Source organism: Streptomyces sp. NPDC048331, from assembly GCF_043201215.1.
Classification (GTDB): Bacteria; Actinomycetota; Actinomycetes; order Streptomycetales; family Streptomycetaceae; genus Streptomyces.
Window position 1 is genome coordinate 285343 of the sequence record NZ_JBICYT010000002.1, and the last position, 55693, is coordinate 341035.

Consider the following 55693-nt stretch of genomic DNA (forward strand, 5'->3'; position numbering starts at 1 on the left):
CCCATAATCCCCCCCACCCCCCCGCCACCCGCCACCCGCCCCCCGCCACCCGCCACCCGCCACCCGCCACCCCGTAACCCCCCCGGCCGCCCCAGGGGGCGCGCCCGGGCCGTATCCGGTGTCCGGAGGGCCTGCGTTCACCCCCGGTAGGTCTCCAGCAGGCGCAGCCAGACCTCGCTGATGGTCGGGAACGACGGCACCGCGTGCCACAGCCGCTGGATCGGGACCTCGCCGACGACCGCGACGGTGGCCGCGTGCACCAGCTCCGCGGCGCCGGGGCCGACGAAGGTCGCCCCGAGGAGGACCTCGCGGTCGAGGTCGACGATCATGCGGGCCCGACCCTTGTAGCCGTCGGCGTACAGACCGGCGCCGGAGACCTTGGACATGTCGTAGTCCACGGCGCGCACCCGGTGCCCGGCCCGTTCGGCCTCGGCCAGGGTCAGGCCGACGGCGGAGGCCTCCGGATCGGTGAAGACCGCCTGCGGGACGGCGCGGATGTCGGCGGTCGGCGTGTGCGCGCCCCAGGGCGCGGTGTCCAGCGGGGTACCGGCCGCGCGGGCCGCGATCACGGCACCGGCGATCCGGGCCTGGTACTTGCCCTGGTGGGTCAGGAGCGCGCGATGATTGACGTCCCCCACGGCGTACAGCCAGTCGTGCCCCGGCACCCGGCAGGTGTCGTCCACCTCGATCCAGCGACCGGCGGGCAGCCCGACGGTGTCCAACCCGATGTCCTCGGTCCGCGGCGCGCGACCCGTCGCCATCAGCAACTCGTCGCCCTCCAGCGTCTCGCCGCCTTCCAGGACCACGCTGACCGGGCCGGTCGAGCCGTCCCTGACCACCGCCTCCACCGACACCCCGATGCGGACCTCGGCCCCGGCCTCGCGCAGCGCCTCGGCGACGAGTTCTCCCGCGAAGGGCTCCATCCGCGGCAGCAGCCCGGGGCCGCGTGCCAGGACGGTGACCTGCGAGCCGAGGGCCTGCCAGGCGGTGGCCATCTCGACGGCCACCACCGAGCCTCCGACGATCAGCAGCCGGCCGGGGGCCTCCTGCGCGGAGGTCGCTTCACGGCTGGTCCAAGGGCGGGCCCCGGCGATCCCGGGAAGGTCGGGGATCACGGCCCGGGTGCCGGTGGCGACGACGACCGCGTGCCGGGCGGACAGGATGTGGTGCTCGCCCTCGGGGCTGGTGACGGCGACCTTCCGCACCCCGTAGATCCTGCCGTGGCCTCGGTACACATGGGCGCCGATCGAGTCGATCCAGTCGATCTGGCCCTGGTCCTTCCAGTCACCGGTCCAGTAGTTGCGGTGCGCGAGCACCGCCGCCGCGTCCAGGGGCCCTTGGACGGCCCCGGCCAGGCCCGGCACCCGGCGGGAATCGGCCCGGGCCAGCACCGGGCGCAGCAGCGCCTTGCTGGGGACGCACGCCCAGTACGAGCACTCGCCGCCCACCAGTTCGCTCTCGACGAGCGCCGTGCTCAGCCCGGCGGCACGGGTCCGGTCGACGATGTTCTCACCGGCCGGTCCCCCACCGAGGACCACCACGTCGTACTCCACCGCTTCCGACACAGACACCTTCCAAGGGTTCCGGAGGATCCACCAGGACCCATGGGAATCCCGGTCAGGGGCTAATATCCCGTCACTCTACGTGCGGTCCGCGCGACATGCGCGAGATGACGGGCGGCGTCGGCGTGGTGATGCCCGGGGCACCCTCCCCCCGTCGGCCGGTCAGGCCCGGACCGACCGCCAGATGTGGTCGGGCAGTTCACGGGCCGCCTCCTCGAGGTCGACGTCCCCCACGGTGAGCCAGCGCCGGACGAAGGCGACCACCGGCCCCAGGGCCAGGGACTCGATCAACGGGGCCGAGAGCGGGGCGAGTTCGCCCGATTCCTGGTGCGCGTGGATCCAGTGGGCGATCGGCGTCAGTCGGGCTTCCTGGGAGTCGCGGATCTGGCGCGCGTTCGCCATGCCCAGACGGTCCGAGGTGACGGAGTGGATGAGGCGGGCCGCGTCGGGGCGGTCTCGTACGAAGTCCAGGTAGGCGAGCACGACGGCCCGGATACCGGAGCGGGCGTCGGCCGCCTGCATCAGCGCCGGTGCGAGTTCCGTCAGGAGCTGATCCAGCGAGCGCAACGCGAGTGCGGCGACCACGCCGTCCAGGCTGCCGAAGTGGTGGTAGATGCTGCCGGAACTGACCCCGCTGGCGCCGGTGATGGTGCCGAGGGTGAGGCCGGCCTCCCCGGACGAGGAGTAGAGGCGGAGCGCCGCGTCCAGAACCTGTTCGACCGTGGCTTCGCCGCGTTGTTGCTTCGGCATCGGGCAGGCGTCCTCGGTCTCCTCGCGGCGGCGGATCCCCTCGATCCTCGTCGGGTTCAGCCTAGAGCACCAGGATTACTGGATTCTTCTCCAGAAAAACCTTTGAATCCAGAAGGAGGGGGCAGCACGATCCCCTGTTCCGCCCCGAGCCGGGTGCTCCCGGAACGAGTCCGTCACGCGCGGGTGGGGAACGCGGTCCCCTCACCCGAGGCGGCCGACATGTTTGATGACGACCGTCACCGGATCGGCGGTGATCACGTACAGGACCCTGTATCGGCCGATGTGGATGCGACGCAGCCCCCGGCCGTGCAAGGCCGCGCCCGGTGGGCGGGGCTGGGCGGCCAGGTGATCGACCCCGTACAGCAGCAGCCGCAGCCCGCGCGGATCATCCGCGATGTGTCGTACCGCACCGCACACGGCGGCCTCGTCCCACACGATGCCGAAAGCCATCAGCCGCACTCCCTCCACCCGGGCACTGGGCTCATGGGCGCCGGCGTGCGTGCCGGTCCGGAGGTGCATGAGCCCGATGAACATCACCCTGGGCCCTTCGCCGGTCCCCCCATGAGGCGCCTGCCCGGAGCAGCCCGCGCTACGCCGACAGGCTGAGCGCGCCCGGACCCGGTTCGGCGGGTTCGGCCGGCCCGGCTACCGCGGCGAGCAGGATGAGCTGCACCACTCCTGACAGCCACGGGATCGCGTCTGTTTCCTGAAGGAGGCCAGTTCTCCGTAGTGGCCCGTGGTTCGGGGGAAGGAGCGTCTTCGAACCGCCCTGTGGAGGCTGATGTGGTGCGTGATCGGATCGGACTGGCCGAGGTGCTGGCGGCGGCGGAGGATGCCGCACCGGTGGACTCCCTCGATGTCGTCGCGCGTAACCTGCGGGACCGGTTCGGTGCGCGATACGTGTCGTTCTTGTTCGTCGATGTGGTCGGCCGACGCCTGCTGCGCGTCCACGACACGGCGACCGGCTACCGCGAGGAGCGCGCCGAACAGGTCCCACTCGCCGGCAGCGGCCCGTACGACGAGGTCCTGCGCGACCAGAAGCTGGTACGGGAAACGGACGGCGGGAAGGGGCAGCGGGTACTCGCTCCTGTCACCAACCGCGGCGAACCATCGGCGTCCTGGAGCTGTTCCTCACCCAGGTCGCACCGGAGGTGCTGGTCGAGGTCGAGGAGGCCGCACACGCGCTGGCCTACATCATCGTCACCGACCGCCGCTTCACAGACCTCTACCACTGGGGCAACCGCACCACCACGGTCAGTCTCTCCGCGGAGATCCAGCGCCGACTCCTGCCGTCCGCGTCTTCCTGCGAGGCACCCCAGTTCTCCTTGGCAGGCGCTCTGGTGCCGGCCTCCGACATCGCCGGCGACACGTACGACTACAGCCTCGACGCCGACACCCTGCACCTGTCGATCACCGATGCCATGGGGCACGACGTCAGTGCCTCGCTCATGGCCACCCTCCTGGTCAACGCCTCCCGCGGCGCCCGCCGCGCCGGCGAAGACCTCGCCGAACAGGCCCGCTGGCTCCACCAGGCCCTCCTCGACCACGGGCGGCACAGCATCGCCACCGGCCAGCTCCTGCGCATCGCCCTCGACGGCACCGGCGCCCAGCTCGTCAACGCCGGCCATCCCTGGCCACTGCGGCTGCGCGACGGCTCGGTCAGCGAACTTGCTCTGGCCGTGAACATGCCCTTCGGCGTCGGCCAACAGGGCGCCTACCGCGTGCAGGACGTCGACCTGCGCCCCGGTGACCGGCTGTTCCTGCACACCGACGGCATGCAGGAACGCGAGGCCGAGACGGTCGACCTCCCCGCCCTCCTCCGCACGACCGCGTCCGAGCATCCGCGCGAGGTCGTACGCACACTGGTGGGTGCGGTCGCCGACGCCTACGAGGGGCGCCCGCCCAAGGACGACGCCACCGTCCTGTGCCTGGACTGGTACGGCCCCCGCATCGGAAGTCGCGGCACGAACGCCTGACAGCGGACTCCCCTACATGGCTGCCAGGGCGGGGTGGACGCTGAACAGGTGGCGGGTGGCTGTGAGCTCGAGGACGCGCAGCCCCTGCTCCGGGACACCGACGAGTTCGAGCGTCCATTCCTCGTCGATGGCGCGAGCGCGTAGAGCGAGCAGAACGTGCAGGGCGCTGGTACCCATGAAGGTGATGCGGGTGAAGTCGAGGACCAACGTCCGCCCCGGCAGGACAAGTTCGCCCAGTGCGCGGACCAGCAGGGAGCAGGTATCGAAGTCGATGTCGCCGCTCACCGACACGACGGTCCGTTCCGGCCGCTCGGTGACACCGATCTCGAAGTCTTTGAGGCTCATGGCCCATCCGCCGTTCACGGCAACCCGTCACGGACGCACGCACCCGTCGGAACGACGGCGTGGCCGTCAAGCGCGCGACCGGTGCCGCGCACGGTCGGGCGAGCGGGCCTTCCGCGCCATGGGCCGCTGTTCGCGGCCACCGGGTGGGCGGGCTTCGCCGGACCGGGTTGATCGATATGACGCGTCTACCCGTGCCCCGTCGCGGTAACCACGGGGCGTACCGGCCCGGTTCGGGGTCGGTGTGGAATTCGGGGCGCGGGACGACGTAGCCATAGGTGTGGCGGGCGTCCGGAAGGGTGCCCGCGTGGGCGAGAACACCGGTGGTGTCACGCCAGGGGGTGCGCCGTGACGCCGTGGGGCGGCTCCTGCCGGGCCCCCGTGGCCAGGATGCGGACTTCGGCCCGGTCGCTGATCTCCGCCTGGACGATGCCGGAGGCGTCCTCGTAGACGGGGTGGCCGCCGGCACCCGTACGACCGGTGATACGCACCACCACGCGGTCCTCGCCACCGTCGAACGCGTGGGGGAAGGCCAACTCGTATCGCCGGCGTGGCCGATCTTCCGGTGCGGAGGGGTGCGGCGCGTGGGGCCGGGCACGAACGGGCCCGGGATCCGCCGGGCGCGGGGCCGTTCCGGTGCACCGCTTCCTGTCCCTGCGGTTCCACCTCTGCGCCGAGCCCCGGTGCACGGCGTGCGGGCAAGGGGGGCGGCCGGACACGCCGCCCGCGCCGGACCGGCTTCGAGGAGGGGAAAGAGTTCTTCGGTGCCGGTGAGTTCGAGCAGGCGCAGCATTTGATGGCTGGGCGCCGCCAACCGCAGGGTGAGCCCCAGCTCGATTGCCGCCGAACGCGCCTGCAACAAGGCGCCGAGGCCGGAGGAATCACAGAACGAGGAGTGTGTCAGGTCGACGAGCAGGTCTGTACGGCGCTCCCTGTGGGCCGCCTCGATCCCGGTGAGGAGGGTGGCACGCAGCTCGGCCACATGGTCCAGGTCCATCACCCCGCGCACGGGGGCCACCCAGGGAACTGGGCGGGCGTCGATGTGCTGCGTGCTGGATGCGTCACGGACTGTCGAGGACGCCATGACCGGCCTCCTTGCTGCCGTACCCTCGTCCACCGCTTTCGGGCGTATGGCGGGCGAGGGGCTCGGTGCGCCGCGGCATGCGGAACTCTGGTTCCCCTGGAGCCACCGCGGGGGGCTGCGGCACCTCTCGCTTCTTCCCGCACCCCACCCGCATATGCGCGGTTCGGAGTGGAACCAGGAAACCCGAGGCATCGGCCCATCGAGCACCGGCCTGGCCCGGCGGCAAGGTCGTCTGCCCGCCCGCGCGGCGTCATGGGCGGGGGTAGCGGTGTTTCTCCTCATCACGTGCGTGCTCCATCGGGGTCTGCCAGGCGTCCTCGCGGCGCTGCGTCACAGGGTTCTGCTCGGCCGGCCGGGGCGGGGCCGCGGCGCGGCGCCGCCGTCGGCTGCCGTACCAGAAGGCACCGATCAGCAGGACGACGAGGACCACTCCCGCAACGATGAGGAAGAGGGATGGCTGTGCTTCCGCTGCGAGTTCATGGAGGACGGTCATGGTCGGCTCCTACCCTCGATCGGCTGCCTCAGCGGCCGGCGAAGAGTTCCACCTTGGGCACTCCAGACCTCAGCCACCTCGTCACCAGTCAGCCGGCCCGCCTCGCACGGGCAACCGCCCTGCAGGTGTTCCCCAACGACATCACCCCCTGTCCCCTCCCGGCGGACAGAACCGACGCCCACAGTGACACCCTGCGCCGTGCCATCGTGTTCATCGAGGACAACGCACACCGTGACATCGGTCTGGCCGACATCGCGGCTTCGATCCCCGTCACTCCTCGCGCGGTCCAGTACGCCTTTGCCCAGCACGCCGACACCACCCCGCTCGCCCACCTGCGCCGGGTCCGTCTGGCCCGAGCGCACGAGGAGCTGCGGGTGGCGGACCCGGCGACGGCGACGGTCACGGCTGTAGCGATGCGATGGGGGTTCTCCCACCAGGGCCGGTTCGCCGCCGCGTACCGCGCCGCCTACGGCATCACCCCGGCCGGCACGCTCCACAGCTGATCCGAGCGAAGCGGCCTGCCCGGCGGGCCGGGGAGAAGAGCGCTCGAACGCCGCTGTCGGGCCGGACCGCCGTCGCAGCCTGATGCGGAGCGGTACTCAGCTCCACCAGAGCGCTCCGCAGACAGCGGACGGCATCTTCGGCGTCGGCGAGCCCGCCCGGCGTGGGCACGACGGTGCCGAACGCCTGGGCCGGGTCGCCGAGCAGGGTGCGCCGGTGCAGGACGGGGGCGAGGCCTTCGGCGGTCTGGGCGAGGAACCAGGCGAGCGGTCCATGCGTGCGGGCCAGAGCCATCGCCACCTGTGCCAAGGCTTCACGTAGGCGCTCCAGGCGCTCGATCACCGGGAGCCCGCGCTGGTCGTCGACCGGGCCGACGGCCCGGCCGAGGTGTTCCGCGGTTGTGCGGGCCAGCTCGGTCTCGGAGTCGGAGACCTTCCACAGACCGTGGCAGATCTGCCGTGCCGCCTCGGCCGCCAGGCTCCCGGCGCGCGTCGTCGTGCCGTCGTGGCCGCGCCCCACGGGACGCCGCCGCGCCGGACGCCCCTTGGGGTGCTCCGGCGCCGGTACCTGCTCCACGGTGGAGAGGACGATGTCGGTTCCGGTGAGTTCCAGCAGACGGGCAACCTGCGGGCTGGGCGCCGCGAGCCGGAAAGCGACGCCTGCGGCCTCGGCGGCCCGTCGAGCCCGCAGCAGTTCGTCGAATCCGGAACAGTCGCAGAAGGCGAGGCCGGAGCAGTCGACCACCACCGCTCCCAGGGCCGCCCGCACAGCCCCGGAAACGAAGAACCACGACAGGAAACGAACCTCCACGGGCCGAGGCCGGCGCGACCGGCACGGTGCGGACCTGGTCGGACCGTTCGGGAAGAGCGCGGGTGATGCCCGGCGCCGCGCCCGGCCTCGGATCGCCTCGGACCTGTAGCCCTGTCGCCGACAACGGGGTCCGGCCCGCTCCGGGGCCGGTCCGCATGAACATCTCGATGGACGCGAGCGGCTCTGCGGTGAGGTCCTGCTCCGGGCGGGCGGTTTCGATCGCCATCCGTGGGCAGGAGATCGCCACGGGCCCCTCCGACGAACGCTTCAAGGCACCGTGCGGCAACGCCGAGCAGAACAGAGCTCGTGGCGGACGTGCCGCACGCCGCAGCACATCGAGGAAAGGCAAGGTCCCTCATGAGCACGATGGAACGGCCGGCCCGAGCCACCGCCGACGATCCGGTGAGCGTCCTGGCCCCGGTTCCCGAGCAGACCATCGACAGCGTCGAGGCCGACCTGGCCGAGATCAAGGAGAAAACACACCGATGAACGACGAAGCCCGAACCAACATCGGCACCCCCTCCCCCACCCCCGGCGGTTCCGACTCCGCGGATCTGCGCGATCAGATCGAACAGACCCGCGACGAGCTCGGGCGAACCGTCGAGGCCCTCGCCGCGAAGGCCGATCTCAAGGCCCGCGCGAAGGAGAAGACGACCGCCGTCAAGGATGAGGCGGCGGAGAAGGCCGCGCTGCTCTCCGGCCAGATCCGCGAGAAGGCGGAGCAGGCTGCCCGAGCGGTGAAGGACCACACCCCCCACCCCGCTCCTGACGAAGTCCGCGCAAGCTGCGGCGCACGTACGGGAGGGCGCGGCCGAAGCGGGCCGGTACGCGGCCGAGCACGCGCCCGAGCCGCTGGTGGACGGGACCCGTCGGACGATCCCAGCGGTACGCGCCAACCGCGCCCCGCTCCTTGTGGTCGGCGCCGCGGCGCTCGTCATCCTGCTGGTCCGCCGGAGCCGGGGGCGTCGCCGATGAATGCATCCAAGATCGCCTACAAGCCCGTGGGGCTCGCCCTGGGCGCGCTGAGCGGTGTGGTCGCCGGCGCTGCCTTCAAACAGGCATGGAAGGTCATCGAGGGTGAGGGCGACGCTCCCGACGCCACCGACGAGGACCGGACCTGGAAGCAGATCCTGCTGGCCGCGGCCATCCAGGGTGCGATCTTCGCGGTGGTCAAGGCCTCGGTCGACCGGTCGGGAGCCGTGGCTGTACGTCGCCTGACGGGCACCTGGCCCGGCTGAACACCCCCGGTCGCTCGCCCCGGACCGCACGGCCGCCCCCTCACGGGTCGGAGGAAACGTCGTCCGCGGTGGCCTGGCGCCACGGCAACGAACCCTGGAGCCATCGAGGGGGCGGAGGCGTCCGTCCGGTGAAGCAGAGGCGTCGCGGAGCGGCGGTAGGAAGGACGACCCGTGGAGCTACGACGCGACATGCGGCCGGTTGGCCGACATGGACCTGACCGGATGGCAGGTCGACGCCACCGATGGTCACATCGGCGAGGTGGATGATCAGTGCGACGAGACGGGCGGCGCCTACCTGGTGGTGAATGCCGGTGCCTGGATCTCGGCAAGGTACTCGTCCCGGCAGGGGCGGTGTCGCGAGTCGACCATGACGCGCACACCCTGCACCTGAGCCTGAGCCGAGGGCAGGTGGAAGAGGCGCCCCCGTTCCTCTCCGACCACAACCGTGCCGACCGCCAATACCGGGATGACGTCGTCGAGTACTACTGGAAAAGCGGTCCTTGCTGACCCCTCGCCAAGCACACGCCGCGCCGGTACCGACCACCGCGAGAACGGCCGCGACCGGGCAAGCACCAGGCCCGGGACACGCACGCGCGCGATGCCTGGGTGGCTCGGTGTGCGGGGTGGCTCAGTGTGGGAGTGCCAGCGTGGCCCAGACGGTCTTGCCGCTGCCGTTGGGTCGGGTGCCCCAGTGCTGAGCGAGGCGGTCTATGAGGAAGATGCCGTGGCCGCCGATGGAGTCGGGCCGGTGTGCACGCAGCTGCGGGAGGTCCGGGCTCGGGTCCGTGACGGTGATCTGCAACAGGTCGTCCTGGTGGGACAGAGTCAGGCTCCGGATGCCGCCCGCGTGTTCGGCGGCGTTGGAGAGGAGTTCCGCCGCGATCAGGAGCGCGTCCTGGCCCTTGCCGAGCAGTCCCCAGTCGGTGAGCGCCTGGCGTACCCAGGTGATGCCCCTACTGCACGCCTCCAGGTCCGCGGTCTCGCCGAGGGCGAGTTCGCGGTGGTGCGTTGCACGGGGCGGTGAACCCATGGCCGGTCCCGACGGCTGAGATGTGTGGTGCTTCGCGCCTGCCCAGCCCGCGTCCGCGTACTCGTCAGCAGCCTGCCGGGATTACGGCCTGTACGGGGCGGTGGCTTCCGCGATCGTGGAGCGGATGGTGAAAGTCTCCGCCGCGCCGGTGACCTCGAGGACGCGGCGGACCGCCGCGCTGGGGGCGACCACGACCACGGGCACCTCCCGGACGCGCGGAGTCCTGCAGGGCGAGGAGGAGATTGAGGCCGTCGGCGGTGAACAGTTCCACCGCATCCAGATCGATCACCAGCACCGCCGGACCGGAATCGAGCGCCTCCCCCAGGGCCTGCTCGCCGATGGCCCGGGTACCGGCGTGCAGGTCCCCCGACAGTACGCACACGACGGCGTCGCCGACGCGCACCACATCGGTCTTCAGCTCCGGGGCGGGCATCGGCAGATCGGCTGGGGTGCTGGTCATGGCCGTCTCCTCGCTCCGCCTCCCCACCTGTGCGGCGTGCCGTCCCGCGGCGATCGGCGCCCGGGGGGCTTCCACCGTACGCCCCCTCACGTAAAGGGCGACTTTCCCGCTCGTGCGGCGAGCCGATGCCGGCCGGCCGGCATCGATCCGCCGGGCTCCGGGAGCCCGGCGGCGGTGTACGTCAGACCCCCGCCGCCCCGGCACCCCCGTCGCCCGCGCCCTGCTGCTCCGCGGCGATCTTCGAGCGGACCTCGTCCATGTCGAGGGCCCGGGCCTGCTCGATGAGGTCCGTCAGGGCCGCCTCCGGCAGTGCGCCGGGCTGCGCGAAGATGGCCACCTGGTCCCGGACGATCATCAGCGTCGGGATCGAGGTGATCTGGAAGGCCCCGGCCAGCTCCTGCTGCGCCTCGGTGTCCACCTTGGCGAACACGAGGTCGGGATGGGCCTCGGAGGCCCGCTCGTAGACCGGGGCGAACTGCAGGCACGGCCGGCACCAGCCCGCCCAGAAGTCGATCAGCACGAACGGGTTCTCGCTGACCGTCTGGTCGAAGTTTTCCTTGGTGAGCTCGACTGTAGCCACGGTGTCCAGACCTCCTGATTGAGCCGTCTGTTCCCTTGAACGAAAGGCCGGCCTTGCGCATTCCACCCTGGGTGACAGGCCCCTAGAAGGGGTGACCCGCCGGGGTGCTGCGGACCGTGGTCCAGCGTAGTTCCGTGAAGGCGTCCAGGTTCGCCTCCCCTCCGAAGCGGGCACCGGTGCCGGAGGCGCCGACTCCACCGAAGGGGGCGACGGCCTCGTCGTTGACCGTCTGGTCGTTGATGTGAGCGATCCCGGTCGGGATCCGATCGGCCAGGTCGAGCCCGCGCGCCGCGTCCCGGGTCACGATCCCGAGGGAGAGGCCGTACGGGCCCGCCGAGGCCAGCGCCACCGCCTCCTCCTCCGTCGCGAAGGACCGTACGGGCGCCACCGGGCCGAAGACCTCCTCGGCGTAGGCGGGAGTGTCGTCGGCCACGCCCGCCAGGACGGTCGGCCGGTAGAAAAGGTCCCGGTGCGTGCCGCCGGCGACGAGCTTGGCCCCCTGCCCGGTGCTGGCCTCCACCAGGGCGTGGACGCGGTCCAGCTGGGCGCGGTCGATCAGTGGGCCCAGGTGGACCCGCTCGCGGTACGGGTCCCCCACGTCCAGTTCCTCGGCGCGCGCGGCGAGCCGCTCGACGTACTCGTCGTACAGCGAGGCGTGCACGAGGTGCCGCCCGGCGGTCATGCAGATCTGGCCCTGGTGGAAGAAGGAACCCCAGGAGGCCTGGGCCACGGCGGACTCGACGTCGGCGTCGCGGAGTACGACGAGGGCCGAGTTCCCGCCCAATTCCAGGTGCACGCGCTTGAGGTGACGTCCCGCCAGTTCGCCCACGGACCGGCCGGCGGCCGTGGATCCGGTGAAGGACACCACCCGGACGCGCGGGTCGGCGACCACCGCCGCGCCCGTCCCGGCGCCGCCGGGAAGGACCTGGAGCAGCCCGCCCGGCAGCCCGGCGGCGGCGAAGACCGCCGCGAGGGCGAGGCCGCCGCAGACGGCGGTGCGCCGGTCCGGCTTGAGCAGTACCGCGTTGCCGAGTGCCAGCGCCGGCGCGACCGAGCGGATCGCCAGGATCAGTGGGGCGTTGAAGGGGGCCACGACCCCGACCACCCCGGCCGGCACCCGGCGCGTGAAGGACAGTCGGGGCGCCTCGCTCGGCAGTACCTGCCCCGTGGGGCGTGAGGCCAGCGCGGCGGCCTCGTAGCACTCCTGCGCGGCGACGTGCAGCTCGAAGTCGGCCTTGCCGGGGATCGAGCCGGACTCGCGGACCAGCCATTCCCGCAGCTCGTCGGCGTGGGCGGTGAACAGGTCCCCGGCGCGGCGCAGCACGGCCGCCCGCTCCGGGTGGGTGGTGCGCGCCCAGTCCTGCTGCGCCGCGAGGGCCCGTACGGCGGCCTCCGCCACATCGGCGGGCGCGGCGAGGTCGAGGGTGGCGAGGGTACGGCCGGTGGCGGGTTCGACGACCGGGGCGGAGCCGCCGGTGAGGGTGGGACCGTCCTGCCAGAGCGTCGGATCGAGGAGCGGCATGGCGCGGGGCCTCCGGGTGGGGATGGGCGGGGCGGGGGGCGGCAGCACGCGCCATCGTGCCAGACCGGAGGCTCCACATCTGTTCAGTTATTGGGCAGTTGACGCCGAGCGGTGACCGGAAACGATCGACGCTCGGGTCGCACCGAGCCGGGTCAGCGTTCCAGGACGAGGGCGATGCCCTGGCCGACCCCGATGCACAGCGCCGCCATGCCGGTGCCGGAGCCGGCCGCCGCCAGCTGGTGCGCGACGGAACCGGCCAGCCGGGCGCCCGAGGCACCGAGCGGATGGCCGATCGCGATGGCGCCGCCCCGCGGGTTGACCACGGCCGGGTCGAGCTCCGGCCAAGCCGCCAGACAGCCCAACGCCTGTGCGGCGAAAGCCTCGTTCAGCTCGAAGGTGGTCAGATCGGCGAGCCCGCGGCCGGACTTGGCGAGCGCCCGCTGGACGGCGTCCACCGGACCCAGGCCGAAGAGCTGGGGCTCGATCCCGGTGACGGCGGACGCGCTGATCCGGGCGAGCGGCTCCCGGCCGGTGGCCGCCAGACCCGCCTCGTCGGTCAACAGCAGTGCGGCGGCGCCGTCGTTGAGCGGGGAGGCGTTGCCGGCCGTGACCGTACCCGTGCCGTCCGTCCGGAAGGCCGGCTTCAGGCGAGCCAGCGCCTCCGGGGTGGAACCCTCCCGGATGCACTCGTCCCGTACCAGGTCCGCGCCGGAGTACGGGACGACCTCGCCGTCGTAGAGCCCGGCGGACCAGGCGGCCGCCGCCTTGCGGTGGCTCTCCAGGGCGAACGCGTCCTGCGCCTCGCGGGTGATGCCGTGCTTGTCCGCGACGAGTTCGGCGCCCTCACCGAGCGAGCCGGTCCACTCCTCGGGCATGCGCGGGTTGGTCATCCGCCAGCCCAGGGTGGTGGACCACATCTGCTGGTGCCCGGCCGGGAAGGCCCGTTCCGGCTTCTGCACGACCCAGGGGGCGCGGCTCATCGACTCGACGCCGCCCGCGATGGCCACGGAGGCGTCACCGAGCGCGATGGCGCGGGCGGCCTGGATCACGGCTTCGAGGCCGGAGCCGCACAGCCGGTTGACGGTGACCCCGGGGACGCTCACCGGCAGCCCGGCCAGCAGCACCGCCATGCGGGCCACGTCCCGGTTGTCCTCGCCCGCGCCGTTGGCGTCGCCGAAGACGACGTCGTCGATGCGGGCCGGGTCGAGGTCCGGCGTACGCTCCACCAGCGCGCGCACGACGTGTGCGGCCAGGTCGTCCGGCCGGACCCCGGCGAGGGCGCCGCCGAACTTGCCGATCGGGGTGCGGACGGCGTCGACGACGTAGACGTCGCGGACGGTGCGGATGCTCATGGGGTCTCTCCTGGGCGGATCCGTACGGGCGGTGGCGCGTCGGTGCCGGTGTGGACACCGGGGCACGCCGCCGGGCACGCCCGGTGGGGCGCGCCCGCAGTGTCCGTCCGTACGTCACCGCCTGTCAACGGCTCCCCGGACCGAGGGGGGCGTCGTGGAGGGTCAGCGACCGGCGAGGACGCGGCGGGCGTACGTGGCAGGTGGCGCGGGCCCGGCCCGGTCGACGGGCACCCCCGAAGGGGCGGACGCCTGCCCCGCCCGCTCGCGCGCTCGCACGCCCCCGGGCCGTCCGGGGCCTCCGGGACCTCCGGGCCGTCCGGGCCGTCCGGGCCGTCCGGGCCGTCCCGGCACCGTCAGGTCGACTCCCGGTGGACGGCGGCCGCCGCCATCAGGTCGTGCCGCTCCGTGACCTCCGACGGCTCGCGCACCGCGTGGTCCACCAGCGAGGCCAGGTGGGCTCCGGTCGGCATCTCCAGTCGGACGGTGCTCAGCCGGGGCCGTAGCAGCCGCCCGATCAGCAGGTCGTCGGCGCCGATGACGGCGACGTCCTCGGGGACGCGAAGCCCCTCGTCCTGGAGGGCTCGCATCAGCAGCATCGCGTACTCGTCGTTGTACGCGAACGCCGCGTCCAGCCCGAGCCCGCGCCAGCGGGCCGCGAGGGCCGCGGCCGACTCCTCGGAGTAGGCCATCGGGAGGGCCGCGACCTCGGCGCCCGGCACCGAGCGGGCGCCCGAGAGCCGGGGCACGGAGAACAGCTCCAGGCCCGCCTCCTCCGGGACGACCACGCCGATCCGCGTGCGCCCGCGCTCCACGAGATGGGCGGCGGCCCTGACGCCGACCTCCTGCTGGTCCATGACGAGCGCGTGCGCCCCGGGCACGCCGACGGGCCCCATCGTGATCACCGCGCGGGCTCCGGCCCGCTTGAGAGTGGCGACGTTGCGCGCGGAGAGGGTGATCTCGCCGAGGGAGATCACGGCCACCGGACGCAGCTCCGCCCAGGCCCGTACGGCCTCGTCGCCGCTGAGTCCGAGGCTCCCGTACTGCACCACCGTGTAGTCCAGGCGACGCAGCGCCCACTGCAGTTCGTTCAGGAAGGTGCTGTAGAGCGGCCCGACCGGCACGTGGGAGGTGGGCAGCAGCACGATCCTGGTATGTCCGGCGCGCAGGCTGCGGGCGGCGGCGTGCGGGACGTACCCGAGCTCCTCGGCGGCCTCACGGACCTTACGGCGGGTGGGCTCGCTGATGCGTACGGCTTCCGCGTTGTTCAGCACGTACGAGACCGTCGCGCGCGAGACGCCGGCGAGGCGGGCCACGTCGGCGCTCGTCGGAACGGGGGGCGGCGGCGTGGTGGCCGATCCCGAGGCCGGGGCGGGAGGCTGCGGCGTTTTCGATGACTGAGACATTGCCGTGGCATCTTTCCAGACCGATTGCGCCCGAGGGCTGGCGGATGGCCGGAAAGGGATGCTACACAGTGGTTACACGAGTCATTGACACGTGTAACCACGGCGTCACATCCCACAACGTCCGATGTGTCGACGCCGCACCCCGCCGTGCCGCCGCCCTGTCGCGCTCCGTCGCACCCCCGCCGTCGCGACAGGGCGGCGCGCACCTCCGCGCAACCCCGTACCCCCGCCGCACCGCACCTCACCGCACCTCCCCCTCCCCTCATCCGCCCGCATCTGCCCAGGAGGGCATCGTGGCCCTTTCCTCCCCCGGTGGCGGCTCCACCGCCGCCACCACCGACGCTCCCCCGGGACCCGGCACAGCTCCCGGCCCGAGCACCGCGGCCGGACCCGGCCCCGGACCCGCACGCCGCGGCCTGCTGCCCCTCTTGCTCGTCGGCAACAGCGCCATGTACGCCCTCTACATCGGTGTGGCCGGCGTCCTGCTCGCCCTCCAGGTCGAGGACATCGATCCGGCGAACAAAGTGGCGAACTTCGGCCTGATCGCGGGGGTCTCGGCGATCTTCGCGACGGTCTTCAACCCCGTCGCCGGCGCCCTGTCCGACCGCAGCGGACGGCGCGACCCCTGGATCCTCGGCGGTGGACTCGCCGCCGTACCCGCGATGTTCCTGCTGGGCCTCGCCGACACCATCCTGCTGATCACGATCGCCTGGTGCCTCGGGCAGGCCGTCATGAACGTCTACCAGGCGGCCATCACCTCCGTGGTCCCCGACCGGGTGCCCGTGGATGCTCGCGGCAAGGCCTCGGCGGCCGTCGGACTCGGCCTGCCCTTCGGCTCCACCCTCGGCGCGCTCATCGGCGCGGCCTTCTCCGAGGACTACCGCACCGGATACCTCGTCTTCGGCGCGCTCGTGGCGGGCGCCGCCGTGCTCTTCACCGCCTGCGGCCGAGAGCAGCGGCTCCCGGCCCGCGCCCCGATGCCCGTCAGGGAACAGCTCGCCGCCTTCACCGGCGCGCTGCGCGACCACGACTTCCGGTGGGCCTTCATCGGCCGGGCGCTGCTCGTCCTCGGCTACTTCGCGGTGAGCGGTTACCAGCTCTACATCCTGCAGGACCACACCGCGCTGCCCGACGGCATGGGGCCGGAGGCCGCGGTGGCGGTGCTGATGCCGCTGACCAGCGTGGCGATGGTCGTCTCCACGGTCCTCGGCGGGTACCTGTCGGACCGGTTCGACCGCCGCAAGCTCTTCGTCGGCGCCTCCGCGCTGCTGTCGGCCGTCGCGCTCGTCATCCCGGCCGTGTCGACCAGTTGGACCGCGATGCTGTGCTTCGCCGCGGTGAACGGTCTGGCGTTCGGGTGCTACATGGCGGTGGACACCGCCCTGGTGACCATGGTGCTGCCCAAGGCCGAGGACGCCGCCCGCGACATGGGCGTGCTCAACATCGCGAACGCCGGCCCGCAGATCATCGCGCCGTTCGTCGCCTCGGTGATCGTCTCGTTCAGCGGCGGATACACCGCGCTGTTCGTCGTCGCGGCCGTGCTGGCCGTGGCGGGAGCCCTTGCCGTGAAGCCGATCCGCAGCGTGCGCTGAGACGTACCGACACCCCTCGACCGAGATCCACCACCGAGAAAGGCACACCGTGCACCTGCACACCCAGACCTGGGGCGAGGGCGACCGCGTCGCCCTCCTGATCCACGGCATCATGGCCGACCACCGGACCTGGCGCCGGGTCGGCCCCGCCCTCGCCGACCACGGCTACCGCGTCATCGCGGTGGACCTGCGGGGGCACGGGGCCAGCGGCCGCGGCGCGTACAGCCCCGCGCTCTTCGCGGACGATGTGGTCGAGACCCTCCCTGCGGGCGCCGAACTCGCCATCGGCCACTCCCTCGGCGGCCTGACCCTGTCGCTCGCGGTGGACCGGCTGCGGCCGGCCCGGGCCGTGTTCTCCGACCCCGCGTTCCACCTGGCCGCCCCGGTCGACGGCTTCGGCCCGGAGCTGCTCGCGCAGTTCAAGACCGCGACCAAGGAGCAGATCCGGGCGATGAGCCCGCGCTGGGAGGAGGTGGACGTCGACATCGAACTGGAGACCCTGGCGCTGTGGGACGAGCGGACCGCGCTGAGCCTCGCGCCGCTGGTCGGCGTCGACCTGATGCCGCCCGCACCGGTGGTCCCCTCCCTCGTCCAACTCGCCGACCCGAGCACCCTGATCACACGGGAACGGGCGCGGCTGCTCAAGAGCCGTGGTTTCGAGGTGCGTTCGGTCACCGGGGCGGGACACACCATCCACCGGGACGACTTCGACGGGTTCATGGCCTCCCTGGAGGGCTGGCTCTAGAACTCCTCGGCCACTCCCCATTACGGTCTCCCTACCGACGGGTAATGGGGAGTGGTACGCGATGTCCGATGCAGCTGTTCAGACGGTCTCCGGCCTGGTCGACATGGTCGGCGCACTCGCCGAAGGGAGCGTGTCGGCGCGCCGGTTGACCGAGGAGGCGCTGTGCCGGATCGCGGCGGCCCAGCCCGAGCTCAACGCCTTCCGGACCGTTCGCGCCGAGGCCGCGCTCGCGGAGGCGGACGCGGCGGACCGGAGGCTCGCGGCCGGCGAGCGGCTGCCGCTCCTGGGCGTTCCGCTGGCGGTCAAGGACGACATGGACGTCACCGGGGAGCCGACCGCCTTCGGCTGCGCGGGGGCCTTCGCCCCGAAGACCGCCGACAGCGAGGCGGTACGAAGGCTGCGCGCGGCCGGGGCCGTGATCGTCGGCAAGACCCAGACACCGGAGTTGGGGCAGTGGCCCTTCACCGAGGGCGAGGCCTTCGGCGCGACCCGCAACCCGTGGAACCGGGCCTACACGCCCGGCGGCTCCTCGGGCGGCTCGGCGGCCGCGGTGGCGGCGGGCCTGGTCCCGGCGGCGCTGGGCTCGGACGGGGCCGGTTCGGTCCGGATCCCGGCGGCCTGGACCCATCTGGTGGGTGTGAAGCCCCAGCGCGGGCGCATATCCACCTGGCCCGAGCCGGAGTCCTTCCACGGGCTCACGGTCAACGGTGTGCTGGCCCGTACCGTCGCCGACGCGGCGCTCCTGCTCGACGCGGCGAGCGGCCCGCACCCCGAGGACCTGCACCGCCCGGCGCGCATCTCCGCCGTCGAGGCGGCGCGCCGCGCGCCCCGTCGGCTGCGGATCGCACTGTCCTTCGGGATGGCCTTCACGGCGACGCCCAAGTCCCTGGACCCTGAGGTCCGTGCCGCGGTGGAGCGGCTGGCCGCGCGGTTGGAGTCGCTGGGCCACGAGGTGATCCCGGAGGACCCGCGTTACGGCCCGATCGGCCTGACCTTCGTACCCCGCGCGACCGGTGGCGTGCGGGACTGGGTGGCGCGGGTGCCCGATCCCGCGCTGTTGGACCCGCGCACGCACGAGGCCGTACGGACGGGGCGCGTCCTGGGCGGGCTCGCCCTGCGGGCCTCCCGCCGGGCGGAATCGGTCCTACGGCGGCGGGTCGGCGAGGTCTTCGACCGCTTCGACGTGGTGCTGACCCCGACGACGGCCACCCCGCCGCTGCGGATCGGCGCCCTGGCCGGGTTGGGAGCCATGGCCACGGACCGGGCGATGATCGCGGCCTGTCCGTACGCCTGGACGTGGAACGTGCTGGGCTGGCCGGGGGTGAACATCCCGGCGGGCCTCACGGCCGACGGACTGCCGATGGGGGCCCAACTGCTGGGCCCGGCCGACTCGGAGCCGCTGCTGCTGGGGCTGGCCGCGCAGGTTGAGGCCGTGGAGGACTGGTCGGCGCTGCGGCCGGGCCGGTGACGGGGCCCACACCGCCGTCCGGTAAGTTCCCATGAGGAACTATCGAGCGCCACATCACCGGAAGGGGCGACACCACCCATGACTCAGCAGACGTGGACGGCCGTCGACGACTACTTCGACGGATTGCTGGTCGGGCAGGACCAGGCCCTGGCCTCCGCGGCCGCCGACTCCGAGGCCGCCGGCCTGCCCGCCCACCAGGTGGCCCCCAACCAGGGCAAGCTGCTGAACCTCCTCGCCCGCGTCCGCGGCGCCCGCCGCATCCTGGAGATCGGCACCCTGGGCGGCTACAGCACCATCTGGCTGGCCCGTGCGCTCCCGGCCGACGGGCGGCTCGTCACGCTGGAGGTCGACGAGCGGTGCGCCGACGTCGCGGCCGCCAACATCGCCCGGGCCGGGCTGGACCACATCGTCGAGATCCGGCGCGGCCGCGCCGTCGACCTGCTGCCCGACCTCGCCGGCGAAGCCCCGTTCGACCTGGTCTTCATCGACGCGGACAAGCCGTCCAACCCCGCGTACCTGGAGTGGGCCCTCAGACTGACCCGGCCCGGCAGCGTCATCATCGGCGACAACGTCGTCCGCGACGGCGCCGTCGTCGACGGGGACAGTTCCGACCCGCGCGTCCAAGGCGTGCGCCGGTTCACCGAACTCATCGCCGAGCACCCGCGGTTGACCGCGACCGCCCTGCAGACCGTCGGCAGCAAGGGCTACGACGGGCTCATCATGGCCCTGGTCACCGACTGAGCCGCGGCGCGGACGCGGAGGGCCGCCTCCTGCACCGGGGCCGCGGCAACCAGTAGCCTCACCCGGATGACGGCACTTTCCCACCACAGCAACGGCCACATCGAGCAGCCCGGTCGAGACGGCGACACCGCGACCACGGAGGCCGATCCGCACGCCATCGGCCCCGTGCGGACCGAGTACGCCCCGGACCCCGACGGCGATCCCGACCCCGGCGAGATCGTGTGGACCTGGGTCCCCTTCGAGGAGAACGACGGACGCGGCAAGGACCGTCCCGTGCTGGTCGTGGCCCGGGAGGCGAGCGGACGGACCCTGCTCGCCGTCCAGCTGTCGAGCAAGCGGCACGACCACGACCGGGAGTGGGTGCCGATCGGGACGGGCCCGTGGGACAACGCCGGGCGCGAGTCCTGGGTGGACGTGGACCGGGTGCTGCGCGTACACGAGTCGGGGATGCGCCGCGAGGCCTGCGCGCTCGACCGCGGCCGCTTCGACCTGGTGGTGGACCGGCTTCGCGAGCGCTACGGCTGGCAATAGCGCTCGCGGGGCCGGGCGGTGGTCGGGTCCGCAGCCGCGGCCACCGTCCGGGACGGCCGCGTCCTCCCGTGCCCGTGGCCGGACCGTCCCGGCGATCTCCCGGTCGGCAGGACACCGCCTAGGGTGGGCCCGTACGCGGACACAGGGAGTAGCGGGCATGCGAATAGAACGACACAGGGTGAGCGAGGCCGCCCTGGCGGCGGTGCGCGAGGACTTCGCGAACCGGATGATCTCCGACGTGTACTCCCGGTCACGGGGCGGCAGGATCGACGCCTACGCCTGGTGGGAGATCACGCTGCAGTTCCTCGACGGTCTCGGTGCGTTCTCCGCGGTGACCCCGGACCTGGACACCCCGGAGGCCAAGGCGATCCTGGACGATGCGGCCGAAGCGGCCGCCGGCGCCGTGTCGTTCGCCGCCTACTACCCCAACGCGTACTTCCACGTGTTCCTCACCTACGTCAACCTCGGACTCGACTACGACGCCGATCCGGAGGGCAGCCCGCAGCCGGTCAGCGCCGCCCGCTGGATCGACGCGTTCTGCCTGGCGGTCCTCGCCGACAGGACCGAACGGCACGACGAGGCCTTCCACTTCGCCCGCAGGGCACCGCAGCGGGCCGGCGGGCCGGGGCTCCCGTCGGTGGAGCTGATCAACGGCCTGTTGGCGTACGTCAACGGGGACCTCGGGGACGAGGACCAGAAGTTCCCGCCCTCCCCGCAGCAGAAGCTCGACGCGCTGGACGCCGCGCTCGGGCGGGTCGCCGACCGGCGGGCCGGGGCCCGGGTCTCGGCCGACGAACCCGTGGCCGCCGAGGCGGCCGAAGCGGCCGACCCCGCCACCGGTGCGCTCCGCGCGCTCCGCGCCCTGGCCGCCCGGGACCGGGTGGCCTTCGGGGTCGAGCTGACCGCGCTGCTGCTGCCGTACTCCCGTCTGCGGGACCCGCGGGCCGAGCCGCGCACGCTGCTGCCCCTGCTGCCGCTGGCGCTGGCCGCGCTGGGCCACCGTCGCGAGGGCTGGCAGCCCCCCGTCGAATCGGGTTACCTGCCGCGGGCGCTGGTCACCGGCTTCGAGGCGCCGGCGCCTCGCGTGGGGCCGTACGGGCGCGAGCGACGTGCGGACGCCGTCGCCGCGCTGGCCGCGGGCCCGCTGGTCGTCGAGCGCCCTGAGATGCCGGAGGCCGCCGGGCACGCCGACCACGTGGTGCGCGAGCTGTACGAGGCCGTGCGCGCGGGGGGTGGGCCGGGGGGCTCCGCCCGGTCGGATCGCCCGCTCGGCCCCGGAAACTGGTCCGTGGCCGTGCAGCACGCCCTGATCACCGGCAACCGCGCGGAACTCGCCCCGCTCGTCCTCACCGGCCCCACCGCCCTGGAGCCGGACCGTTCCGCGTACGCCTCGTACCGGCAGGCCCTGCACGACTACCTGCGGGGGGAGGACCCGGAGCCCGCCACGGACCGGGCCGTCTCCGACGTGAAGCAGATCCGGGAGTGGGGGTTCGCCCCGTCACCGGCGGTGCTCTTCTCCCAGCTGGTGGAGGGTGACGAGGAGAGCTTCAACCTGGCCCTGGCCGACGCGTTGGAGGCCCATCGCGACTACCACTCGGTGGGCGACCGCCTCGTCGGCGCCGGGGCCGACGCCGCGGTCGACTTCGACATCCTGGCGCTGGCCTGCCACGCCCGCCGCCGGGGCTGGCGGATCCGGGTCCTGTCGGCGTATCTGCCGGAGATCCTGCTGGCGGCGGCGCAACCGTTCTGAGGGTTCCGGGCCGGGCCGCCCCCCGTCCCTGTCCTGTCCTGTTCGGCCCGGCCCGGAACCCAGGGGCACCCTGCCCGTCAGGCCGGGCTCGCGCCCCTCGACGCCGAGCCGGCCGACCGGACCTTTGTGAGGGTGACGGCCTCGGCCAGGTCGGCGTACGCGGAGCGATAGGTCCCCGCGGCGACGAAGAACATCGAGCGGTCCGTCAGGGCCCGGGCGAGGCGTGCCGGGTCGTCGGGCAGGCGACGGGCGAGCGCCACCCCGTCATCGAAGTGCGGCCCGAGCCTCTCCACGAACAGGTAGGGGTGGTCACCGTGCCGGGCGGCCACGCGTATGCCGATCCGGCGCTGGGTGTCGACCAGTTCGGGCAGTCGGCCGGCCTCGCGCAGTGCGGCCGCCTGCGCCTCGAGCCCTGGCAGGGCACCGAGAAAGGCATTCCGCGTGTCCCCCGACCATCCTCTTTCGGTTCCGAACGGCGGCATCGGCGACGCGGCGCTCGCAGCCGGTTCGTCGCCCCGTCCCGACAGGACGAACAGGGTGACCCACTCACCGCGGTAACCGCCGCTCTTCGAGTCGCCCCTCGACGCCAGCCGCTCCAGGACGGTCAGGGCCTCCCGCCGGGCGGCCGCGGCCTGCTCGGCGTGCCCGGCGGTCTCGCGCATCCGCGCGTGGTGGACCAGCGCCCAGGTGAGCATGGCCGTCGATGTGCGCTGCTCGTCGGCCAAGCGCCGTGCGACGTCGATGAGTTCACGGAACACGTCGGATGCCGCGTCGTGCAGGCCGGCGCCCTCCAGGTTCGCCGCCCACTCCAGCAGGGGCGAGAGGGACTGCTCCGATACGCCGCCGCTCCGGGCCGCTCTCTCGTTGAGCTCCGCCGCCTCCCGGAAGCGGCCTTCTTCGGCCAGGACGGTCGCGAGCCGCCCGCTCCAGCCCTCCTCGGCCAGTTCCTCGCAGACGGCCCGCCCTTCCCCGCGACGTCCGAGGGCGAACAGATCCCACTGGTACGTGGTCAACGCCCTGCTCAGCACTCTCTCCCGGGCCGGCGAACCGGCCTCGATCCTCCGGCCGACCTCGACCGCCTCGGCGGACAGGGCCAGGCGTACCGCCGGGTCCCGGCTGTCCATCGAGAGAAGCGCGTCGACCAGCTTCGGGGCGTACGCCTTCGGGTTCACCTCCGTCAGAACCCGGTACGCGTCGAGGAGTTCACCGCGTCCTGGTTGGCCGGACCCCAGCAACAGCACGCGCGCCCGAAGTACCGCGTCGTGATCGATCGTCCCCATGTTCCCCCTGTCTCCGAATGATCCGAGAAGCAGATTCTGGGAGTTGGGGGGCGGAACGGACAAGGCTCACGAACTGTGCGTTCCGTCCTAGGTGAAACGCCGCCGACCTGCCATGATGTACATGTCTTTACACCTGCGCCTCCTTCAACGCCTCTTTGGCGGAAGCCCTGTGGGCGAGGATCGAGCCGCTACGACCCGACCGGTTCCCCGCACGGGCCGAACCGACCGTGCTCTCGTACGGGTCGTCGCGGCCGTCTCCACGACGACTCACCAGGGCGCCGGGCCCTCGTCGTCGGTGAAGGTGCCGGTCGGACCGTCGGCGCCGATGGTGGCCATCCGGACGGCGGCCACCGCGCCTTCTCCGGGAGTTCGGTGGCCGCGGTGGCCGTTCAGGTCGGTGGCCACGTAACCGGGGCAGACCGCGTTGACCTTGATGCCGTCGGACAGCAGGTCACGGGCGTACTGCAGGGTCAGGGCCGTGAGCGCGGTCTTCGACGTGACGTACCCGGCGGAGATCGGGATCGGCGAGCCCTCGGTGCGCACCACGTCAGCGTTGATGCCCAGTGAGCCCACGGAACTGGACACGTTGACGATCCGCGGAGAGGCCGATCGGCGCAGCAGCGGAAGCATCGCGTTGGTGACGGCGATCACCCCGAAGTAGTTGGTCTCGAAGATGGCGCGCAGTACGTCGAGATCCGCCGTGCTGGGGCGCTGGTCGTCCGGGTCGCTGCCCGGAGGACCGCTGATGGCGGCGTTGTTGACCAGCGTGTCGAGCCTGCCGTAGCGGGCCTCGATCTCGGTGGCGGCCGCGGCAGCCGAGACCGGGTCCGTCAGGTCGAGCACGACCGAAGCCGCATCGACGCCGCTCTCGCGCAGCTCCGTGGCGGCCTTCCGGCCGAGCTCGGCATTGCGGGCACCGATCACGACGATGTGACCCAGGGCGCCCAGCTGGGCGGCGATCTGACGGCCGATGCCTTTGTTCGCGCCGGTCACCAGAGTGATCATGGTTTTGTTCATGGATCCAGCACAACACCGCACCGACCACGCCGGCCAACACCTGTCGCGTCTCGAACGATACCCTGCGGGTATGAATGTGCCGGAGACGCGGGAGCTCACCTACTTCGTCGCCGTCGCCGAGGAACTGCACTTCGGGCGCGCCGCACAGCGCTTGGGCATGGCGCAGCCGCCGTTGTCCCGCGCCATCGCCCAGTTGGAGCGGCGTATGGGCGTGCGGCTGCTGGAACGCACCACTCGGGCCGTGCGCCTCACCACCGCCGGCCAGGTCTTCCTGACGGAAAGCCGCAAAGCGCTGGACGCGGTCTCGGCATCGGTCCGGCGCGCGCAACGGGCGGGACGGCCCGATCCGAAGCTCACGTTGGCGATGAAGCCCAACGGGGACGGAGGGCTGCTGGAGTCGATCCTGCGGCGCTACCGCCTCGATTCCGATGCCGTCGACATCGAGGTGATCGTCTGCGGCATCGGGGAGCAGGCTCCGATGCTGCGCGACGGCAGGGCCGATGTCGCGTTCCTGACCGCGCCCTACGACGACGTCTCGGGATTCGACACCGAACGGCTCGTGGCCCAGGACCAGGTGGCCATGCTCCCCCGGGCCCATCGTCTCGCCGGCCGCGCCGCCTTGAACCTCGCCGATCTGGCCGGAGAGCGGCTCCCCCGATGGCCCGGTGACGACGCGGACGCCACCGATGACGGTCTTCCTCCGGTGCGTGACATCTCGCAGCTGATGCAGCTGGTGGCTCTGGGGCAGCTGGTCGCTGTCCTGCCCGAGTCGGTGCGCCGGCATGCCTGGCCCGACGTGGTGTGCGTGCCGCTGCTCGATGCGCCGCCCACCGCGGTGGTGGTGGCCTGGCCGGAGCGGACGACATCACGGGCGGTGGCCGCGCTGATCCGCGCCAGCGCGGAGGCGGCGGAGGCGGCGGAGGCTTCAGCGGCGGGCACACTGCCGCTACCAGGATGAGCACCGCGGCCAGGACCCCCTGATCTGGGCTCCCCAGCGTGCGGAGCGCACGTCGTATCAGTGCTTGGCCGTGGGCCGCTCCATGGGCGCTCGCCGGAGGATTGCCAGCTCGAAGGGGGTCAGCGGCGGCGCGTCCAGAACCGGCCGGCGCGGCCCTCGGGCGGCCGCCACCAGGACACGCAACCGGAACAGTTCACCAGCGCGCTTCCTCATGGTCATGACGTCCGTCAGGCTTTTCACCACGACGGCGCTGTCGGTCGCCGTGTAAGTGAGACGGGCAACGTAGCGTGCACCGATGCGGTCGACGATGTTCGGCTTCGCGCCGATCGAGTTCGGGTAGAAGCGATCCTGACCGACCGCCAGCAACCAGGCGTCCGCCGCCGGCCGCGCTATCCGTCGCTGGGCCTGCATTCCGAACCGCGAAGAGGGTACGGGCGTCGATTCGGCAACCGTTCGAAGAGCGAGAGCACCCAGTGCCGAAGCGGACATACCGTGCCCGTACACAGGGTTGAGGCTGGTCGCGGCGTCGCCCAGGACGACGAACCCGGCCGGGAGCCGGGCCCGGTCGTAGAAGCGGCGTCGGTTGGCCGTGCGGCCGTAGACCGCGATGTCGCTGATGGGCTCCGCACGAGCGAGCGCTTCGGCCACGAGGGGATGACGCGCCTCTCGCGCGAAGTCCTCGAACTGCTCTTCCTGAGCTGTGGGCTCACCCCCACGGGTCCCCGACAGGCTCACATGCCAGCGGCCGCCCCCGACGGAAATGATCGACGCCACTCGGCCGGGCTCGCCCCCTCGCGGGTCGGCCTGGATATGGATCACGGGCCAGTTCTCGTCGGCCCCTGCCGGAGCCTTGTAGAGACGGCTCGCGTAGCGGACGCCGGCATCCACCGTGATCTCCCGAACGCGAGGTCCGCCGATTTCCGCGAGCCAGGTAGGAGCCTTCGATCCCCGGCCGGTGGCATCGACCACAAGATCCGCCCGGACGGTCTCCGGCTCGTGATCCTCGTTGCGCACGCGCACCCCACCGACCCTCGCCGCGTTCCCCAGCAGGCCGATGACCTTCACGCCGCACCGTACGCGCACCGTCGGCAGGGCGAGCACACGCCTGCGCACGACCAGGTCGAACTCCTGACGCAGGGCGCCGATCAAGTAGTGCGTGGGCTCCCAGCTCCGCCGGAACCAGCCGGCCGGCGCGTAGCTGACCATCCCCGTGGGGACAGGAATGCGGCGCGCTCCCCCGTCGAGGCATTCCTGAATCACGCCCGGAAGCAACTGCTCCATGGCATCGGCCCCACCGGCCCACAGCATGTGGGCGTGATCGCCGTGGGGAAGCCTGGGCCGCGCCTTCGGTTCGTCGGGCAGTACGTCGTGATCGAGGATCAACACCTCATCCACATGGGACGCCAGCGCGGCGGCGGCGAGGGTACCGGACAGTCCACCGCCGAGCACGACGGCGCGGGTGGCATGAGAGGGGCGGGGCTGAGTCATCGGGGGCTGCTCTCTGCGACGACGGCGTGACGGCGAAAGCGCTGGACGACGTCGGACGACAGCGCGACGGACATGCGGACAAGGCCGGTGGGGGTGTGGGCGGAGGTGAGGGATTCGGTGTGATCGTTCATGTGCTCTTCCGGGTCGGTCGCAGCCGCCTGATGGTGTCTCCACACGGACACGGCGTGGGCCAGCGCGGCGGCGTCCGCGGTGGCGGCCGCCTCTTCGTCGGATCGGGACGACTCCGATGCGGCGACCAGAGCTTGCGAACGGACACGTGCGTCGATGTGCGGGCTCACGGTCAGGATGCCGTCGTGGATGTCGGCCTCGACCTGGACCAGCCGTATCGCGATGGGCGTGCGCATCGAGGGGCCGATGCTCATGCTGTGCTCGGAGGCGTCGCGCAGCTCCCGCCACAGGGGCCGCAGTTGATAGTAGCGACGCCACGGGGTCCAGAAGTACATGAAGCGTTGGGACAGGAGCGGCAGGATGAACCCCGCCCCGATGAGGAGTGCGGAGAAGGAGGCGAACGAAGCGGCGTAGGTGACGCTGAGGACGTCCCAGTTCCGGCCGCTCCAGTGGGCCCCTATGGCAGCGAACTTCAGTGCGTCGTACGCCAAGTTGAGCCCGTATCCGCCGACGATCAGCAGCAGGCCGGCCCGGAGTTCGCCGTGGACCTCTCGCGCCCAACGCCGGCACAGGATCGTCATCGTGATGGCCGCGGTGGTGTGCGCGACCAGATAGAGCAAGATCATTTCACGGATGTACGGGGTCGAGGCGTAGTACGTGTCCAGGTCCCGCAACCGCTCGACGCTCGCATCGCCGAGAAGGAACAGAGCATTGATCGCAACGATGACCACGGCGGTGGCGACGTAGCAGCGCCTGGACCAGCGCGCAGCCTTCTCGGCGTCCTCCGGTCCGCTGCTCCACCGGATGATGAGGCTGATGTTGGCGCCGGAGAACACGGTGAGGAGGCTGTAGACCAGTGGAGCCGCCGCGTTCGGGACGCCCGTCAGCCGGTTGAAGGCCGCGATGGACGGTACCGCGCAGCACCAGAACACCGCGGTGGAGACCACGAGCAACACCCATACGGATCGCAGGAGCTGATCGCGCGGGTTTCGGATCAACGCGGGCAGCTTGGCGCATGCCACCAGGAACAGAAGCGCCCCGGGTATGTAGAAGCTCAGGCCGCTGGGAGTGGTCACGACCGCTCACCGACCGAAGGACGAATCCGAGGTGCGGGACGCCGCTCCGGACGGCCGGATACGGCCACGGCCCTGCGGGGCGTTCGGCCGTGGAAGGGCCTGGGGACATTCATGTTGCTTCTTCCTGATTACGCAGCCACGGTGTGGCGGGCAAGGAGGCTGTACGGGCGTGCGACGCGGGCGATGCCCGGTGAGCCGGCCCCTAAGATCGGCGCGCCCAGGCCCCCTCGAGGGCGAGCCACCGCACCGAGGCCGGCCACTACGGTCCGCGCCGCGGCCAGGGTGAACCCGACCCCCGCGAGGGACGGCGAGCCGGACACGGCCCGGACCATGGGATCCCGCCACCGGCGAACCGGAACGGTCCCCTTGAGCGGGAACGTGCCCAGGAGAACCGCCGCAGGTATGGAGGAGTCGGAGCCCTCCATCAATCCCCCGACGCGCCGAGAGCGGATTGAATGCGCCTGGCAGTCCCGTTCAGGACCCGGGCAGTCGGGTCATGTTCCACATAGCGACGCAGCTCACTGCCGAGGCGGCGGCCGAAGGCCTCTGCCTCGGCCTCGTCACCGGGCACGGTGTGAGTCCGAGCGGCGACGCCGAGAACGGCCTGGCCGAGGTCCGCGGTATTCGGCTCGTCACGCAGAAGCCGGGTGGTCACTTGCGCCCCCATCACATGACTGCCGCAGTGCCCCCGCATCATGTGCCAGATCTCGTGCCCCAGGATGACCAGCGAGTGCAGCGGGCTCGTGTTCTTGACCACGACGATCACGTCATCCGTCTCACGATCCAGCCACAGGCCCGAGACGCTGCCGAACTCTCGCGGAAAGTCCCTCCGAAGGATACGAACGGGCCGCCCCCGCCGTACCGAGAGGTACGCGGCGATCCGCTCGAATAACTGCTCCGTATCCGAAGGCGCCGGTTCGCCCAGCCCCTTGGCGAGTTCCGTACACAGCGAGACCATCTCGTTTTCCAAACGCTGCTGCGCGCGCCGGCTCCTAGCGTTCCCCACCCGTGGCTCCTTGGCTCCGCGCGGTTCGGCGCGATCTCGGACATGCTCGCGATGTCGTGGTGGCAACCGTCACGATCATGCCTCTTCGTCGACGATGGAGGCGAGTAGCTCCTCCAGGACCTCGCGCTTCACCCGAGACGAAGAACCCCGGAAGGAAACGGCTCGCACCCGGTTTCCGTCGGCCCGCCGAAGCAGTGCTTCCTGCCTGTCCCGATCCGCCTGCAACTTCTCGTTGGCCTGCTGAAGCGCGGCCATGTGTACGTCCTGCAACTCGGCCACCCTCTCACCGAGGGCGCGATCGAGTGCCTGCGAGGGGGTCGCGGTCAGAAAGCCTCGGGGCACGCCGAAAAAGTCCTCGATCCTGGCCGCATGCTCGAGGCTCGGCTTCTTCCCGCCGTTCAGGAGCTGACCACTCCACTGAGGCGTCAGGCCGGCCCCATCCCCGATCTCCTTCTGGGAGTACGGCTTTCCGTCCGGACGAGGTCGGTGACTCCGCAGGAATTCAAGGCGCTGGTGAACCTGCCTGTGCAGATCCAACACCGGCATCTCTCGTCCGTGCAGCCCCATGGTGACCACCGAAAGCGGCAACCCGGTACTCAAGGCAAGAGGCTCCGGGTCGAGGGCTACGGACCAGTCGAGGTCGGCCTTCTCGATGAGGTCGTGAAGGCGCGCCAGGCTTTTCAGGTGAGGGCTGGCCTCGTCCGTCACGATCGCTCCCGGCAGTCGGTTCTCGGTCTTGTCGGTCTGGTCGCTGGAGGGTAGCGCCTGGCGTGTACGGCCACTGAATCAGACCAACGATCGTTTCACAACTGTCGCCACCATGCGGACCCTTCGGTGCCCGAGACGAGCGAGGCCGACACGGGAGGGCCTCGACACCAGCGCCAACACCGCTCCCCCACAGCGGACTTCTCGACTCAGCCCGACCACGCGCACCGGCGCGGAGAGCCGCGCCGCGACCGGTTGACGAAACGATCGTTGAACTGGTGCGAGTCGATCGTTTCAACGATACGTTCCGCGAGGTGAAGGGCAGGCCGCGTCCAGGTAGAGGTCGTCGCTGTACGCGTGGACGAAGTCGCCGTAGCCGCGCTCGATGGTGCCCACCCGGCGGCCCACGCGTTCACCTGCGGCAACGCGCCTTGCTCAGATCACCCACAGCGGTCGATCATTCACACATGAGACCCGAAGTCCAGGCGTTCGTCGCCGACGGCAAACTCCCCGACCGGGACTCCGACGACCAGGAGGAACTCGAGCGCCGATGCGATCGACTCGAAGCCATCTCCGCGCCCGTCACAGCCGATGAGGCGCATGCCTTGGCTGCCTGTTTCGGCCCCGACGACTGCTACGGCGTGGCCTGGTCGCTCCTGCACCTGATCGAGACCGGCCCGGGGCCCCTGCCGCCCGTGCCGCCACCGGAAGCCCACGCCACCGAATGGCATCACACGCTCTGGAGCCGCTGGGGAGACGAGGACCTCGCATGAGGACTTGACGCGCCAGACCCCAGAGATGTCCGTGCGGCCCCCTTCGCCGGGGTGAGCCCGCGGCCGGCTCTTCGACGAGCCGGCGTCGGTTCTTCGGCAGCCTTCCGCGACCCTTCAGGCCGGGAAGGCCCTGGCGAAGGCCTCGCGGGTGGTGGGGTCGCGGTCGAGGATGCCGAACACGACCCGCTCGAAGACCCCGGCGAACCGGTCCGCCAGCAGGCCCCGGAAGGCTTCGGCGACCTGCTCCGGGTCGTTCCGGAACACCCCGCAGCCCCACGCACCCAGCACCAGCCGCCGGTATCCGTGCAGCGCCGCCACCTCCAGCACCAGCTCGGCGCGCCGGGCCAGCGCCGCCGGGATCTCGGCGGTCCGCTCCGGCTCCTGCCGGCGGATCGTGCCCGCGTTCGGCGCCGGGGAGGTGAGGAAGCCGACCCGGAAGGGGGTCTCCAGCAGCCCGCCGCGATCGTCGCGGAAAACCGGGACCCCGGGGGAGTGAATCACCCGGTCGGTGTAGAACGTGCTGCGTTCCGCGCGGTGGATCTCGTAGTACTCCGGGGCCTCGAGCAGGGTCTCGTACAGGGCCGAGGCGCGGCACAGCGCCTCCTCCTGGGCCTTGGCCCCGCGGACGTAGCCGCCCCCGGGATTACGGGCCGAGGCGAAGTTCAGGACCGCGACGGGCGACGGGTCCGGCCGGTCCGGGGTGGGGGTGGCGAGCCTGCGGGCGGCGACCGTGCTGCTCTCCCCGGTGACCTCGACGACGGTCGCGCCGCCGCCGGAGGCAATCGTTTCATCTGGAATGACTCGGTTTGGTCCATATATCCTGGTTCCGGCCTTGGCTTCCGCCAGGGCGGCGGCCAGGGAAACCTGCCGTCCCGTCCGCGTCCGGTACCCACCGGCCGCCAGGATCTCCGCGTTCTCCCGCGCGATCTCGCGCAATCTGCTGCTCACGCCGCCATCCTCCGCACCGCGATTCCCGGCGGCAAAGGAATTTGTGCCCCGAGGAGGGGTAGGCACGGGTGATGTCACGACCGACGACAGGAGACGAGGACCCGGTATGTCCCAGGACCCGACCGCTCCCCCACCCACGTCCGGCCCGCCCCCCGTGCCCTCGATCAGCGAGACGCAGGCCGAGGACCTGATCCACGGCATCTGTTTCAAGACCGGCCCGCCCCGCCTCCTCGGCGCCGAGCTCGAATGGCTGGTCCTGGACGCCGAGCGCCCCGACCGGCCTGTGCCGCCCGAGCGGCTACGGGCCGCCCACACCGCGGCCCGGGCACTTCCCCTGCACTCCCGGGTGACCGTCGAACCCGGCGGGCAGCTCGAACTCAGCTCGGCCCCCGCCACCTCCCTCACGGGCTGCGTCGACGACCTGCAGGACGACCTCACCGCCGTACGCGCCGCCCTGCTGACCCAGGGCCTGGTCCTGCGCGGCCTCGGCCGCGATCCCCGCCTCCCGTACCGCCGGCTGCTGAACAGCCCGCGCTACGACGCGATGGAGGCCTACTTCGACCGGACCGGACCGGCCGGGCGCGCCATGATGTGCGCCTCCGCCTCCGTGCAGGTCTGTGTGGACGCCGGGTACGAGGAGCCGGGCGTGCTCGGCCACGGCCGGCGCTGGCGCCTCGCGCACCTGCTGGGCGCGGTCCTGGTGGCCGCCTTCGCCAACTCCCCCGCGCACGAGGGCCCGTACGCCGGTTGGCGCTGTGCGCGCCAGGGGATCTGGAGCGACCTGGACACCCGGCGCGCGCTCGCCCCACCGCTGGACGCGGAACCCCGCGGCGGCTGGACCCGGCAGGCCCTGGACACCGAGGTGATGTGCGTACGGTCCTACGAGGGCGACGGCTCGTGGGAGGCTCCGCCCGGTACGACCTTCCGCGACTGGCTGCGCACGGGAGGGCACTCCGGGCTGCGCGCGCCCACCGCCGAGGACCTGGACTACCACCTGACCACGCTCTTCCCGCCGGTCCGGCCCCGTGGTCACCTGGAGCTGCGGATGATCGACGCACAGTCCGGCGACGACGGCTGGCTGGTGCCGGTGGCCGTCGTGCACGCGCTGTTCGACGATCCGGAGGCCACCGAGACCGCATACCGGGTGGCCAAGGCCCTGGCCGACTCCTACGGCACCCGGCCGGCGCCCCGCAATCCGCTCTGGCGGTCGGCGGCCCGGCACGGTCTCGCCGATCCGGAACTGCGGGCGTCCGCGAAGGCCTGTTTCCGGGCGGTCGCGGAGGCGCTGCCCCGGCTCGGCGCGAGCACACACGTCCGCGACACGGTCGGTGCCTTCACCGAACGCTACGTACTGCGCGGCCGATGTCCGGCCGACGACGCGTCCACGCAGGTGCTCACCGGAAAAGAGGTCCGCCGATGACCACCGGATCACCCTCCGCCCGCGAGTCCACGCCCGAGTCCGCTCCCGACTCCGCCTCCCGACTGCGGGAGCGGGCGGCCGCCGCCCTGACCGCGGCACGCATACGCACCGCCGGCCTCACCGACGCCGTGACCGACGCGGACCTCGTCGCCCAGCACTCCCCGCTCATGTCACCGCTGGTCTGGGACCTGGCGCACATCGGGAACCAGGAGGAGCTCTGGCTGCTCCAGCGCGTCGCCGGCCGCGCGTCGATGCGCCCCGAGATCGAGCCCCTCTACGACGCCTTCCAGCACCCCCGCGCCGAACGGCCCAAGCTGCCGCTGCTGGGGCCCGTCGAGGCCCGCCGCTACGCGTCCGAGGTACGCGGCCGGGTCTTCGACCTGTTGGAGAAGACGCCGCTGGAGGGCAGCACGCTCCTCGACGACGGCTTCGCCTTCGGGATGATCGCCCAGCACGAGCAGCAGCACGACGAGACCATGCTGATCACCCACCAGCTACGGCGGGGCGCTCCCGTGCTGACCGCCCCGGATCCGGACGGCCCCTACGATCCTCCGCTCGCGGCGGAAGTCCTGGTCCCCGGGGGGCCGTTCACCATGGGCACCAGCGCCGAGCCCTGGTCGTTGGACAACGAACGTCCGTCGCACGTGCGGGACACCGCGCCCTTCTGGATCGACACCGTGCCGGTGACCAACGCCGCGTACCTGGCGTTCATCGCCGACGGCGGCTACCGCGATCCGCGCTGGTGGGCGGCCGCGGGTTGGGAGCAGATCCGTGAGCACTCCATCGAGGCGCCGCTGTTCTGGCACCAGGAGGCCGGCCAGTGGCTGCGCCGCCGCTTCGGGGTGATCGAGCCGGTGCCGGACGAGGAACCGGTCCTGCACGTCAGCTGGTACGAGGCGGACGCCTACGCCCGCTGGGCGGGACGGCGGCTGCCCACCGAGACGGAATGGGAGAAGGCCGCCCGGCACGACCCGGCGACCGGACGCTCCACCCGCTACCCGTGGGGCGACGCCGACCCGACGCCCGCACACGCCAACCTCGGACAGCGGCACCTGCGCCCGGCGCGCGTCGGCAGCTACCCGGCCGGGGCCTCCCCGCTCGGGGTGCGCCAGCTGATCGGCGACGTGTGGGAGTGGACCTCCTCCGACTTCCTGCCCTACCCGGGCTTCCGGGCCTTCCCGTACCGGGAGTACTCGGAGGTGTTCTTCGGCCCGGAGCACAAGGTGCTGCGCGGCGGCTCCTTCGCCGTGGACCCGGTGGCCTGCCGGGGCACCTTCCGCAACTGGGACCTTCCGGTGCGACGGCAGATCTTCGCCGGCTTCCGGACCGCGAGGGACGTCTGATGTGCCGTCATCTCGCTTACCTGGGCCCGGCGGTGGCACTCGGGGAGCTGCTGAGCGAGCCGGGACACTCACTGGTGCGCCAGTCCTGGGAGCCGCTCCGCCAACGGTCCGGGACGGTCAACGCCGACGGCTTCGGCATCGGCTGGTACGCGGACGGCGACCCGGTGCCCGCCCGCTACCGGCGCTCCGGGCCCATCTGGGGCGACCTGACCTTCACCGATCTCGCCCGGGTGGTCCGCAGCGGGGCCGTGCTGGCCGCCGTACGCGACGCCACGGATCCCGGGGCCGACGGGGAGGCGGCGGCCGCCCCGTTCGCGGACGGGCCGTGGCTGTTCAGCCACAACGGCGCGGTGCGCGGCTGGCCGGAGTCCGCCGCCCCGCTCGCCGCCGGGCTGCCGCCGGCGGCGCTGCTCCGGCTGGCCGCGCGCACGGACTCGGCGCTGGTCTGGGCGCTGGTCCTGCACCGACTGCGGGCCGGGGACGACCTGGGCACGGCGCTCGCCGAGCCGGTCCGGGAGCTGGCCTCGGCCGCTCCCGGCTCCCGGTTGAACCTGCTGCTCACGGACGGCGTCTCGATCGCCGCGACGGCCTGGGGCGATTCGCTCTGGTACCTGGCCGACGCGGAGCGGCGGCGCACCGTGGTGGCCTCCGAGCCGTACGACGACGACACCCGGTGGCGCGAAGTGCCCGACCGGACCCTCCTGACCGCCACCCGCACCAGGGTCGAACTGACCCCGCTCAAGGAGAACTCCCTGTGAACGACTTTCGGTTGACCCGGACACTCGACGAGCACGCCGCGGAGTCGGCCTTGCGTACGGATGTCCTGCACGGGCTGACGCAGACGCCGAAGGTGCTGCCTCCCAAGTGGTTCTACGACGCGCGGGGCAGTGAGCTCTTCGAGGAGATCACCCGCTTGTCCGAGTACTACCCGACGCGCGCGGAGCGGGAGATCCTGCTGGAGCGGGCGCGGGAGATCGCCGGCGAGAGCGGCGCCCGCACCCTGGTGGAGCTGGGTTCCGGGTCCTCGGAGAAGACCCGGCACCTCATCGAGGCGATGCCCGCGCTGGACACGTACGTGCCGGTGGACGTGAGCGAGAGCGCGCTGCGGGGGGCGGCCGAGACGCTGCTTGCGGAGCACCCGGGGTTGCGGGTGCACGCCCTGCTGGCCGACTTCACGCGCGCGCTGCGGTTGCCGGACTCCCCCGGGCCCCGGCTGGTGGTGTTCCTGGGCGGCACGATCGGGAATCTGCTGCCGCCGGAGCGGGCGGTGTTCCTGGCGTCGGTCCGGGCGATGCTGTCGCCCGGGGACGCGCTGCTGATGGGGACGGACCTGGTGAAGGACGAGGCCGTGCTGGTGGCGGCGTACGACGACGCGCGGGGGGTGACCGCCGAGTTCAACAAGAACGTGCTGGCGGTCGTCAACCGGGAACTGGGGGCGGACTTCCACACGGCCGACTTCGCGCACGTGGCGGTGTGGAACAAGGAGCAGGAATGGATCGAGATGCGGCTGCGGGCCCGCTCGGACCTGGTGGTGAAGATCAGGGCGCTGGATCTGGTGGTGCCGTTCGCGGCGGGCGAGGAGATCCTGACGGAGGTCTCAGCGAAGTTCCGTCAGGAGGGCGTGCGCAAGGAGCTGGCCGCGGCCGGGCTGGAGCTGACCCAGTGGTGGACGGACGCGGGGGGCCGGTTCGCGCTGTCCCTGTCGGTCGCCGACGGCCTGCCCGGCTGAGTGGGAATGCCCGGTAGCGGGTTCGGGGTGATGACCGCGGCTGTGATCGCGGATCCGGCGACCGCCCGCTGAGCCGCCGCCGCGAGGTCCCGCCGGTGCGCGTACCGGCCCGGCGGGATCCGCGGCAGCAGCCTGACCTCGGCCCGCACCCCGCGGGCCCGGGCGATCCGCCACAGCGAGGCGGTCAGCGGGTCGTCCCCGACGAAGGCGGGCGCCCCGGCCGGCTGCCCGTCGCACCGCAGATACGTGAGGCGCAGGGGCTGTACGGGGACCCGCGCGTCCAGGGCCGCCTGGAAGGCGGCCCGGCGGAAGGTGCCCTGGGCGCGCCCGCACCAGGTGGAGCCCTCGGGGAAGACGGTGACCCGGTCCCCGGCCAGCAGGGCTCCGGTGAGGGTCCCCACGGTGGCGGGCAGGGCGCGGATCCGGTCGCGCTCGATGAACAGGGTGCCGGCCTGTCCGGCGAGGCGCCCGAGCACCGGCCAGGCCCGGATGTCGCTCTTGGCGAGCATCCGGCAGGGCAGGACGGCGGCCACCAGGGGGATGTCCAGCCAGGAGATGTGGTTGGCGACCAGGAGCCGGCCGCCGCCCGGCCCCGGGCTGCCGTGGACGGTGATCCGTATCCCGAAGGCCCGTACGAGCGCGGCCGACCAGGCCCGTACCACCGTGTGCCGGGGGCCGGCCGGCAGCAGCCGGACCGGCGGGGCGCCCAGGATCCCCAGCAGGATCAGCGCGACGGCGGCGCCGAGTCTGAGCACCGCCCGGGGCACGCTCGCGGTGTCCCCCTCGTGGCCGGCGCAGGCCTCGGGGGTGCACGGCGAGGTGGGCAGCCAGACGCTCATGCGCCCGGGACGAGCGAGCGGAAGTGCTTCAGGTAGCGCGGGTTGGTCCGGCGCAGGGAGAGCAGCACGTACAGGTCGGCGCAGCCGAACTCGGCGTCGAGGGCGGGCTCTCCGCACACCCAGGCGCCGAGGCGGAGGTAGCCGCGCAGCAGCGGGGGCAGCTCCATGCGGTCGGGGAAGGTGATGCCCTCGGGGCTCCAGGGGAGGTGGGGGGTGACCCGGTACTCCTCGGGGGCGAGGCTGCGGGTCAGGGCGGTCTCCCGGGTGGCGGCGGCCAGGACCCCGCCGTCGGCGAGCGGGATCGAGCAGCAGCCGGCGAGCCAGTTGTGTCCGGTGCGGTCCATGTAGTGGGCGAGGCCGGCCCAGATGAGGGCGATGACGGCGCCGTTGCGGTGGTCGGGGTGGACGCAGGAGCGGCCCACCTCGACGAGGTCGGGGCGGATGGGGGCGAGGGCCGAGAGGTCGAACTCCCCCTCGGAGTAGAGGCGGCCGGCGATGGCGGCGCGCTCCGGGGGCAGCAGCCGGTAGGTGCCGACGACCTGCTCGGTCTCCTCGTCGATGACGAGGAGGTGGTCGCAGTACGCGTCGAAGGCGTCGGCGTCGAGGCCGGGCTCGGGCCCGTCCAGGCGGGCGCCGAGCTCGCCGGCGAAGACCTGGTGGCGCAGGCGCTGGGCGGCGCGCACCTCGTCCTCGTCACGGGCGAGGCGGACGGCGTAGCGCGGTCCTTCGGACGGCGCGGCGGGCGCCGCGACGTGGGCCCTGACGGGGGTGAGGCGGGCGGCCGGCACGGGCGTCGTCGCGGTCGCGGGGGCCGGCGCCGAGGCGGGGAGGGGGGACGGGGACAGGGGTGCGATGGTCATGGCGGCTCCTGATCCGGGCACGGAGGGCCAGGCCCGCAGGTGCGTGGCCTGGCTCCTTTACTTCTTCCGTGACCGGCTGGATTCGACATGACCGCTCAGCGGCCCTCGGATGTGCGGACGCTGAACTCGGCGGTGCCCCCGTTTCGGCGGCGGCTCCGCTCCGGCTCAGGGGCGGCTCAGCGGTCGGAGCTGAGCACCTTGCCGATCTCCCCGGAGGCGGCCTTGGCGGCCTGCTTGGGGTCCCGGCCCGTGAGCACGGCGGTCATGAAGGGCTTGATCGGGTTCTTCGCCTCGACCTCGGCCCAGCGGGCGGAGGTCGGGGTGGCCCGGCCCTGGGCGGCGCCGGGAGCCATGTTGGCCGCGCCCTCGTTCCCGTCGACGACATGGGCGAGGGTGGTCTTGTTGGGCACGTAGCTCATCGTGCGGGCGAGTTCGGTCTGCCACTTCTCGCTGACGAGGGCCGTGATCACGTCCACGGCACCCTTCCGCTGTCCGGTCCGCGCCGGGATGATCAGGTCGGAGCCTCCGGTGAAGACGGCACCCGCCTTGTCGGAGGTCTTGCCGGGGATCGGGAAGAAGCCGAGCTTGCCCTTCAGGGCCGGGTTGGCGGCCTCGATCTCGGCGGCCTGGCCGGGCGGGGCGATGATCTGGGCGACCTGGCCGCGAGCGAAGACCTGGGACTGCGGAGGCGTCTCCTCGTCGGCGTCCTTGGGCCCGTCGCCGAGGGCCTGGAGCTGCTTGTAGAAGTCCATGCCGGCCAGGGCCTTGTCGTCGTCGAGGGCGCCGACCCATTTGCCGTTGGTCTCGACGGCGAGTTCGCCGCCCTCGTCCCAGATGAAGCCGGCGAGGACGTACCAGTTCTGGCCCGCGAGGTAGATGCCCTGCTGGTCGCCCTTGTCGAGCTTCTGGGTGGCCTGGATCCACTCCTGGCGGTTCTTGGGCGGGGTCTTGATCCCGGCGGTCGCGAAGAGGTCCTTGTGGTAGATGACCACCCGGTTGGCCGCGTACCAGGGAACTCCGTACTGGGCGCCGTTGATGGTTCCCGGTTCGGCGAGGCCCTTGAGCCAGTCCTTGCTGCCCCATTCGCGCAGGCCTTCGAGGGTGAGCTCCTCCAGGCCGCCGGTCTCGATGTACGTGGCGACCTGGGTGTTGCCGACCTCGATGACGTCGGCGCTCTCCTTGCTCGTGCCGTCGAGGACGGCGTTGACCTTGTCGCCGATGCCCGTCCACTCCTGGATCCTGACGTCCAGGTCGATGCCCGGGTGTTCCGTCTCGAACGCCGCGGTGAATTTACCGATGAAGTCCTCCGAGGCGCTGCCCTTCATCAGCCAGAGCGTCACCTTCCGCGACCCGTCGGCCGGGTCGGCCGACTGGCCGCAGCCCGTGAGGGCGGTCGCGGCCGCGAGGGCTGTGCACACGGCGATGAATCGCGTCTTCAAGAGGGCCACCTTCTGGGCTCGGACTCAGATGGCTCGAAATTGGCATAGACCAATAGGCCGGTCAAGGGCCTTTCGCTCGGGACTGTTCGCTCAAAGTTCGCGCACCCGGACTTACTGGGGCACCGTAGAACCAGGCAAAAGCCACCCACTGTCGGGAGACTCCATGTCCAATCACACGTACCGGGTGACCGAGATCGTCGGCACCTCCCACGAGGGCATCGATCAGGCCATCCGCAACGGGATCGCCCGGGCGGGCCAGACCGTACGGAATCTGGACTGGTTCGAGGTGGTTCAGGTACGCGGCCACATCGAGAACGGGGAGATCGCCCACTACCAGGTGGGGCTCAAGGTCGGCTTCCGTCTCGACGGCGAGGACTGAGCCCCGGCGGCGGGCTCGCCCCCGGGGGTCTCCGGGGGCGAGCCCGCCGCCGGACCCCCAGGACCCGCCGGATCCGCCGAACCTCCGGATCCCCCGGCTCCGGGTCGGTCCCCCGATCAGGTCCTGCCGTCGACCTCCTGGGCCGACTCCAGCTCCGGCGCGTCCGCCGCCCAGTCGGCGAGCACCACCCGGAATCCGGCGGCGCGCGCGGCCTGACAGACGAGCTCGTCGTCGTCGACGAGCATCCGCACCTCCCGGCCCCCGGGAGATCCGCCGCAGCACCTCCAGCTTGGTGGTGCGGGCCGGCCGTCGGTCCTGGTTGCCGCGCATGAACAACCGCCCCGCGGGCAGATCGTGGCGGGCCAGCCAGTCGAGCGTGTCCGCGCGGCACCGCTCGGGCCGCCCGGTCAGGTACACCACCTCGCAGTCGGCCGAGCTCTCCACCGCCAGCGCCACCCCGCGCACGAGCGGCGGATCGGCCGGGGCGGCGGCGAAGAACCCGCTCCAGTCCCGGGGCCGGCCCTCCAGGAAGTGCTGACGGTGGTCGGTGTCCGCCAGGGTGTTGTCGAGGTCGAAGACGGCCAACGGCCGCGTGGTGTGCTCACTCATGCCGCCAGCGTAGGAGAGCCGTCCGGGGAATCCTCACGGCCGCCGGGCGTTGAGTCCTGTGTGATCCGAAAACTCTCGATACTCGACCGGTCGCGCACCCGCCAGGGCCACCCGGCCCCGCAGGCCCTGCGCGACACCGTGGAACTGGCCCGGACGGCCGAGGACCTCGGCTACCACCGGTTCTGGGTCTCGGAGCACCACAGCGTGCCCGGTGTCGCGGGCTCGGCTCCGACGGTGCTGGCCGCCGCCGTCGCCGGAGCCACGCACCGGATCCGGGTCGGCACCGGCGGGGTCATGCTGCCCAACCACCAGCCGATGGTGGTCGCCGAGCAGTTCGGGGTCCTGGAGTCGCTGTTCCCCGGCCGGATCGACATGGGCCTCGGCCGTTCGGTCGGCTTCACGGGCGGCATCCGGCGGGCGTTGGGCCGTGACACCGGGGACGCCGACCGCTTCGAGGAGCAGCTGGCCGAACTGCTGGGCTGGCTCGACGGCACCCAGCGGGCCCACCCCGAGGTGCACGCCCACCCCGCCGAAGGGCTGCGGATCCCGACCTTCGTCCTGGCCACCGGCGAGGGCGCCGGGATCGCCGCCCGGGCCGGGCTGCCGCTGGTGGTGGGCGACCTGCGGGCCCGCGACCGGGTGAGCGGGATCGTCGATGCGTACCGCAAGGAGTTCCGGCCCTCCGCCGGGGGCAGCGAGCCGTACGTCGTGGTCTCCGGGACCGTGGCGGTCGCCGCCACCCCGGAGGAGGCCCGCCGCATCCTGGTCCCGGAGGCCTGGGCCCTGGCGCACTCCCGCACCCGCGGCAGCTTCCCGCCGCTGCGCCCGGCCGAGGAGATCGAGGCGCTGCGGATGACCCCGAAGGAGCGCGAGCTCTACGAGGGCGCCCTGGCCGGCCACATCCACGGCACGGAGGACCAGGTGGCGGCCGAGCTGGCCGAGGTCGCGGAACGGACCGGCGCGGACGAACTGCTGGTCACCACCTCCACGTACGACCGCGCGGCGCTCCTGGACTCAGCCGCGCGGCTCGCCCGGATCGCGGGCCTCTGAAGGCGAGCCTTCGAACCGAGCCGTCAGGACGAGCCTTTAAAATAGGACGAATGCACCAGGCCGCCGGTACCCCCACCCCTCCCCCCATGCCCCTCGACGCCTACGTACGGGTCCGGGGCGCCCGGGAGCACAATCTGCGCGGCGTCGACGTGGACATCCCGCGCGACGCGCTGACCGTGTTCACCGGGGTCTCCGGCTCCGGGAAGAGCTCGCTCGCCTTCGGCACGCTCTACGCCGAGGCCCAGCGCCGGTACTTCGAGTCCGTGGCCCCGTACGCCCGGCGGCTGATCCATCAGATCGGCGCGCCGAAGGTGGACTCCGTCACCGGGTTGCCGCCGGCCGTCTCGCTGGAGCAACGGCGCTCCTCCCCCGGCTCGCGCTCCTCGTTCGGCACGGTGACCCTGCTGTCCAACTCCCTGCGGATGCTGTACTCCCGGGCCGGAACCTATCCGCCGGGTGCGCAGCGGCTCGACTCCGACTCCTTCTCGCCCAACACCGCCGCCGGGGCCTGCCCTTCCTGCCACGGACTCGGCCGGATCCACCGCACGAGCGAGGAACTCCTGGTCCCCGACCCGGGGCTGTCGATCCGTCAGGGTGCCATCGCCGCCTGGCCGGGCGCCTGGCAGGGCAAGAACCTCCGGGACATCCTGGACACGCTCGGCCACGACGTGGACCGACCTTGGCGGGAGCTGCCCGCGAAGGACCGCGAGTGGATCCTGTTCACCGAGGAACAGCCGGTGGTGACCGTGCACCCGGTGCGGGAGGCCGAGCGGATCCAACGGCCCTACCAGGGGACGTACATGAGCGCCCACCGCTATGTCATGCGGACCTTCGCCGACAGCAAGAGCGCCACCCTGCGGGCCCGCGCCGAGAAGTTCCTCGCCGACTCGCCGTGCCCGGTGTGCGAGGGGCGGCGGCTGCGTCCGGAGGCCCTCGCCGTGACCTTCGCCGGGCGGACCATCGCGGAGCTGGCGGCGCTGGCGCTGACCGACCTGGACGCCGTACTGGCCTCCGCACCCGCCTCCGACCCGTCGGCCGGGGAGGCGGCCCGGGTACTGGCCGCGGACCTGCGCTCCCGGATCGGGCCGGTCACGGAGCTGGGGCTCGGCTATCTGAGCCTGGACCGGACCGCGCCGACCCTGTCCGCGGGCGAGTTGCAGCGGCTGCGGCTGGCCACGCAGCTGCGATCGGGCCTCTTCGGGGTCGTGTACGTCCTGGACGAGCCGTCGGCGGGGCTGCACCCGGCCGACACCGAGGCGCTGCTGGGCGTACTGGACCGGCTGAAGGCGGCCGGGAACACGGTCTTCGTCGTGGAACACCATCTCGATGTGGTGCGGCACGCGGACTGGCTGGTGGACGTGGGCCCGCTGGCCGGGGAGCACGGCGGGCAGGTGCTGCACAGCGGTCCGCCGCGGGACCTGGCCGGGGTGGCGGGATCGGCGACGGCCCGGCACCTGTTCGCGGCGCGAGAGCCGGCCGCCGCGCCGCGGCAGGTGCGCCCGGCGACCGGGGCGATCCGACTGACGGGGGTGGACCGGCACAACCTGCGCGAGCTGGAGGCGGAGTTCCCGCTCGGGGTGTTCACGGCCGTGACCGGGGTGTCGGGGTCGGGCAAGTCCACGCTGGTGGGGCAGGTGCTGGCGCGGGAGGTCGGCGAACGGCTCGCCGAGGCGGACTTCCCCGTGCGGCGGCTGGTCGAGGTGGACCAGAAGCCGATCGGCCGGACGCCTCGGTCCAACCTGGCCACGTACACCGGACTGTTCGACGTGGTGCGCAAGCTGTTCACGGCGTCCGCGGAGGCGCGGGCCCGCGGCTGGAAGGCCGGCAGGTTCTCCTTCAACGTGCCGGGCGGCCGGTGCGAGACCTGTCAGGGCGAGGGCTTCGTCTCGGTGGAGCTGATGTTCCTGCCGAGTACGTACGCCCCGTGCCCCGAGTGCGCGGGGGCCCGGTACAACGCCGAGACCCTGGAGGTCCGGTACGAGGGCCTGAACATCGCGGAGGTGCTGGGCCTGACGGTGGAGTCGGCGGCGGCGTTCTTCGCGGAGGTGCCGGCGGCGGCCCGCAGCCTGCGGGCACTGGAGCAGATCGGGCTGGGCTACCTGCGGCTGGGGCAGCCGGCCACCGAGCTGTCGGGCGGCGAGGCACAGCGGATCAAACTGGCGACGGAGCTCCAGCGGCTGCGCCGGGACCACACCCTGTACCTGCTGGACGAGCCGACGACCGGGCTGCATCCGGCCGATGTCCGGGTGCTGCTGCGGCAGTTGCACGGGCTGGTGGACGCCGGGCACTCGGTGGTGGTCGTGGAGCACGACATGGAGGTGGTCGCGGGCGCGGACTGGGTCATCGACCTGGGCCCGGGCGGCGGCACGGCGGGCGGCCGGGTGGTCGCCGCGGGTACGCCGTCACAGGTGGCGTCGGCGACGGGCAGCCGTACGGCCCCGTACCTGGCGCGGGCCCTCGGGGCCGGTCACATGGGGTGACCACGGGCGTCGCCGACGCCGGCCGGTGTCGCGGGCCGGGGCCGGAGGTCCGCCGCCGCGGTTGCCGAGGCGGCGCCCGGCGCGAACCGCGCCGGGAAGATGCACGGCACGGACGTTCGAACTCCGTGTGGCCGCCGCGTCGGGCGCCGCCGACCCGTGCCGAGTTGGTTGGATGCGGGTATGAGTCGAGTCCACTGGCTGTTCGGCGACCAGCTCGGCCCGCATTTCACGGCGACCGCCGCCGGCGGGACACCGCGCGGCACCCGGTGGCTGCTGATCGAGTCCCGGTCCGTCTTCCGCCGCCGCCGGTTCCACCGGGCCAAGGCCCATCTGGTCCTCAGCGCCATGCGCCACCGGGCGGCAGACCTCGGGGCGAGCGCGCGGTACGTCGCGGCGGAGAGCTACCGGGAGGGCCTCGTACGGGCCGTGGGCGACGCACCCGTATCGGTGCACCACCCGACCTCCCGGGCCGCCCTCGCCCTCGTGTCCTCGCTGCCTCAGGTCACGGTCCACCCGGCCCGCGGGTTCCTCGTGAGCCACCGGGAGTTCACGGACTGGGCCGCACGGCAGAAGGGCAGCCGGCTGCTCCAGGAGAACCTGTACGAACACACTCGGCGTACCCACGACATCCTGATGGACGGCGACGGACCGGCGGGCGGCCGCTGGAACCTGGACCACGACAACCGCGAACCCCCGCCCCGCGGCCGGGACACCCTCGGCGCGCCGCCCCCGTACCGGCCCCGCGAGGACGAGATCGACGAAGGAGTCCGCCGGGACCTGGATCGCTGGGAACGCGAGGACGGGATCACCTTCGTGGGCCGCGACGGCCCACGGTTGTTCCCGGCGAGCCGCCGCGAGGCACTGGCCGCGCTCGACCACTTCGTCACGCACCGCCTGGCCGGTTTCGGCGCGTACGAGGACGCCATGCTGGCCGGGGACCCCGTGATGAGTCACAGCCTGCTGTCCTCCTCCCTGAACCTCGGGCTCCTCGACCCCTGGGAATGCGTGAGCCGCGCCGAGGAGGCCCGGCGGGCCGGACACGTGCCCCTCAACAGCGCCGAGGGTTTCATCCGCCAGGTGTGCGGGTGGCGCGAGTACGTATGGGGCCTCTACTGGCACCTCGGCGAGGACTACCGGCACCGCAACGACCTGCGCCACACCGCGTCCGTGCCCACGTGGTTCGCGGAGCTGGACGCGGACGCGCCCGCGGCCCGCTGCCTGTCCACCGTGCTGGCGCAGGTCCGGGACACGGGGTGGACGCACCACATCCCCCGCCTGATGGTCCTCGGCAGCCATGCCCTGCAACGGGGCTGGGAACCGGCGCAGGTGACGGACTGGTTCCACCGGTGCTTCGTGGACGGCTACGACTGGGTGATGCTGCCCAACGTGGTGGGCATGTCCCAGTACGCGGACGGCGGCCTGATGACCACCAAGCCGTACACCTCGGGCGGCGCCTACATCCACCGGATGAGCGACCTGTGCGGGGGCTGCGGGTACCGGCCCACCGACCGCACCGGCGAACGCGCCTGCCCCTACACCGTCGGCTACTGGGCCTTCCTCGACCGGCACCGTCCACGGCTGGAGGGCAATCCGCGGATGTCCCGGGCCGTGCACGGGCTGGACCGGCTGGGCGACGTGGCACAGGTCGTCCGGGCGCACCGCGCGGCGGGCGACTCACCCCCTTGACGGCGCCCACGGGCGCGCCCCCCGCCGGTGGCGGCGCCGGCATGGGGCGGGCGCCTTGGAACACGATCTCAGCGGGGGCCCTTGCGCACCGCCCGCAGCCACTCCTTGTTCATCGCGGCGATCGACGGCAGCGGGATGCCCTTCGGGCAGGCCGTGGCGCATTCACCGGTCAGGGTGCAGCCGCCGAAGCCCTCCTCGTCCATCCGCGCCACCATGTCCAGCACGCGGGTCTCGCGCTCCGGCGAGCCCTGCGGGAGGACGTTCAGGTGGTTGACCTTGGCCGAGGTGAAGAGCATCGCGGAGCCGTTGGGGCAGGCCGCCACGCACGCGCCGCAGCCGATGCACTCGGCGTGCTCGAAGGCGAAGTCGGCGTCGGCCTTGGGTACGGCGGTGGCGTGCGCCTCGGGGGCGGCGCCGGTGGGGGCGGTGATGTAGCCGCCGGCCTGGATGATCCGGTCGAAGGCGCCGCGGTCGACGACGAGGTCCTTGACCACCGGGAAGGCGGCGGCTCGCCAGGGCTCGACGTCGATGGTGTCGCCGTCGGCGAAGGACCGCATGTGGAGTTGGCAGGTGGTGGTGCGTTCCGGTCCGTGGGCGTCGCCGTTGATGACGAGGCTGCAGGCACCGCAGATGCCTTCGCGGCAGTCGTGGTCGAAGGCGACCGGGTCCTCGCCGCGCAGGATGAGGTCCTCGTTGAGGGTGTCGAGCATCTCCAGGAAGGACATGTCCTTCGAGATGCCGTCGACCTCGTAGGAGACCATGTGGCCGGGGTCGTCGGCGCCGCGCTGGCGCCAGACGCGCAGGGTGAGCTTCATGCGTAGCTCCGCTGGGTGGGGTGGACGTACTCGAAGACGAGGTCTTCCTCGTGCAGGACGGGGGCGGCCCCGGTGGCGGTGAACTCCCAGGCCGCGGCGTAGGAGAAGGCCTCGTCCCGGCGGGCGGCCTCGCCGTCGGGGGTCTGCGACTCCTCCCGGAAGTGGCCGCCGCAGGATTCGGCGCGGGCGAGTGCGTCGAGGCACATCAGCTCGGCGAGTTCGAGGTAGTCGACGATGCGGTTGGCCTTCTCCAGCGACTGGTTGAACTCCTCGCCGCTGCCCGGGACCTTGATCCGACGCCAGAACTCCTCGCGGATCTCGGGGATCCGGTCGAGGGCCTTGCGCAGCCCCTCCTCGCTACGGGCCATCCCGCAGTACTCCCACATGAGTTCGCCGATCTCGCGGTGGAAGGAGTCGGGGGTGCGGTCGCCGTCGACGGCGAGCAGCCTCGTGAGTCGCTCGCGGGTCTCGCGTACGGCGGCCACCGCTTCGGGGTGGGCGTCGTCGACGGTGTCCTGGTGGGGGTGGCGGGCGAGGTAGTCGTTGATCGTGGAGGGGAGTACGAAGTAGCCGTCGGCGAGGCCCTGCATCAGGGCGGAGGCGCCGAGGCGGTTGGCTCCGTGGTCGGAGAAGTTGGCCTCGCCGATGGCGAAGAGGCCCGGGACGGTGGTCTGCAGGTCGTAGTCGACCCAGAGGCCGCCCATCGTGTAGTGCACGGCGGGGTAGATCCGCATGGGGACCTCGTACGGGTTCTCCGCGGTGATCCGCTCGTACATGTCGAAGAGGTTGCCGTACTTCTCGGCGACCTTGTCGCGGCCCATGCGGTGGATGGCGTCGGCGAAGTCGAGGTAGACGCCCTGGCCGCCGGGGCCGACGCCGCGGCCCTCGTCGCAGACGTTCTTCGCGGCGCGGGAGGCGATGTCGCGGGGCACGAGGTTGCCGAAGGAGGGGTAGATCCGCTCCAGGTAGTAGTCGCGCTCCGCCTCGGGGATGTCGCCGGCGGCGCGGGTGTCGCCCTTGGCCTTGGGGACCCAGATGCGTCCGTCGTTGCGCAGGGACTCGCTCATGAGGGTGAGCTTGGACTGGTGGTCGCCGGTGCGCGGGATGCAGGTGGGGTGGATCTGGGTGAAGCATGGGTTCGCGAAGTAGGCGCCGCGCCGGTGCGCCCGCCAGACGGCGGTCGCGTTGGAGTTCATGGCGTTGGTGGAGAGGTAGAAGACGTTTCCGTAGCCGCCGCTGGCCAGGACCACGGCGTCGGCGTAGTACGTGGAGATCTCGCCGGTGATCAGGTCGCGGGCGACGATGCCGCGGGCCACTCCGTCGACGACGATCAGGTCGAGCATCTCGGTGCGGGCGTGCATCTCGACGTTGCCGGCGGCGATCTGTCGGGACAGTGCCTGGTAGGCGCCGAGCAGGAGCTGCTGGCCGGTCTGGCCGCGGGCGTAGAAGGTGCGGGAGACCTGGACCCCGCCGAAGGAGCGGGTGTCGAGGAGGCCGCCGTACTCGCGGGCGAAGGGGACGCCCTGGGCCACGCACTGGTCGATGATCTCCACGGAGATCTGGGCGAGGCGGTGGACGTTCGACTCGCGGGCGCGGAAGTCGCCGCCCTTGACGGTGTCGTAGAAGAGGCGGTGCACCGAGTCACCGTCGTTGCGGTAGTTCTTGGCGGCGTTGATGCCGCCCTGGGCGGCGATGGAATGGGCGCGGCGCGGCGAATCGCTGAAGCAGAACTGGACCACGTGGTAGCCCTGTTCGGCGAGGGTCGCGCCGGCGGCACCGCCCGCCAGGCCGGTGCCGACGACGATGATGGTGTGCTTGCGGCGGTTGGCCGGGTTGACCAGCTTGGCCTCGAAGCGGCGGCGGTCCCAACGGTCCGCGATCGGGCCTTCGGGGGCCTTGGTGTCGGCGAGGGGCTCGCCGGTGGTGAAGCGGGCGTAGGCGTTGCTCATGTCAGCTCACCACTCCGGTCATGACGGCGACGGGGACGGAGACGAAACCCGCGAAGAGGACGAGGGCCAGGCCGTTGGCCAGGAACTTCAGGGTCCGCTCGCGTCGGGCGCTGCCCGCGCCGAGGGTCTGCGCGGCACTCCAGAAGCCGTGGCGGACGTGCAGGCCGAGGGCGGCCATGGCCACGATGTAGATGGTGTTCCCGTACCAGGTGGAGAAGGTGGCCAGGACGTTCTCGTACGGGTGCCCGGACCAGGCGCGCTCGTTGACGGTGAGCGTGGTGAGGTCGAGCAGGTGCCAGACGATGAACAGGCCGAGGATGATCCCGCCCCAGCGCATGGTGCGCGTGGCATAACTCGCTCGGCGGCGCTTGTAGACGTACTTCACCGGGCGGGCCTTGATGTCGCGGCGGCTGAGCTGGTAGGCGGACACGGCGTGCGCGACGACGGCGGCCAGCAGTCCCACGCGGACGAGCCACAGGGCCCACTCGTGGTGCAGGAAGGGCGAGCCGAGGGTGCGCAGCCAGTGGGCGTATCCGTTGAACTCGTCGGCCCCGAAGAAGATCTTGAGGTTTCCGAGCATGTGCACGACGAGGTAGCCGAGCATGATCAGGCCGGATACGGCCATCACGGACTTCTTGCCGACGGAGGAGTCCCAGATCGTGCGTGTGATGGACGGCCGTCGATCCGTCCGCGTTGCCAGAGCCATGTCTTCGACGGTAAGGACGGCGGACCCGAAAGGGCAAAGACATGATTGAGCTGATATCGATAGGCTGTGCCTATCGGGAGGGATAGCCTGGGGGGATGCAGTTCCAGCAGCTCCTGTACTTCGTGGCCGTCGCCGAGACCCGACACTTCACCCGGGCCGCCGAGCGCGTGCACGTGGCGCAGCCCTCGCTCTCCCAGCAGATCAAGGCACTCGAACGGGAACTCGGGGCCGAGCTCTTCAGCCGGGCCCGGGGCAACATCACCCTCACCGACGCGGGTGAGACGCTGCTGCCGCTGGCGCGGCGGATCCTGGCGGACGCGGACACCGCGCGGCTGGAGGTGCAGGAACTGGCGCAGCTACGGCGCGGGCGCGTGCGGCTCGGTGCCACACCGAGCATCTGCACGGGCCTGCTGCCGGACGTGCTGCGGGCCTTCCACGACGCGCATCCCGGGATCGAGCTGCTGATCGAGGAGAGCGGGTCGCTCGACCTCGTACGGGAGCTCGCCCGCGGGGCCCTGGACCTGGCCCTGATCGCGCTGCCGCTGCCCCCTTCGGCGCCGGCCCTGACCACGGTGGAACTGCTGACGGAAGACCTCGTCGTGGTCTCCTCGGCGGAACGGCCGGCGCCGGGCGGGGGCGGCGAGCTGACCATCCCGGGGCTGCGGGACGAGCCGATGGTGATGTTCCGGCACGGCTACGACCTGCGGGAGCTCACGGTGGCGGCCTGCCGGGCGGAGGGCTTCGAGCCGGTCTTCACCGTGGAGGGCGGGGAGATGGACGCGGTCCTGGGCTTCGTCCGGGCGGGGCTCGGTGTCGCGGTGGTTCCGGCGATGGTGGTGGACCGCGCCGGGCCGGGCCTACGGGTGACCCGGATGGCAGGGTCCCCGCTGCGCCGCACGATCGCCCTGGCCCACCGCACCGACGTGGCCCCGCCGCGCGCGGCCCGCGAGCTGAAGCGCATACTGCTCGGCTGACTCCGCTGCGACCGGGTCCCCGAGGGCGCGGCGGCCGTCAGGGGGCCGCGGGGGACATCGGCGGGACCGGGGCTACCGGCAGCGCCTTGTCGAGGCCCTCCGCCAGCATCGCGAAGGCCTGGTCGGCGTCGGCCACCGCGGCCGCGTAGGCCTGGTCGGCACCGAGACCGGAATCGATCCGCAGCCAGTTCTCCTGTCCCAACTCGTGGCGGACCGCCACCAGATGCGTGGCCGCCAGGCGGGCGGCGAGCGGGGGCACCGCCTCCGACTCCAGCTCGGCGGCGAGCAGTTCCACCTCGCGCTCGGTGTAGTGGTTCAGCCGGCTCTTGAGGCTGGCGGTGCCGTAGAGCAGCCTCATGAAGGCGAGCACGTTCGGATGATCGCAGAGGCCGGTGATCGGGTCCCGCTCGGCGAGGGCCGCCAGGAAGTGCGCGTGCACCGCGCCCACCGGGGTGCTGCCGGCGGGCCGCTCGCGCACCACGCGCGCCGCCTCGTCCTGGTGGTCGGCGAACCGGTCGAGCAGCAGGTCCTCCTTGCTCGGGAAGTACCGGAAGAGCGTCGGCTTGGAGACCTCGGCCGCGGCGGCCACATCCGCCACCGACACGGCATCGAAGCCCCGTTCCAGGAAGAGCTCCAGCGCCGTGGCCGCCAGCCGGTGGCGCGTACGGAGCTTCTTGTTCTCGCGCAGACCCGTCGTGTTCTCCATGCCGCACAGCGTAGCACGAATGCGTGACCAAGTTATTTTTTTAACCGGGTTGCTTTTTCTGTCGGGAGCCGCTTTCCTTGAGGCAACGACGAGGAGAGGAACACCTCCGATGACCGACGTACTGACCGACTCGATGACCGACGTACTGATCGCGGGCTCCGGCCCCACCGGCTTGACGCTCGCCTGCTACCTCGCACAGCGGGGAGTCTCCGTGCGCGTCATCGAGCGGCGCACCGCACCGCACCGCGAGTCCCGGGGCAAGGGGCTGCGGAGCAGCAGTCTCGCGATCTTCCAGGAGCTCGGCATGGCCGAACCCTTGATCGCCACCGGCATCGCGGGGATGGTCCTGCGCAAGTACTTCGACGGCGAGCACATCAGCGACACCCCCACCCCGGCGGACGCCGGCCTGCTGATCGGCCAGTGGCAGACCGAAGAGGCGCTGCGCGACCGGCTCGGCGAACTGGGCGCGCACGTCGAGTACGGGGCGGAGCTCGTCGGCATCACCCAGGACCAGGAAGGTGTGAGCGTCGAGCTGGCGGACGGAAGTATGATCGCGGCCCGCTATCTCGCCGGGTGCGACGGCGGACGCAGCACCACCCGCAAGCTGCTCGACATCCCCTTCGAGGGGGACGGGGAGCAGGAGCCCGCGATGGTCATCGGCGACGTCAGGGCGCCGGGGCTCGGCCGGGACGTCTGGCACCAGTGGTTCACCTCGGAGGGCGCCGGGATCCTCCTGTGCCCCATGCCAGGGACGGACTCCTTCCAACTGCAGGCCGCACCCGAGCAGAACGAGCACGGCGAGCCGCTGCCGCCCTCCCTGGAGAGCTTCCAGCGGATCTTCGACCGGTGTGCCGGTGCGCCGGACATCCGGCTGGAGGACCCCACCTGGCTCTCCTCTTGGCGGGTCAACGTCCGCATGGCCACGCGGATCCGGGAGGGCAGGGCCCTGCTCGCCGGGGACGCCGCGCACGTGCACCCCATAGCCGGCGGGCTCGGCATGAACACCGGCATCGAGGACGCGGCGGCGCTCGGCCGGGCCCTCGCCGCCGCCCTCGCCGGGCCGGACGCGGACGCGGCGCTCGACGCCTACGAGGCGGAGCGGCTGCCGGTGGCCGCGAGGCTCCTGGCCGACACCGCCGAGCGGTACGAGCGGGTCGTGGAAGCCGTCCGGACCCCCGGCCGCGGGACGGAGGTCGGCCTGGTGACGAGTTCCGCGCACCGGAACCAGTAGCGGCCCGGGCCACCTCGGGCCCGGGCTTCGACACCGGCTCCGCACCGGCGGACGTCAGGAGGGCGTGGGCACCGCGTCCGAGAGGGAGAGGGTGTGGATGCGGTCCGGGGCTCCGGGCCGGGCGTAGTACCACCCCTGCGCGGTGTCGCAGCCGAGGGCGCGCAGCTGGGCGGCCTGGGCTCCGGTCTCCACCCCCTCGACGGTGACGGCGAGTTCGAGGCTGTGCGCCAGGGCGACGATCCCCTCCACGATCTTGACGTCGACCGGGTTGGCGGGCTGCTGCTGCATCCCCTGGGTGAAGGAGCGGTCGAGCTTCAGGACACTGACCGGCAGGCGCCGCAGGTTGGCCAGGTTCGAGTAGCCGGTGCCGAAGTCGTCGAGAGCGATGTCCACACCGAGGGCCGCGAGCCGGCGCAGCGGTTCCAGGAGCTCGTCGTCGGCTCCTATCAGGGCCGACTCGGTGACCTCCAGGCACAGCGCGCCCGGGGCGAGGCCGGACTTCTCCAGCACCGCCACGGTGTCGGCGACCAGGCCCGGGTGGTGCAGTTGGGTCGGCGAGAGGTTGACGTTGATCCGCAGGGCCGCGCCCCCGTGCTCACGCTGCCAGATACGGGCCTGACGGACGGCCTCCTCCAGGACCCAGCGGCCGAGCGGCACGATCAGCCCGGTCCGTTCGGCGAGCGGGATGAAGCGGTCCGGGCCGAGTACCCCGTACTGCGGGTGCGACCAGCGCACCAGTGCCTCGGCGCCGTGCACACTGCCGTCGCGCATGTGGACCAGCGGCTGGTACTCGATGAAGAACTCGCCGCGTTCCAGCGCCGCGGGCAGGGCGTTGGTCAGGCCGTGGCGGGTGATCGCACGGGCGTCCGCCTCGGCGTCGGCGAATTCGAAGCGGTTGCCACCGGCCGCCTTGGCCCGGTACATCGTGATGTCGGCGCTGCGCAGCACCTCCGCCGGGGTGCGTTCCTTGGCGCGGCCCTCGACGATGCCGATGCTGCCACGGACCGTCAGTTCCCTACCGTCCAGTCGGATCGGTGTGGACAGGGCGGTCAGGATGCGGACCGCGAGGTCGGTCACCTTCTGCTCGGTGTCGGAGCCGGTGGTCAGGGCGACGAACTCGTCACCGCCGAGCCGGGCGACCACCTCGCCGGGGCCGGTCGCGCAGCTCTGCAGCCGGTCGGCGACCTCCACCAGCAGCCGGTCCCCCGCCGAGTGCCCGAGGCTGTCGTTGACCGCCTTGAAGCCGTCGAGGTCGAGGTAGCACAGGCCGTAGCGGTCGCCTCCGGCCCCGGAGAGTGCCTTCTCCAGCCGCTCGAAGAACAGCGTCCGGTTGGGCAGGCCGGTCAGGGCGTCGTGGGTGGCCTCGTAGCGCAGGCGCAGGTTCAGCAGCCGGCGTTCGGTGGTGTCCTCCATCAGCGCCAGCTGGTACTGCGGCTTCCCGTCGGCGTCGCGCAGCAGCGACACCGTCAGGTTGGTCCAGAGCACGGTGCCGTCGTGCCGGTAGTACGGCTTCTCCACGCGGTAGCTCTCGCGTTCGCCACGCACCAGCTCGCCGTACATCCGCCACACGTGCGGGGTGTCGTCGGGGTGTCCCCACTCGCTGACGTTGCGGCTGCGGACGTGTCCTTCCAGCCCGCCGAACATCTGCAGCAGGGTGTCGTTGACCTCCAGGACGTTCCCGTCGAGGTCGGCGATGCCGATCCCGACGGCCGCGCCCTCGAAGACCGCCCGGAAGCGCTCCTCGCTCGCGTGCAGGGCCTGCTGCGCGTCGGTGCGCGCGGTGAGCGCGGAGCGCGCGATGGCCTCCTGCTCCCGGAGGGTGCGCTCGCGCAGGGCGCGGGCGTATCCCGCCGCCATGGCGTGCTGGAGCCGGGCGCAGCGGGAGCGGTACTCCTCGGTGCCTTCCACGCCGGAGCCCTCGGGTCCGTCCGGGCCGCAGTAGAGCACCAGGTACGACTCGATGACGCCGAGGGTGCCGGCCAGGGCCTCGGGGTCGGTGCAGTGCACGGCGACGAGTTCCGCCCCCACCTGCTGGGCGACCGAGGCGTCGAAGGGCCGGGCGTGCAGGGCCCCGGTGAGCGTCCGGGTGAGGGGTACGAGGTGCCGTTCGAACTCGGTGCGGGTCAGCGAGGTCGCCGTGACCGGGAAGATCGCCCGGCCCCAGATCGTGGCGAAGCGGGCGATCCGGTCCTCGATGCCGCCGTGCGGGGCCGCCGAAGACCCGGTGGCCGGTGCCGCGGCGGGCGCCGCGGCGACTTTCGGCGAGCCCGCCGTCTGTGCGGGAAGTCTCACGCCTTGCGTCCCACGCCGCCGAAGCCCGAGAAGGCGTAGGGGTCTTCCGGTGTCTCGCCGTCCTCACCGTCGTCGGGCCGGTCCGGCCGCCAGTCGGGCATGGAGACGAGGCCGGGCTCCAGCATCTCGAATCCGTCGAAGAAGCCGCTGATCTGTTCCCGGGTACGCATGACGAGGGGGTTGCGCATGTCCCGGTAGACGCCCACGGTGCCGGCGGCGGTTTCCTGGGTGAGCGGAATTCCCTCGTACGAGGCGTGCGTGAGGATCAGCAGGCTGCCGGGGGCCAGCGCGTCCCGCAGCTCGGCGACGGCGGCGTACGGGTCGTCGCTCTCCTCCAGGAAGTGCAGGACGGCGACGAGCAGCAGGGCGACGGGGCGGCCGAGGTCGAGCAGTCGGCCGACCTCGGGGGCGGCCAGGATCTCCTTGGGCTTGCGCAGGTCGGCGGCGACGATGCCGCTGTGGTCGTCTCCCGTGAGGACGGCCCTGCTGTGCGCGACGGCCACCGGGTCGTGGTCGACGTAGACGACGCGCGCCTGCGGGCTGGCGGCCTGGGCGATCTCGTGGACGTTGCCGAAGGTGGGGATGCCGGAGCCGATGTCGAGGAACTGGGTGACGCCCTCGGCGACGGCGTGCCGGACGGCGCGGCGCATGAATGCCCGGTTGGCCTGCATGATCTTGGGCAGCCCCGGCATGAATTCCATGGCACGGCGCGCGGTCTGGCGGTCGACCTCGAAATTGTGGGACCCGCCCAGGTAGTAATCATAGATGCGGGACACGCTCGGCACCGATATGTCGATGCCTGGCGGGGCCCAGGCGGGGCGCTCCATCGGGGTCTCCAAGCGTTGGTCCTGCGGTCGTCCGTGTGAGGTCGGACTCCTGTCCGAGCCGAATGTACTGATCATTTCCCAACAGGGCGAGCAAAAGCGGAAATTGCCGATCCGTTCTTCGTCACACACCAAAGGCGCCGCCACGCCGGGTGAGGGAATGACCGATACCGACAAGTCCCTTATGAGAATTGGCCGAGGGGCGATCGGAGTCATCACACTACCGACCCGCGAGTGGCTCAAACCTTACTGGTCGGCAGTCCACCCGTTCAGGCGAACCGGACCCGAGCCTCGCGTGCCCGGGCGCGCGCGGGCCCATGCTCCCGGGGTGAACAGAGCCTGTGCCAGGCGCCTGCTGGCGGTCCCGGTCCTGCTGTGGGCGGCCTTGTCCGTCACGCCGGCCGTGGCTGATAGCCGCGCCTACCCGACGACCGACTCCGGCGACGGACCGGCCGCCTCCGTGGTGGCCTCCGTGATGGCCTCGGTGGCCGGTGGCAGCGACCGCGACCGCGGCCCGCGTGGCGGACATCACGGTGACGACCAGGGCTCCGACCACGGGAAACGTCGTGGAGGCGGGCACGGCGGGGGTCATCACGGGCACCCCCACTGCCCCCCGCCGCCTCCCCCTCCACCGTGCCCGCCGAAGCCGCCGCCGAAGCCCACGCCGCCACCGGTGCCCACTCCCCCGCCGCCACCGCCCGAGCCTCCACCGCCCCCGAAGCCCGAGCCGCCGAAGCCACCGCCGCCTCCCGAGCCGGCGCCGAAGCCCGTACCGAAGCCGGTCCTGCCCGCGCCTCCACCGCCGAAGCCGGCGCCCCCCGCGCCCCGCGTGGTCAGGGCTCCCGCGCCGCCACCACCGGCAGCACCCGCCCCACCGCCACCACCCGCCCCAGAGGTGAAACCCGTACCGCCGAAACCGGTGGCCCGACCCGCGTATCACGCGGCGGCCCGCAAACCCGCCGAGCACCACATCTCGCCGGTGACTTTCACCTTGATGACCGCCGCGCCCGCCGTGCTCGCGATCGTCGCGCTACGCCCGCGCTAGCGCTTCT

At 72.1% G+C, this 55693-nt stretch carries 51 protein-coding genes and 4 pseudogenes; 24 read left to right on the plus strand and 31 right to left on the minus strand.

Features of this window, described 5'->3' with window-relative positions:
• Positions 1 to 137: 137 nt before the first annotated feature.
• The 3 genes from ACGFYY_RS04795 to ACGFYY_RS04805 all read right to left on the minus strand — a co-directional run bounded on the left by ACGFYY_RS04795 (position 138) and on the right by ACGFYY_RS04805 (position 2762).
• Positions 138 to 1565 (minus strand): NAD(P)/FAD-dependent oxidoreductase, encoded by a 1428-nt coding sequence (locus ACGFYY_RS04795; RefSeq protein WP_365270876.1) that lies wholly within the window; start codon positions 1563 to 1565, stop codon positions 138 to 140.
• Positions 1566 to 1724: 159 nt separating this feature from the next.
• Entirely contained in the window at positions 1725 to 2312 is a 588-nt protein-coding gene (locus tag ACGFYY_RS04800; protein WP_393707106.1) for a TetR/AcrR family transcriptional regulator, read from the minus strand.
• A 201-nt stretch (positions 2313 to 2513) separates the two neighbouring features.
• Positions 2514 to 2762 (minus strand): type II toxin-antitoxin system RelE/ParE family toxin, encoded by a 249-nt coding sequence (locus ACGFYY_RS04805; RefSeq protein ID WP_393707107.1) that lies wholly within the window; start codon positions 2760 to 2762, stop codon positions 2514 to 2516.
• A gap of 333 nt (positions 2763 to 3095) precedes the next feature.
• On the opposite strand from ACGFYY_RS04805, the pseudogene ACGFYY_RS04810 reads away from it, so the two are divergent.
• A pseudogene (locus tag ACGFYY_RS04810) lies at positions 3096 to 4288 on the plus strand (PP2C family protein-serine/threonine phosphatase).
• Between the two features lie 12 nt (positions 4289 to 4300).
• Here the strand turns inward: ACGFYY_RS04810 and ACGFYY_RS04815 are convergent.
• The 4 genes and pseudogenes from ACGFYY_RS04815 to ACGFYY_RS04830 form a co-directional block, all read right to left on the minus strand.
• Complete coding sequence (locus ACGFYY_RS04815; protein WP_393707108.1) at positions 4301 to 4633, minus strand: STAS domain-containing protein; 333 nt, start codon at positions 4631 to 4633, stop codon at positions 4301 to 4303.
• Positions 4634 to 4959: 326 nt separating this feature from the next.
• Positions 4960 to 5349 (minus strand): DUF6296 family protein, encoded by a 390-nt coding sequence (locus ACGFYY_RS04820; protein WP_393707109.1) that lies wholly within the window; start codon positions 5347 to 5349, stop codon positions 4960 to 4962.
• 38 nt (positions 5350 to 5387) lie between these two features.
• Positions 5388 to 5996 (minus strand): annotated as a pseudogene (locus ACGFYY_RS04825) (STAS domain-containing protein); the annotation flags it as partial.
• Positions 5965 to 6207, minus strand: a complete 243-nt coding sequence (locus tag ACGFYY_RS04830; RefSeq protein WP_393707110.1) for a DUF6479 family protein — start codon at positions 6205 to 6207, stop codon at positions 5965 to 5967. The gene ACGFYY_RS04830 and the pseudogene ACGFYY_RS04825, both read right to left, overlap by 32 nt.
• Before the next feature lie 53 nt (positions 6208 to 6260).
• Here ACGFYY_RS04830 and ACGFYY_RS04835 point away from each other — a divergent pair, with 53 nt between their 5' ends.
• Positions 6261 to 6710: a helix-turn-helix domain-containing protein gene (locus tag ACGFYY_RS04835; protein ID WP_393707111.1), complete on the plus strand. Its 450-nt coding sequence runs from the start codon at positions 6261 to 6263 to the stop codon at positions 6708 to 6710.
• Here the strand turns inward: ACGFYY_RS04835 and ACGFYY_RS04840 are convergent.
• Complete coding sequence (locus ACGFYY_RS04840; protein WP_393707112.1) at positions 6682 to 7518, minus strand: STAS domain-containing protein; 837 nt, start codon at positions 7516 to 7518, stop codon at positions 6682 to 6684. The two genes, ACGFYY_RS04835 and ACGFYY_RS04840, sit on opposite strands and share 29 nt — an antisense overlap.
• Positions 7519 to 7875: 357 nt before the next feature.
• Here ACGFYY_RS04840 and ACGFYY_RS04845 point away from each other — a divergent pair, with 357 nt between their 5' ends.
• From ACGFYY_RS04845 to ACGFYY_RS04860, 4 genes and pseudogenes are all read left to right on the plus strand, one after another.
• Entirely contained in the window at positions 7876 to 8007 is a 132-nt protein-coding gene (locus tag ACGFYY_RS04845) for a hypothetical protein (protein WP_393707113.1), read from the plus strand.
• A pseudogene (locus ACGFYY_RS04850) lies at positions 8004 to 8132 on the plus strand (DUF3618 domain-containing protein); the annotation flags it as partial. The gene ACGFYY_RS04845 and the pseudogene ACGFYY_RS04850, both read left to right, overlap by 4 nt.
• A 357-nt stretch (positions 8133 to 8489) precedes the next feature.
• Positions 8490 to 8756, plus strand: coding sequence for a DUF4235 domain-containing protein (locus ACGFYY_RS04855; RefSeq protein ID WP_393707313.1), 267 nt, complete (start codon positions 8490 to 8492; stop codon positions 8754 to 8756).
• 208 nt (positions 8757 to 8964) lie between these two features.
• Positions 8965 to 9147: a hypothetical protein gene (locus ACGFYY_RS04860; protein ID WP_393707114.1), complete on the plus strand. Its 183-nt coding sequence runs from the start codon at positions 8965 to 8967 to the stop codon at positions 9145 to 9147.
• 237 nt (positions 9148 to 9384) lie between these two features.
• Here the strand turns inward: ACGFYY_RS04860 and ACGFYY_RS04865 are convergent, their stop codons facing one another.
• The 6 genes from ACGFYY_RS04865 to ACGFYY_RS04890 form a co-directional block, all read right to left on the minus strand.
• Complete coding sequence (locus ACGFYY_RS04865; protein WP_393707115.1) at positions 9385 to 9786, minus strand: ATP-binding protein; 402 nt, start codon at positions 9784 to 9786, stop codon at positions 9385 to 9387.
• A 64-nt stretch (positions 9787 to 9850) separates the two neighbouring features.
• Positions 9851 to 10246 carry an STAS domain-containing protein gene (locus ACGFYY_RS04870; protein WP_393707116.1) on the minus strand — a complete coding sequence of 132 codons (396 nt, stop codon included), beginning with the start codon at positions 10244 to 10246 and terminating at the stop codon, positions 9851 to 9853.
• Positions 10247 to 10427: 181 nt separating this feature from the next.
• Entirely contained in the window at positions 10428 to 10826 is a 399-nt protein-coding gene (locus ACGFYY_RS04875; RefSeq protein ID WP_393707117.1) for a thioredoxin family protein, read from the minus strand.
• An 82-nt stretch (positions 10827 to 10908) separates the two neighbouring features.
• Positions 10909 to 12348 carry an aldehyde dehydrogenase family protein gene (locus ACGFYY_RS04880; protein ID WP_393707118.1) on the minus strand — a complete coding sequence of 480 codons (1440 nt, stop codon included), beginning with the start codon at positions 12346 to 12348 and terminating at the stop codon, positions 10909 to 10911.
• A gap of 152 nt (positions 12349 to 12500) precedes the next feature.
• Positions 12501 to 13700: a thiolase family protein gene (locus ACGFYY_RS04885; protein WP_365270851.1), complete on the minus strand. Its 1200-nt coding sequence runs from the start codon at positions 13698 to 13700 to the stop codon at positions 12501 to 12503.
• Positions 13701 to 14053: 353 nt separating this feature from the next.
• Positions 14054 to 15103 (minus strand): LacI family DNA-binding transcriptional regulator, encoded by a 1050-nt coding sequence (locus ACGFYY_RS04890; protein ID WP_393707119.1) that lies wholly within the window; start codon positions 15101 to 15103, stop codon positions 14054 to 14056.
• Between the two features lie 293 nt (positions 15104 to 15396).
• Here ACGFYY_RS04890 and ACGFYY_RS04895 point away from each other — a divergent pair, with 293 nt between their 5' ends.
• The 6 genes from ACGFYY_RS04895 to ACGFYY_RS04920 all read left to right on the plus strand — a co-directional run bounded on the left by ACGFYY_RS04895 (position 15397) and on the right by ACGFYY_RS04920 (position 21930).
• Positions 15397 to 16695: an MFS transporter gene (locus tag ACGFYY_RS04895; RefSeq protein ID WP_393707120.1), complete on the plus strand. Its 1299-nt coding sequence runs from the start codon at positions 15397 to 15399 to the stop codon at positions 16693 to 16695.
• 49 nt (positions 16696 to 16744) lie between these two features.
• Positions 16745 to 17440: an alpha/beta fold hydrolase gene (locus tag ACGFYY_RS04900; RefSeq protein WP_393707121.1), complete on the plus strand. Its 696-nt coding sequence runs from the start codon at positions 16745 to 16747 to the stop codon at positions 17438 to 17440.
• Between the two features lie 61 nt (positions 17441 to 17501).
• Entirely contained in the window at positions 17502 to 18908 is a 1407-nt protein-coding gene (locus tag ACGFYY_RS04905; protein ID WP_393707122.1) for an amidase, read from the plus strand.
• A 78-nt stretch (positions 18909 to 18986) separates the two neighbouring features.
• The gene (locus tag ACGFYY_RS04910) at positions 18987 to 19649 is read left to right on the plus strand and encodes an O-methyltransferase (protein ID WP_393707123.1); all 663 of its coding nucleotides are present in this window, start codon (positions 18987 to 18989) and stop codon (positions 19647 to 19649) included.
• Between the two features lie 66 nt (positions 19650 to 19715).
• Positions 19716 to 20180 carry a type II toxin-antitoxin system PemK/MazF family toxin gene (locus ACGFYY_RS04915; protein ID WP_393707124.1) on the plus strand — a complete coding sequence of 155 codons (465 nt, stop codon included), beginning with the start codon at positions 19716 to 19718 and terminating at the stop codon, positions 20178 to 20180.
• A gap of 157 nt (positions 20181 to 20337) precedes the next feature.
• Positions 20338 to 21930: an immunity 49 family protein gene (locus ACGFYY_RS04920; protein WP_393707125.1), complete on the plus strand. Its 1593-nt coding sequence runs from the start codon at positions 20338 to 20340 to the stop codon at positions 21928 to 21930.
• A 77-nt stretch (positions 21931 to 22007) separates the two neighbouring features.
• Here ACGFYY_RS04920 and ACGFYY_RS04925 read toward each other — a convergent pair whose 3' ends face one another.
• Both ACGFYY_RS04925 and ACGFYY_RS04930 read right to left on the minus strand, forming a co-directional pair.
• A complete protein-coding gene (locus ACGFYY_RS04925; protein ID WP_393707126.1) occupies positions 22008 to 23210 on the minus strand; it encodes a hypothetical protein in 1203 nt (400 codons plus the stop codon).
• A 267-nt stretch (positions 23211 to 23477) separates the two neighbouring features.
• A complete protein-coding gene (locus tag ACGFYY_RS04930) occupies positions 23478 to 24227 on the minus strand; it encodes an SDR family oxidoreductase (RefSeq protein ID WP_393707127.1) in 750 nt (249 codons plus the stop codon).
• Positions 24228 to 24297: 70 nt separating this feature from the next.
• Here ACGFYY_RS04930 and ACGFYY_RS04935 point away from each other — a divergent pair, with 70 nt between their 5' ends.
• Complete coding sequence (locus tag ACGFYY_RS04935) at positions 24298 to 25185, plus strand: LysR family transcriptional regulator (RefSeq protein WP_393707128.1); 888 nt, start codon at positions 24298 to 24300, stop codon at positions 25183 to 25185.
• A 57-nt stretch (positions 25186 to 25242) separates the two neighbouring features.
• Here the strand turns inward: ACGFYY_RS04935 and ACGFYY_RS04940 are convergent, their stop codons facing one another.
• From ACGFYY_RS04940 to ACGFYY_RS04955, 4 genes are all read right to left on the minus strand, one after another.
• Positions 25243 to 26673, minus strand: coding sequence for a pyridine nucleotide-disulfide oxidoreductase (locus ACGFYY_RS04940; protein WP_393707129.1), 1431 nt, complete (start codon positions 26671 to 26673; stop codon positions 25243 to 25245).
• On the minus strand, positions 26670 to 27878 hold the full coding sequence (locus tag ACGFYY_RS04945) for an MAB_1171c family putative transporter (protein WP_393707130.1): 1209 nt from the start codon (positions 27876 to 27878) through the stop codon (positions 26670 to 26672). The genes ACGFYY_RS04940 and ACGFYY_RS04945 overlap by 4 nt, the downstream gene beginning before the upstream one ends.
• 424 nt (positions 27879 to 28302) lie before the next feature.
• Complete coding sequence (locus ACGFYY_RS04950; RefSeq protein ID WP_393707131.1) at positions 28303 to 28884, minus strand: toxin-antitoxin system, toxin component; 582 nt, start codon at positions 28882 to 28884, stop codon at positions 28303 to 28305.
• 75 nt (positions 28885 to 28959) lie between these two features.
• On the minus strand, positions 28960 to 29592 hold the full coding sequence (locus ACGFYY_RS04955) for a helix-turn-helix domain-containing protein (protein ID WP_393707132.1): 633 nt from the start codon (positions 29590 to 29592) through the stop codon (positions 28960 to 28962).
• A gap of 464 nt (positions 29593 to 30056) precedes the next feature.
• On the opposite strand from ACGFYY_RS04955, the gene ACGFYY_RS04960 reads away from it, so the two are divergent.
• Complete coding sequence (locus tag ACGFYY_RS04960; RefSeq protein WP_393707133.1) at positions 30057 to 30362, plus strand: hypothetical protein; 306 nt, start codon at positions 30057 to 30059, stop codon at positions 30360 to 30362.
• A 114-nt stretch (positions 30363 to 30476) separates the two neighbouring features.
• Here ACGFYY_RS04960 and ACGFYY_RS04965 read toward each other — a convergent pair whose 3' ends face one another.
• Positions 30477 to 31310 carry a TIGR02452 family protein gene (locus ACGFYY_RS04965; protein ID WP_393707134.1) on the minus strand — a complete coding sequence of 278 codons (834 nt, stop codon included), beginning with the start codon at positions 31308 to 31310 and terminating at the stop codon, positions 30477 to 30479.
• Positions 31311 to 31416: 106 nt separating this feature from the next.
• On the opposite strand from ACGFYY_RS04965, the gene egtA reads away from it, so the two are divergent.
• The 4 genes from egtA to egtD are packed head-to-tail and all read left to right on the plus strand — an operon-like array spanning position 31417 to position 35802.
• On the plus strand, positions 31417 to 32730 hold the full coding sequence (egtA, locus tag ACGFYY_RS04970) for an ergothioneine biosynthesis glutamate--cysteine ligase EgtA (RefSeq protein WP_393707135.1): 1314 nt from the start codon (positions 31417 to 31419) through the stop codon (positions 32728 to 32730).
• Entirely contained in the window at positions 32727 to 34073 is a 1347-nt protein-coding gene (egtB, locus tag ACGFYY_RS04975; RefSeq protein WP_393707136.1) for an ergothioneine biosynthesis protein EgtB, read from the plus strand. The genes egtA and egtB overlap by 4 nt, the downstream gene beginning before the upstream one ends.
• A complete protein-coding gene (gene egtC / locus ACGFYY_RS04980) occupies positions 34073 to 34831 on the plus strand; it encodes an ergothioneine biosynthesis protein EgtC (protein ID WP_393707137.1) in 759 nt (252 codons plus the stop codon). Before egtB ends, egtC begins: the two co-directional genes overlap by 1 nt.
• Positions 34828 to 35802, plus strand: coding sequence for an L-histidine N(alpha)-methyltransferase (gene egtD, locus ACGFYY_RS04985; RefSeq protein ID WP_365281589.1), 975 nt, complete (start codon positions 34828 to 34830; stop codon positions 35800 to 35802). Before egtC ends, egtD begins: the two co-directional genes overlap by 4 nt.
• On the opposite strand, the gene ACGFYY_RS04990 is transcribed toward egtD, so the two are convergent.
• The 3 genes from ACGFYY_RS04990 to ACGFYY_RS05000 form a co-directional block, all read right to left on the minus strand.
• Complete coding sequence (locus ACGFYY_RS04990; RefSeq protein WP_393707138.1) at positions 35685 to 36641, minus strand: lysophospholipid acyltransferase family protein; 957 nt, start codon at positions 36639 to 36641, stop codon at positions 35685 to 35687. The genes egtD and ACGFYY_RS04990 overlap by 118 nt on opposite strands.
• Entirely contained in the window at positions 36638 to 37501 is an 864-nt protein-coding gene (locus tag ACGFYY_RS04995) for a GNAT family N-acetyltransferase (protein ID WP_393707139.1), read from the minus strand. The genes ACGFYY_RS04990 and ACGFYY_RS04995 overlap by 4 nt, the downstream gene beginning before the upstream one ends.
• A gap of 176 nt (positions 37502 to 37677) precedes the next feature.
• The gene (locus ACGFYY_RS05000) at positions 37678 to 38940 is read right to left on the minus strand and encodes an extracellular solute-binding protein (protein ID WP_393707140.1); all 1263 of its coding nucleotides are present in this window, start codon (positions 38938 to 38940) and stop codon (positions 37678 to 37680) included.
• A 163-nt stretch (positions 38941 to 39103) separates the two neighbouring features.
• Between ACGFYY_RS05000 and ACGFYY_RS05005 the strand changes: the two genes are divergently transcribed.
• A complete protein-coding gene (locus ACGFYY_RS05005; protein WP_030012846.1) occupies positions 39104 to 39319 on the plus strand; it encodes a dodecin in 216 nt (71 codons plus the stop codon).
• 116 nt (positions 39320 to 39435) lie between these two features.
• On the opposite strand, the pseudogene ACGFYY_RS05010 reads toward ACGFYY_RS05005, so the two are convergent.
• Positions 39436 to 39928: pseudogene (locus tag ACGFYY_RS05010) on the minus strand (hypothetical protein).
• A 60-nt stretch (positions 39929 to 39988) separates the two neighbouring features.
• Between ACGFYY_RS05010 and ACGFYY_RS05015 the strand changes: the two are divergent.
• The 3 genes from ACGFYY_RS05015 to ACGFYY_RS05025 all read left to right on the plus strand — a co-directional run bounded on the left by ACGFYY_RS05015 (position 39989) and on the right by ACGFYY_RS05025 (position 45144).
• Positions 39989 to 40978, plus strand: coding sequence for an LLM class flavin-dependent oxidoreductase (locus tag ACGFYY_RS05015; protein ID WP_393707141.1), 990 nt, complete (start codon positions 39989 to 39991; stop codon positions 40976 to 40978).
• A 50-nt stretch (positions 40979 to 41028) separates the two neighbouring features.
• Entirely contained in the window at positions 41029 to 43458 is a 2430-nt protein-coding gene (locus tag ACGFYY_RS05020; RefSeq protein ID WP_393707142.1) for an ABC transporter, read from the plus strand.
• A 180-nt stretch (positions 43459 to 43638) separates the two neighbouring features.
• Entirely contained in the window at positions 43639 to 45144 is a 1506-nt protein-coding gene (locus ACGFYY_RS05025) for a cryptochrome/photolyase family protein (RefSeq protein ID WP_393707143.1), read from the plus strand.
• Between the two features lie 68 nt (positions 45145 to 45212).
• Here ACGFYY_RS05025 and ACGFYY_RS05030 read toward each other — a convergent pair whose 3' ends face one another.
• Genes ACGFYY_RS05030 through ACGFYY_RS05040 form a run of 3 tightly spaced genes read right to left on the minus strand, consistent with a single transcriptional unit; the run spans position 45213 to position 48614 of the window.
• Entirely contained in the window at positions 45213 to 45959 is a 747-nt protein-coding gene (locus tag ACGFYY_RS05030; protein ID WP_109782545.1) for a succinate dehydrogenase/fumarate reductase iron-sulfur subunit, read from the minus strand.
• Positions 45956 to 47908 carry a fumarate reductase/succinate dehydrogenase flavoprotein subunit gene (locus tag ACGFYY_RS05035; RefSeq protein WP_393707144.1) on the minus strand — a complete coding sequence of 651 codons (1953 nt, stop codon included), beginning with the start codon at positions 47906 to 47908 and terminating at the stop codon, positions 45956 to 45958. Before ACGFYY_RS05035 ends, ACGFYY_RS05030 begins: the two co-directional genes overlap by 4 nt.
• Position 47909: 1 nt before the next feature.
• Positions 47910 to 48614, minus strand: a complete 705-nt coding sequence (locus ACGFYY_RS05040) for a succinate dehydrogenase cytochrome b subunit (RefSeq protein ID WP_393707145.1) — start codon at positions 48612 to 48614, stop codon at positions 47910 to 47912.
• Positions 48615 to 48709: 95 nt separating this feature from the next.
• Between ACGFYY_RS05040 and ACGFYY_RS05045 the strand changes: the two genes are divergently transcribed.
• Complete coding sequence (locus ACGFYY_RS05045) at positions 48710 to 49588, plus strand: LysR family transcriptional regulator (RefSeq protein WP_393707146.1); 879 nt, start codon at positions 48710 to 48712, stop codon at positions 49586 to 49588.
• A 37-nt stretch (positions 49589 to 49625) separates the two neighbouring features.
• Here ACGFYY_RS05045 and ACGFYY_RS05050 read toward each other — a convergent pair whose 3' ends face one another.
• Positions 49626 to 50294 carry a TetR/AcrR family transcriptional regulator gene (locus ACGFYY_RS05050; RefSeq protein WP_393707147.1) on the minus strand — a complete coding sequence of 223 codons (669 nt, stop codon included), beginning with the start codon at positions 50292 to 50294 and terminating at the stop codon, positions 49626 to 49628.
• 109 nt (positions 50295 to 50403) lie between these two features.
• Here ACGFYY_RS05050 and ACGFYY_RS05055 point away from each other — a divergent pair, with 109 nt between their 5' ends.
• Positions 50404 to 51525 carry an FAD-dependent oxidoreductase gene (locus tag ACGFYY_RS05055; RefSeq protein WP_393707148.1) on the plus strand — a complete coding sequence of 374 codons (1122 nt, stop codon included), beginning with the start codon at positions 50404 to 50406 and terminating at the stop codon, positions 51523 to 51525.
• Positions 51526 to 51579: 54 nt separating this feature from the next.
• Here ACGFYY_RS05055 and ACGFYY_RS05060 read toward each other — a convergent pair whose 3' ends face one another.
• Both ACGFYY_RS05060 and ACGFYY_RS05065 read right to left on the minus strand, forming a co-directional pair.
• On the minus strand, positions 51580 to 53817 hold the full coding sequence (locus tag ACGFYY_RS05060) for a putative bifunctional diguanylate cyclase/phosphodiesterase (protein WP_393707149.1): 2238 nt from the start codon (positions 53815 to 53817) through the stop codon (positions 51580 to 51582).
• Positions 53814 to 54644: an SAM-dependent methyltransferase gene (locus ACGFYY_RS05065; RefSeq protein ID WP_393707314.1), complete on the minus strand. Its 831-nt coding sequence runs from the start codon at positions 54642 to 54644 to the stop codon at positions 53814 to 53816. Before ACGFYY_RS05065 ends, ACGFYY_RS05060 begins: the two co-directional genes overlap by 4 nt.
• Between the last annotated feature and the right edge of the window lie 1049 nt (positions 54645 to 55693).

Bases quoted from the DNA above. Each gene is read 5' to 3' on its own strand.
- ACGFYY_RS04800 (WP_393707106.1), bottom strand. From the start codon at position 2,312: ATGCCGAAGCAACAACGCGGCGAAGCCACGGTCGAACAGGTTCTGGAC.
- ACGFYY_RS04805 (WP_393707107.1), bottom strand. From the start codon at position 2,762: ATGGCTTTCGGCATCGTGTGGGACGAGGCCGCCGTGTGCGGTGCGGTA.
- ACGFYY_RS04815 (WP_393707108.1), bottom strand. From the start codon at position 4,633: ATGAGCCTCAAAGACTTCGAGATCGGTGTCACCGAGCGGCCGGAACGG.
- ACGFYY_RS04830 (WP_393707110.1), bottom strand. From the start codon at position 6,207: ATGACCGTCCTCCATGAACTCGCAGCGGAAGCACAGCCATCCCTCTTC.
- ACGFYY_RS04845 (WP_393707113.1), top strand. From the start codon at position 7,876: ATGAGCACGATGGAACGGCCGGCCCGAGCCACCGCCGACGATCCGGTG.
- ACGFYY_RS04855 (WP_393707313.1), top strand. From the start codon at position 8,490: ATGAATGCATCCAAGATCGCCTACAAGCCCGTGGGGCTCGCCCTGGGC.
- ACGFYY_RS04860 (WP_393707114.1), top strand. From the start codon at position 8,965: ATGGACCTGACCGGATGGCAGGTCGACGCCACCGATGGTCACATCGGC.
- ACGFYY_RS04865 (WP_393707115.1), bottom strand. From the start codon at position 9,786: ATGGGTTCACCGCCCCGTGCAACGCACCACCGCGAACTCGCCCTCGGC.
- ACGFYY_RS04870 (WP_393707116.1), bottom strand. From the start codon at position 10,246: ATGACCAGCACCCCAGCCGATCTGCCGATGCCCGCCCCGGAGCTGAAG.
- ACGFYY_RS04880 (WP_393707118.1), bottom strand. From the start codon at position 12,348: ATGCCGCTCCTCGATCCGACGCTCTGGCAGGACGGTCCCACCCTCACC.
- ACGFYY_RS04885 (WP_365270851.1), bottom strand. From the start codon at position 13,700: ATGAGCATCCGCACCGTCCGCGACGTCTACGTCGTCGACGCCGTCCGC.
- ACGFYY_RS04890 (WP_393707119.1), bottom strand. From the start codon at position 15,103: ATGTCTCAGTCATCGAAAACGCCGCAGCCTCCCGCCCCGGCCTCGGGA.
- ACGFYY_RS04905 (WP_393707122.1), top strand. From the start codon at position 17,502: ATGTCCGATGCAGCTGTTCAGACGGTCTCCGGCCTGGTCGACATGGTC.
- ACGFYY_RS04910 (WP_393707123.1), top strand. From the start codon at position 18,987: ATGACTCAGCAGACGTGGACGGCCGTCGACGACTACTTCGACGGATTG.
- ACGFYY_RS04915 (WP_393707124.1), top strand. From the start codon at position 19,716: ATGACGGCACTTTCCCACCACAGCAACGGCCACATCGAGCAGCCCGGT.
- ACGFYY_RS04920 (WP_393707125.1), top strand. From the start codon at position 20,338: ATGCGAATAGAACGACACAGGGTGAGCGAGGCCGCCCTGGCGGCGGTG.
- ACGFYY_RS04925 (WP_393707126.1), bottom strand. From the start codon at position 23,210: ATGGGGACGATCGATCACGACGCGGTACTTCGGGCGCGCGTGCTGTTG.
- ACGFYY_RS04930 (WP_393707127.1), bottom strand. From the start codon at position 24,227: ATGAACAAAACCATGATCACTCTGGTGACCGGCGCGAACAAAGGCATC.
- ACGFYY_RS04935 (WP_393707128.1), top strand. From the start codon at position 24,298: ATGAATGTGCCGGAGACGCGGGAGCTCACCTACTTCGTCGCCGTCGCC.
- ACGFYY_RS04940 (WP_393707129.1), bottom strand. From the start codon at position 26,673: ATGACTCAGCCCCGCCCCTCTCATGCCACCCGCGCCGTCGTGCTCGGC.
- ACGFYY_RS04960 (WP_393707133.1), top strand. From the start codon at position 30,057: ATGAGACCCGAAGTCCAGGCGTTCGTCGCCGACGGCAAACTCCCCGAC.
- egtA (WP_393707135.1), top strand. From the start codon at position 31,417: ATGTCCCAGGACCCGACCGCTCCCCCACCCACGTCCGGCCCGCCCCCC.
- egtB (WP_393707136.1), top strand. From the start codon at position 32,727: ATGACCACCGGATCACCCTCCGCCCGCGAGTCCACGCCCGAGTCCGCT.
- egtC (WP_393707137.1), top strand. From the start codon at position 34,073: ATGTGCCGTCATCTCGCTTACCTGGGCCCGGCGGTGGCACTCGGGGAG.
- ACGFYY_RS04990 (WP_393707138.1), bottom strand. From the start codon at position 36,641: ATGAGCGTCTGGCTGCCCACCTCGCCGTGCACCCCCGAGGCCTGCGCC.
- ACGFYY_RS04995 (WP_393707139.1), bottom strand. From the start codon at position 37,501: ATGACCATCGCACCCCTGTCCCCGTCCCCCCTCCCCGCCTCGGCGCCG.
- ACGFYY_RS05005 (WP_030012846.1), top strand. From the start codon at position 39,104: ATGTCCAATCACACGTACCGGGTGACCGAGATCGTCGGCACCTCCCAC.
- ACGFYY_RS05020 (WP_393707142.1), top strand. From the start codon at position 41,029: ATGCACCAGGCCGCCGGTACCCCCACCCCTCCCCCCATGCCCCTCGAC.
- ACGFYY_RS05025 (WP_393707143.1), top strand. From the start codon at position 43,639: ATGAGTCGAGTCCACTGGCTGTTCGGCGACCAGCTCGGCCCGCATTTC.
- ACGFYY_RS05030 (WP_109782545.1), bottom strand. From the start codon at position 45,959: ATGAAGCTCACCCTGCGCGTCTGGCGCCAGCGCGGCGCCGACGACCCC.
- ACGFYY_RS05035 (WP_393707144.1), bottom strand. From the start codon at position 47,908: ATGAGCAACGCCTACGCCCGCTTCACCACCGGCGAGCCCCTCGCCGAC.
- ACGFYY_RS05040 (WP_393707145.1), bottom strand. From the start codon at position 48,614: ATGGCTCTGGCAACGCGGACGGATCGACGGCCGTCCATCACACGCACG.
- ACGFYY_RS05045 (WP_393707146.1), top strand. From the start codon at position 48,710: ATGCAGTTCCAGCAGCTCCTGTACTTCGTGGCCGTCGCCGAGACCCGA.
- ACGFYY_RS05050 (WP_393707147.1), bottom strand. From the start codon at position 50,294: ATGGAGAACACGACGGGTCTGCGCGAGAACAAGAAGCTCCGTACGCGC.
- ACGFYY_RS05055 (WP_393707148.1), top strand. From the start codon at position 50,404: ATGACCGACGTACTGACCGACTCGATGACCGACGTACTGATCGCGGGC.
- ACGFYY_RS05065 (WP_393707314.1), bottom strand. From the start codon at position 54,644: ATGGAGCGCCCCGCCTGGGCCCCGCCAGGCATCGACATATCGGTGCCG.